The following is a 56,941-nucleotide window of genomic DNA, read 5'->3' as shown; positions in this document are numbered from 1 at the left end:
ATCAATGCCGCCGCCCACACCGCCGTCGACCAGGCCCAGAGCGAGCCGGACCTGGCTTTTGCGATCAACGCCACGGCCCCCGGGATCTTCGCCCAGGAAGCCTTCGAGCTGGGTGTGCCGCTGATTCACTACTCCACCGACTACGTGTTCGATGGCAGCAAGGAAACGCCCTATGTTGAGGACGACGAGCCCAACCCGCTGAGTGTCTACGGCGAGAGCAAGCTGGCTGGCGAACGGGCGATCCGGCTGGTCCAGGGCCAGCATTTGATCCTGCGCACCAGCTGGGTCTACTCCAGCCATGGCAAGAACTTCCTGCTGACCATGCAGCGCCTGCTGCAGGAAAAACCCGAGCTGCGGGTGGTGGCCGACCAGATCGGCGCGCCCACCTGGGCCGGCACCATCGCCACCAGCACCCGGGCGCTGATCGAGCGTTGGCGAGCCGGGCAGCCCGGCGCCTGGGGCACCTACCACCTCACCGCCCACGGCGAGACTTCCTGGTTCGGCTTTGCCCAGGCCATCGGCGAGCAGTTGCTGGCCATGGACAAACCCTGCGCCGTCCTTGAAGCCATCCCTTCCAGCGCTTACCCGACACCGGCGCCGCGGCCGTTGAACTCGCGCCTGGACTGCAGCCGCCTGGCACGGGAGTGGGGCGTGGTCCAGCCGGACTGGCACACCGCATTGCGCGAGTGTCTTGCCGAGCAGGGCTAGGCATAATGCGCCTGTATCCACAGGCGCCTTTTCCATGACCCCACCCCTTCCCCGTCGCCCTCGCTGGCGCAGCCTGGCCTTGCTGGCACTGTGCCTGGCGCCGTTGCTGTGGCCGCTGGAGCATCTGGCGGAGCGCTACTACCGCAACGAGCTGACCAGCCAGAACCGCCAGACCCTCGACCTGTACGTGGCCAACCTGCTGGGCACCCTGCACCGCTACGAAGTGCTGCCGCAGATCCTCGGCGACTTGCCGGCACTGCGCGCGGTACTCGGCGCCCCGGACGATGGCGTGACCCAGGGCAACGCCAACCGCCTGCTGAAGAACATCAGTGCCCAGACCGGCGCCGAGGTGATGTACCTGATGGACACCAGCGGCAAGACCCTGGCGGCCTCCAACTGGGACAAGCACGACAGCTTCGTCGGTCGCAATTTCGCCTTCCGCCCCTATTTCAGCGAGGCCATGGCCGGGCGCCTGGGGCGCTTCTTCGGCCTGGGCACCACCTCGGCCAAGCGCGGTTACTTCTTTGCTGCCGCGGTGCGCGATGGCGAGCGGATCCTTGGCGTGCTGGTGGTCAAGGTCGACCTGGACCACACCGAAAGCCTCTGGGGACGGACCCCCGAGCAATTGCTGCTGACCGACCACAATGGCGTGGTGATCCTCACCTCGCGCCCGGAATGGCGCTTTCGCGCGACCCGGCCGCTGAGCGACGAGGAACGCCAGGCGATCGTCGCCATCCAGCCCTATCCGACTCGCGACCCAAGGCCGCTGAACCTCAACCCCAATGCCTGGCTGACCCAAACCCAGCAGATCGACGAAACCCGCTGGGCCGTGAGCATCCTCGCGCCGCGCACCCTGATCGACCGGCCGGTGCGCACGGTAGTGGCCGTGGGCGCCGCCGCGCTGCTGGTGCTGATGCTGTTGCTCGGCCTGATGATGCAGCGCCGCCGCCACTATCTGGAGCGGATCGCCTTCGAAGCCAAGGCGCGGCGCGAGCTGGAGATGCGTGTGGCCGAGCGCACCAGCGACCTGGAAAGCCTCAACCGGCGCCTGAAGCAGGAAGTGCTGGAGCGCGAGAACGCCCAGCAGGAACTGGTGCGGGCCCAGGACAACCTGGTCCAGGCCGGCAAGCTCTCGGCTCTGGGCACCATGTCGGCCAGCATCAGCCACGAGCTCAACCAGCCCCTGGCGGCGATCCGCAGCTATGCCGAGAACGCCGAAGTGCTGCTGGACCACCAGCGCACCGACGACGCCCGAGGCAACCTCAAACTGATCAGCGAACTGACCGGGCGCATGGCCTCGATCATTGCCCACCTGCGGGCCTTCGCCCGGCGCGATCACCACGCCCCGGAAAGCGTGGCCCTGCAACCGGCCCTGGACGACGCCCTGGCGCTGCTGGCCAAGCGCCGCCGGGCCATGGAAGTGGAACTGATCCGCGACCTGCCGGCTGCCACCCTGTGGGTCGAAGCCGGGGAAACCCGCCTGCGCCAGGTACTGGGCAACCTGCTGGCCAATGCCCTGGATGCCCTGACCGAAAAAGGCCCACCGCGCAAACTCTGGCTGAGTGCCGAATCCACCGCCACCGGCGTCAACCTGTACATTCGCGACAACGGTCCGGGCTTCTGCATGGAAGCGCTGGGTCGCGCCGGAGAGCCGTTCTACACCACCAAGACCCGTACTCAGGGCCTGGGCCTGGGGCTGGCCATCTGCGACACCCTGATGCGCGCCTTCGGCGGTGAACTGTCATTCGCCAACCACCGCGAAGGCGGGGCCCTGATCACCCTGCGCCTGCGGGCCGGGGCCCCCGGGGTCAGCCTGCAGCCCTCCGAGGACCGCGGGGTATGAAGCAGAGCGGCAACCCGATATCAACCCTGTCCGGCCCGGCGCTCCCGGCCCCGACACGATCTGGAAAGTGAGCGATGAGCCATCCCGAGAGCCTCGATCCTCAGTTGCAAGTGGTGCTGATCGACGACGATCCCCACCTGCGCCAGGCCCTGAGCCAGACCCTGGACCTGGCGGGGCTCAAGGTGCTGTCCCTCGCCGAAGCCCAGGGCCTGGCGCCGCGCCTGGAGCGGGATTGGCCGGGGGTGGTGGTCAGCGACATCCGCATGCCCGGCATGGACGGCCTGGAGCTGCTCAACCAGCTGCATGCCCAGGACCCGGAACTGCCGGTGCTGCTGATCACCGGCCACGGCGACGTGCCCCTGGCCGTGCAGGCCATGCGTGCCGGCGCCTATGACTTTCTGGAAAAGCCCTTCGCCAGCGATGCCCTGCTGGACAGCGTGCGCCGCGCCCTGGACTGGCGGCGCCTGGTGCTGGACAACCGCAGCCTGCGCCTGGCCCTCAGCGACCGTCAGGAACTCAGTGCGCGGCTGGTAGGCCAGTCGCCGCCGATGCTGCGCCTGCGCCAGCAGATCGGCGCCCTGGCGGCGACCCGGGCCGATGTGCTGATCCTCGGCGAGACCGGCGCCGGCAAGGAAGTGGTGGCCCGTGCCCTGCACGATCTCTCCGGACGGCGCAACGGGCCGTTCGTAGCGATCAACGCCGGGGCCCTGGCGGAATCGGTGGTGGAAAGCGAGCTGTTCGGCCACGAGCCGGGAGCCTTCACCGGCGCGCAGAAACGCCGCATCGGCAAGTTCGAATTTGCCAACGGCGGTACCCTGTTCCTCGATGAGATCGAAAGCATGAGCCTGGATGTCCAGGTCAAGCTGCTGCGCCTGCTGCAGGAGCGGGTGGTGGAACGCCTGGGGGGCAATCAATTGATCCCGCTGGATATCCGCATCATCGCCGCCACCAAGGAGGACCTGCGTCAGGCCGCGGACCAGGGACGCTTTCGCGCCGACCTCTACTACCGCCTGAACGTCGCGCCGCTGCGCATTCCACCGCTACGCGAGCGTGGCGAAGACGTGCTGATGCTGTTCCAGCACTTCGCCGACGAAGCCAGCACCCGCCACGGCCTGCCGCCCCAGGAACTGCAACCCGGACACCGTGCCTTGCTGCTGCGCCACAGCTGGCCGGGCAACGTGCGCGAGCTGCAGAACGCCGCCGAACGCTTCGCCCTGGGCCTAGAACTGGCCCTGGACAACAGCGAGCCGGGTACGCCCGCGGCTGCGGCCCCGAGCCTGATCGAAGGAGGCTTGAGCGAGCAGGTGGAGCACTTCGAAAAGACCCTGATCGCCGCTGAAATGGCCCAGCCCCACAGCTCCATGCGCAGCCTCGCCGAAGCCCTGGGGATTCCACGCAAGACCCTGCACGACAAGCTGCGCAAGCACGGTTTGAACTTCGCCGACGGCGGCGCCAACCAGCCCGGCGACGAATCAGAATGAAGCGTTCCGTTATTCCCTTGACCCCTGAGGCCCCGGCATGAATCGCGACAGTCGATACCTGGAATCCATCCTCCACCGCGACATCCCCCTGACACGGGACATGGGTCTGCAGGTGCTCGACTGCCAGGTGCAAGAGTTGCGCCTGCACTTGCCCCTGGAGGCCAACGTCAACCACAAGAGCACCATGTTCGGCGGCAGCCTGTACTGCGGTGCGGTGCTCGCCGGCTGGGGCTGGCTGCACCTGCGGCTCAAGGAACAGGGCATCGATGACGGGCACATCGTCATCCAGGAAGGCCAGATCAGTTACCCGCTGCCGGTGACCGGCGACGCCGTGGCGATCTGCGCCGCACCGGATGACAAGGTCTGGAACAAATTCCTCGCCATGTATCAGCGCTACGGCCGTGCCCGGCTGACCTTGCACACCCGGGTCGTCAATGCCGGCAGCGCAGAAGACGCCGTGCGTTTTACCGGCCAGTACGTCCTGCACCGCTAACCCGTTTGCGACCCGGCTCAAATCTGTAGGAGCTGGCTTGCCAGCGAAGAGGCCGGAAATGCTTGCACAGGGCCCAAGGGCCCCGTCGCCGGCAAGCCGGCTCCTGCACAAGGGTGGCAGCGGCAAGTCGCCGCGAGGTGATCAGGAGCGGGCCAGTTCCAGCAACTTGGCGCGCCAGGGCGCCTTGGCCGGCAGGGCCAGGAAGAAGCCGTTGAGCAACGACTCCCGAGGTGGATAGCAGAACGGCGCACCGCTGAGATCCAGCACCTCGCCGCCCGCGCCTTCGAGCACGCCCTGGGCCGCCGCGGTGTCCCACTGCGAGGTGGGCGCCAGGCGCGGATAGCAGTCCGCCGCGCCTTCGGCCAGCAGGCAGAACTTCAGCGAACTGCCGATATTGGCCAGTTGCAATTCACCCAGGGCGGCGCTCAAACCACTGAGCAGACGTTCCTGCTCCGGGCTCGAATGCCGGCGGCTGGCCACCACGGTAAACGCCTCGCCGGCCCCCGGTTGCTCACGCACCTGGATCGCCTGCGGTGCCTGCCCGCGATCCACGCGCCAGGCCCCAAGGCCGGCACCGCCCAGGTAGCAGCGGCCACTGGTGGGCATCGACACCACGCCGAACACCACCCGCCCCTGCTCGATCAGGGCGATATTGACGGTGAATTCTTCACTGCCGGAAATGAATTCCTTGGTGCCGTCCAGCGGGTCCACCAGCCACCAGCGCTGCCAGCTGGCGCGGGTGGCCTGGGGAATGTCCGCATCCTCTTCGGACAGCACCGGGATGCTCGGGTCCAGGGCCGTGAGGCCGGCCACGATCAGGTGATGGGCGGCCAGGTCGGCGGCGGTCACCGGCGACTCGTCGGCCTTGTGATTGACCGCCACATCGGCGCGCCAGAACGGCAGGATCGCTTCACCGGCACGCAGGGCCAGCTCGGCAACCGGCGCCAGCAAGGGGTGGGGAAAATTCATTGACGTCTCGCTCATGCTTGAAAGACCCCGCGCTGGCTCAGCAGGTCGCGGGTCAGGTACAGCGCAGCCAGGGCCCGGCCTTCGCTGAACTGAGGGTTCTGCGCCAGGCTCGCCAGTTCGCGCAGGTTGACCTTGTCGACCCGCATCGGCTCCGGCTCGTCGCCTTCCAGGCGCTCTTCATACAGATCGGTGGCCAGCACTACCTGGATCTTCTGGCTCATGTAGCCCGGGGACAGCGACAGCTCGGTCAGGTGCTCCAGTTGCCGCGCGCCAAACCCGGCCTCTTCCTTGAGCTCGCGCTCGGCCGCTGCCAGCACATCCTCCCCCGGCTCGATCAGGCCCTTGGGCAACGACAGCTCGTAGGCGTCGGTGCCTCCGCAGTATTCCTCCACCAACACTGCATGCTCGGCGTCGAGCATTGCCACGATCATCACCGCGCCATAGCCGGCGCCCTTGCCCACCAGGCGCTCATAGGTACGTTCGACGCCATTGGAAAACCGCAACTGCACCTCTTCGACACAGAACAGACGACTGGTGGCGACGATCTCGCGGGCGAGTACGGTGGGTTTCTGGCGCATAGCGGGCTCCTTGGCGATAGCGGGTTACTATACAGCCTGTTTTAAAGTGACTGGGTTGCAGATTGCCGGTGCACAGCACCACGGCGGAACCTATTGTTTACTGCGTGTGACCGCCCTCTTCGAGGCGGCTCCTTTCTATCCGTTCTAGTGACCGGGCCTCCCTGCCCCACTGGCCTTGTCGACCCCGCCGGTCGGCTGTTTTCTTACCACTGGAGAAGTGTTCGATGGCCCTACTGCCCTGGCACCAGATCGATACCGTCCTGCTGGACATGGACGGCACCTTGCTGGACCTGCACTACGACAACCATTTCTGGATGGAACACCTGCCCCAACGCTACGCCGAGCTGCACGGGGTCAGCCGGGCCATGGCCGAGCTGGAGCTGCAGCCCCTGTTCGAACGCAACGCCGGCCAGTTGCAGTGGTATTGCCTGGACTTCTGGAGCGCCGAACTGCAACTGCCGGTGCGCGAGTTGAAGCTGGAAACCGCGCACCTGATCGCCCTGCGTCCGGACGCAGACACCTTTCTTGCAGCCATCAAGCAAGCCGGAAAGCGGGTGATCCTGATCACCAACGCCCATCGCGACTCCCTGTCATTGAAGCTGGAACGGATCGAACTGGCGCCATACTTCGAACGCCTGATCAGTTCCCACGACTACGGTTTCCCCAAGGAAAGCCCCCAGTTCTGGGACGCCTTGCAGGCCGATATCCGCTTCGACCCGGCCCGCAGCCTGTTCATCGACGACACCCTGCCCATCCTGCGCAGTGCGCGGGACTTTGGTGTGGCGCAGTTGCTGGCGGTGAGCCAGCCGGACAGCCGCAGAGGGCCGAAAGACACCGCGGAGTTCGCGGCGGTGGGGGATTACCGGGCGTTGATCGAAGGCTTGTGAAGCCCTTCGCGGGCAAGCTCGCTCCTACAGAACCCCGTGGGAGCGGGCTTGCCCGCGAAGAGAACCGATCATTCGGGAATACGCAGCACCTGGCCCGGGTAGATCTTGTCCGGGTGGGACAGCAGCGGCTTGTTGGCCTCGAAGATCTTGTTGTACTTGTTGGCATCGCCGTACTGCACCTTGGCGATGGCGCTCAGGGTGTCGCCTTTCTTCACGGTGACGAATACCGCAGAAACCACCGCCGGACCGGTCACGGTGATCTGGTCCTCGACACTGCCGACGCCGGAAATGTTGCCCAGGGCCAGCAAGATCTTCTCCTTCTCTTCCTGGCTCGCCACTTCACCGCTGACAATCACCTTGTCACCTTCCACCGTGGCATGAACATTGGGATTGCCCAGGCCAACCTTTTCGATGTGCTCCTTGAGTTGCTCACTGGCATTGGCGTTACCCGGGGTCAACAGGTCGATCAGTTTCTCACCGGCTTCCTTCACAAAGCTGAAAATGCTCATGTCGCACACTCCTTGGTTGATAGATCCAGACGCGAAAGACTAGACCAGCCTGGCCGGATGAGGTTCCCGGGCGACCAGTGACCCAAGGTCACAGGCCCGCGGTAGAATCCCGGCCTTTTGCCGCTCCGGAGCGAAGATGGACCTCAAGCAGCTGAAATTCCTCATCGCCCTCGACGAAACCCGGCATTTCGGCCAAGCCGCCGCGCGCTGCCACATCACCCAGCCGACCCTCTCCATGCGCCTGCGCAGCCTGGAAGAAGAGCTCGACTTGCCGCTGGTCAAGCGCGGCCAGCGTTTCGAAGGCTTCACCGCACCCGGCGAGCGGGTGCTGGCGTGGGCCCGCACCGTGCTCACCGCCCATGACGGGCTATTGGCCGAGGCCGCCGCCTGCCGCGGCAACCTGGTGGGCACCCTGCGCGTAGGGGTAGTGCCGCTGTCGAGTTTCAATCCCCAGCCATTGCTGCAGCGCCTGCATGCCGAGCACCCGAACCTGCGCTTCGAACTCTCGTCCCTGAGCTCGGAACAGATCCTCGAACAGTTGGCCAGCAATCGCCTGGACCTCGGGGTTTCCTACCTGGAGCGCCTGGACAGCGAGAATTTCGACTCCCTGCCCCTGGAACCGACCCACATGGGCCTGCTCTACGACCACCGGCACTTCAGCTTCGGCGAGCAGCCCCTGAGCTGGGAGGCGCTGATCGAACTGCCCCTGGGCCTGCTCACCAGCGGCATGCACTTTCGCCAGTCCATCGACCACAACTTCCACATCCGCGGCCTGCAACCGCAGCCGGTGCTGCAGACCGACGCCGTCCATCAGCTGGTGCAGATGGTCCATGGCGGCCTGTGCTGCGCCGTGATGCCTCTGGACAGCGGCCTGGAAACCCTCACCGAGCACCTGCGCCTGCAACCCATTGCCGATGCCCAGACCCTGGCCCGCCTGGGCCTGATCATGCGCCGCAGCGCGCCGCGCTCGGCCCTGGCGCAAGCCTGCTTCGCCCTCTACCAGCAATCCTTCGGCGATTCTTGATCGACGCCATCTATCAATAGATCAGTACTAGCAATTAGACGCGACAGATTGCCGCGCTTAGTCTTGGGAGCCGTTACGCCGCTGGTCACCCCGGCGCGGCGCCAGCCCTGGCGAAACGGGCACCCGCACTCGCTGCCAGCCAGCCCCACAGCATCCCTCGAACGCTAGTACGCGAAGGCATTTGCCCGGCCAGACGCTGGTCGCGCGAGCAGCGTCTCAACCTTGTCCACCTGCCGCCGAGCGTGCGCTGCGGGTCAGCAGCCTGCGATGGAGAGTCGCCCGTGAGTACACATAACCAAGCCGATCAGAAACCCGTAGCCCGCTACAAGCCCTACAAGGGACCCGCCGGTGGCTGGGGTGCCCTGATCAGCGTGGCCCAGGCCTGGCTGACCAGCGACAACGCGCTGAAGAACATCCGCATGATGCTCAAGACCAACCAGAACGGCGGCTTCGACTGCCCGGGCTGCGCCTGGGGCGACTCGCCGGAAAGCGGCATGGTCAAATTCTGCGAGAACGGTGCCAAGGCGGTGAACTGGGAAGCCACCAAGCGCCGGGTGGACGCGGCCTTCTTCGCCAAACACAGCGTCACCTCGCTGCTGGAACAAAGTGATTACTGGCTGGAGTACCAGGGCCGTCTGACCGAGCCGATGCGCTACAACGCCGACACCGACCGCTACCAGCCCATCACTTGGGAAAACGCCTTCAGCCTGATCGCCAAGCATCTGCGCAACCTGCCCAGCCCGGACATGGCCGAGTTCTATACCTCGGGCCGGGCCAGCAACGAAGCGGCGTACCTGTATCAATTGTTCGTGCGCGCTTACGGCACCAACAACTTCCCCGACTGTTCGAACATGTGCCACGAGGCCAGCGGCGTAGCCCTGGCGCAAAGCGTCGGAGTCGGCAAGGGCACCGTGACTTTTGACGATTTCGAACACGCGGACGCTATTTTCGTCTGGGGCCAGAACCCCGGCACCAACCACCCGCGGATGCTCGAACCGCTGCGCGAAGCAGTGAAGCGCGGCGCCCAGGTGGTATGCGTCAACCCGTTGAAGGAGCGCGGCCTGGAACGCTTCCAGCACCCGCAGAACCCGCTCGAAATGCTCACCAACGGCAATCGACCGACCAACACCGCCTATTTCCGCCCGGCCCTGGGCGGCGACATGGCGCTGCTGCGGGGCATGGCCAAGTTCCTTTTGCAGTGGGAGCGCGATGCGCAGAAAGCCGGGACAGCGTCGGTATTCGACCACGATTTCCTCAACGCCCACACCGCCAACGTGCTCGACTACCTGGGCACCATCGACGACACCCCGTGGGAGCAGATCGTCGAGCAGTCCGGCCTGGCCCTGGTGGAAATCGAGCAAGCGGCACGCATGTACGCCAAGGGCAAGAACGTGATCATGTGCTGGGCCATGGGCATCACCCAGCACCGCCACTCGGTGCCGACCATCCAGGAAATCGCCAACCTGATGCTGCTTCGCGGCAACATCGGCAAGCCCGGCGCCGGGCTGTGCCCGGTGCGTGGCCACAGCAACGTGCAGGGCGACCGCACCATGGGCATCAACGAACGCCCGCCAGTGGCCTTCCTCGACTCCCTGGAGCGGCGCTTCCAGTTCAAGGCCCCCCGGGACAACGGCCACAACGTGGTCGAGGCGATCCACGCCATGCTCGAAGGCCGCTCCAAGGTATTCATCGGCCTGGGAGGCAACTTCGCCCAGGCTACCCCGGACAGCCCGCGCACCTTCCAGGCCCTGAGCAACTGCGACCTCACCGTGCAGATCAGCACCAAGCTCAACCGCAGCCACCTGGCCCACGGCAAGGACGCACTGATCCTGCCATGCCTGGGGCGTACCGATATCGACCAGCAGGCGGGCGGCCCGCAAGCGGTGACCGTGGAAGACTCCTTCAGCATGGTCCACGCCTCCAACGGCCAGCTGCAGCCGCTGTCGTCGCAGATGCGCTCCGAGCCGTGGATCCTCGCCGGCATCGCCGCCGCGACTCTGGGCAGCCAACCGGTGGACTGGAACTGGCTGGCAGCGGACTACGGGCGCATCCGTGACCTGATCGCCGACACCATTCCCGGCTTCAAGGACTTCAATGAACGGCTCAAGCACCCGGGCGGCTTCTACCTGGGCAACAGCGCCGGCGCCCGCCAGTGGAACACCCCGTCGGGGCGCGCCAACTTCCGCGCCAACTCGTTGCCCAAGGACCTGATCCACGAGCGCACCCGGGCCACCGGCCAACTGCCGGACCTGATCCTGCAATCGATGCGCTCCCACGACCAGTACAACACCACCATCTATGGGCTGGACGACCGCTACCGCGGGGTCAAGGGCCAGCGCGACGTGTTGTTCGCCAACGAGGCGGACATCATCCGCCTGGGCTTCAAGCCGGGGCAAAAGGCCGATATCGTCTCGCTCTGGGACGACGGCCGCGAGCGCCGGGTCAAGGGCTTCACCCTGCTGGCCTTCGACATTCCGGCCGGCCAGGCCGCGGCCTACTACCCGGAAGTGAACCCCCTGGTACCGCTGGAAAGCACCGGCGACGGCAGCCACACCCCGACTTCCAAGTTCATCGCCATTCGCCTGGAAGCGGCCAGCGCCAGCGGCCTGATCATGGCTCGCTCGGCCTGATTCCTGGCTTGAGGGCCTCTTCGCTGGCAAGCCAGCTCCTACGGTTAGCGCGTGAACCGTAGGAGCCGGCGACAGCCGCTGCGCAGCCTTGAACCGCAGGCACAAAAAAGGCCGCTTTTGTATCAAAGCGGCCGTTCCGAAGTAGCTAAAGACCCGCAAAAATCACTTAAGTTCCGCATTAAAAACAATAAGTTACGAGATTGTGTACAATTCGTGCTATTCGTCGGATTTCGTTTGTAAGCCCCTCGATACAGCCTCAGGATCGCGCCGTCATCCCTTTGAGGCTCCTCTATGAAGTTCTCCTCGATTCTCTTGTTGTCCCTTGGCCTGGTCAGCGGCGTCGCCTCTGCCGGAGGCACCACTGAAGCAGGTGTGGGCGGCGCATTGGGCGGGGTTCTAGGCTCGGTGGTCGGTCAGCAGATCGGCGGCAATACCGGTTCCGCCATCGGTGCGGCCCTGGGCGGCGCCGGCGGTAGCGCAGTGGGTGCGGACAAACGCAGCCGTGGCCAGGCAGCCATTGGTGGCGCCCTGGGCGCAGCCGGCGGCAACGTGGTGGGCCGCAGCATGGGCGGCAACACCGGCAGCCTGATCGGCGCAGCGGCAGGCGGTGGCGCCGGCGGCGCGCTGGGCAACTACATGGGCAATGAAAGTGCCCGGGAAGATCGCGACTACCGCGGCCGCGACGACCGCCGCTACTACCGCGACGGCCACCGTGGCCGTGGCCATGCCTACGGGCATCGCAAGCACCGCCACTACCGCGACTGATCCCCTGTAGCCGCTGGCGCAGGCTGCGAACGAGGCCGCAGGACTCGCCAGAGCAGGCGCTGCGGTGTGTCAGGCGGCTCGTGGAGACAGGTTAGCGTCTCCTGCGGAGCCGATCGCAGCCTACGGCAGCGGCTACAGATTCCAGATTCCAGATTCCAGATTCCAGATTCCAGATTCCAGATTCCAGATTCCAGATCGATTATCGACGTTCACGCCACCAGCAGCTGTTCCAGCGCCGCCCGCAATGCGGGCGGAATCGGCACCGGCTGGTTCGATGCCCGATCCACGAACACATGGACAAAACGCCCCGCTGCACAGGCATCCGCCTCTCCCGCCTTGAACACCGCCAGTTCGTACTGCACTGAACTGTTGCCCAGCTTGCCGACCCGCAAACCGATCTCGATGCGTTCGGGAAAGGCGATGGACGCAAAGTAATCACAAGCCGAGCTGACCACGAATCCCACCACCTCGCCGTCATGGATATCCAGCCCGCCCCGTTCGATCAGGTAGGTGTTCACCGCCGTGTCGAAGAAGCTGTAGTAGGTGACATTGTTCACGTGGCCGTAGACATCGTTGTCATGCCAGCGGGTGATGATCGGCTGGAAATGACGATAGTCGCCGCGTTGCGGCATAGGCTCGGACATCAGGGCTCTCTCCCATCGATTGAAGGCCGGGCGATCGGTTGATCGCCCGGCATTTCACCCCAGGCAGCTAAGCCTGGGCAAACCCTTTTCCGGCCGCGGCCAGTTCCTCGATCAACTGCGCCGGGCGCCAATGCGCCCCGTGCTCGGCTTGCAGGTGCTGCAAACGCTGGCGGACCTGCTCCAGCCCCTGGGCATCCGCCCAGCTCATCGGCCCACCCTGCTCCTTGGGAAAACCGTAGCCATTGAGATAGACCCGGTCGATGTCGGCGGCCGACTGGGCGATGCCCTCCTGGAGAATCTTCGCACCTTCGTTGACCAGCGCCAGCAGGCAGCGCTCGAGGATCTCCTCGGGGCCGATGTCCCGGCGCCGGTAACCCAGCTCCTCGCTGACCTGCAGCACCAGCGCATCCACCTGCAGGTCATGCTCGGCCTGGCGGCTGCCGGGTTCGTAGTGGTAGTAGCCGTCGCCACTCTTCTGGCCGAAACGACCCGACTCGCACAACCGGTTGTCGATCTGCACCTCGGGCGCATCCTGGCCCACACCGTCCAGTTGCCGGGCGCGCCAGCCCAGGTCGACGCCCACCACGTCATACATGCGGAACGGGCCCATGGCGAAACCGAACCCCTGCAAGGCGCCATCCACCTGATAGGGAAACGCCCCTTCCAGCAGCATCTTGCGCGCCTCGAGCACGTAGGTGTTGAGCATGCGATTGCCGATGAAGCCGAAGCAGTTGCCCGCCACGACACTGACCTTGCCCATGCGCTGCCCCAGGGCCAGGGCAGCGTCGAGCACCGCAGGCGCGGTCTTGGCCGCGCGCACCACCTCCAGCAGTTTCATGATGTGGGCCGGGCTGAAGAAGTGCAGGCCCAGTACCTGTGGCGCCCGCTGGGTGACTGCGGCAATCGCGTCGATATCCAGGGCCGAGGTGTTGCTGGCAAGGATCGCCTCGGGCTTGAGGGTCGCGTCCAGCTGGCGAAAGATCTGCTGCTTGAGTTCGAGGTTTTCGTAGACCGCCTCGATCACCAGGTCCACGTCGGCGAGCTGTGGATAATCCGCCGCCGGCTTGATCCGCGCCACCCGCGCATCGGCCTCGGCCTGATCGATGCGCCCCTGGCGCACGTTGTGGGCATAGGTGTCCGCCACCGCCGCCAGGGCCTGCTGGAGCATCTGCGGGTTGTTGTCCAGCCACAGTACCGGCAGGCCGGCATTGGCCAGGCACATGACAATGCCACGGCCCATGGTGCCGGCACCGATCACGGCGGCGCGCTGAATATCGAAAGCTGTCTGGCTCATGTTGGCTCTCTTGTGGGCGATCCAAAGACAGCCCCCACCATAGTCAGGCCCTCATCATTTTTGAAATTTATTCCTGTGATGAGCAGCATTCAGCAGATGGATTTTCAGCCTGGCAAATGAGCCTCGCACCACGCCCGCACCGCGGCATAAGGGTAATCTTCCAGTGCCGCGAAACCGGGGATGCTCCGAGCCTTGAGCCGGGTGAACAACGGCACGCTGATACCACAGAGAAAACGGGTCAGGCGTTCCGCCCCGGGTACATCGCCGGTGTGCTGCTGGTGCCTGTGGATAAAGTGGCCACACAGCCCGTCGAAACTCTTATCCACAAGCGCGGGCAGAACCGGCGGCTCCGGCAGCCGCGCCACCTGGCCATGGCACACCGAACAATGCCCGCAACGCTGGGGTGCCTGCCGGTCGCCGAAATACTCCGCCAGGCGGTAACCCAGGCACTGCTCGGTGGCGAACAGGTCGAGCATGGCGTGGATCCGCGCAATTTCACTGCCCTCGTGGCGGGTGAAATAACCGTGCAGGTCGGCACTCAGTGCCGCCAGGTCAAAGTCCGTCTGCAACAGGCTGTAGACCTCGGTCATCTGCTTGCTTTCCAGCTCTACCCAGCCTTTTTCCTGGAAGTAGTCCAAGGCCTTGACCACCCGGTTGCGCGGCGCCTGGTACTGCTCGTAGAGCGCGTCGAAATTCACCGTAGCCCAGGTCCTGGCGCGGCTTGAAGTGTTGATCACGGCCTCGACGAAGTCCCTCCGCTCGCCTTCGAAACGCGCCAGCAGGGCCTCGGTTTCCAGCAGCAGTTTGAAGCGGTATTCCGCGAAATAGGCATAGCGCGGCGCGATCAGGCCCCGCAGTTCCAGCTGCACCAGCAAGGTCTTGAGTGGCAGTTGGCGAATGTTGCTCTGGTCCGCCAGGGGGCCGAGCAGGAACTCCCATTGCCCGTCCGCCGCCGATGCCTGCAACTCCTCCAGCACACAACGGATGCCACTCAATTCCGGGGTGTCGCCGTAGACGAAGTTTTCCAGCACGTTGAGGCTGTCGCGGTTGGCCAGCACCAGGCAATCCGAAGGCTGGCCGTCGCGCCCGGCACGACCGATTTCCTGGCTGTAGTTCTCGATGGACTTGGGCAGATCGAAGTGCACCACGTTGCGGATGTCGCTCTTGTCGATGCCCATGCCGAAGGCGATGGTGGCGACGATGCAGTGGCTGCGGCCCTCCATGAAACGACGCTGGATCGACTCGCGCTGCTCGTGGGGCAGGCCGGCGTGGTAGGCCTCGGCGGAGATGCCTTGCTGGCTCAGGTGCTCGGCGATCTGCTCGGCGGTTTTCTGCAGGGTCACGTAGACAATGCTCGGCTGCCCGGCCCGGGCGCTCATCCACTGCACCAGCCGCCGACGCTTGTCGGCGCCCGGTACCGGCTCCACCAGCAGGTTGAGGTTGGGCCGGTAGAAACCGGTGGTTACTACGTCCTGCTGGGCGATGGCGAACTTGGCCTGCATGTCGGCGATCACTTTGGGGGTCGCCGTGGCCGTCAGTAGCAGGGCCTGGGGGATGTTGAACTGGCGCTGGTAGTCCGGCAGTTTCAGGTAGTCGGGGCGGAAGTTGTGGCCCCATTCGGAGATGCAGTGCGCCTCGTCCACCACCAGCAGGGAGATGGGCACCTGCTGCAGAAAATTGCGAAAGCGTTCGTTCTTCAGCCGCTCCACCGAGATCATCAGGATCTTCAGCTCCCCGGAACGAGCCCGGGCCATGACCTCATTGGCTTCATCCCGGCCCTGGGCCGAGTCGATGCTGGCAGCGGCAATGCCGTGGCGCTGGAGGAAGGCCAACTGGTCCTGCATCAGCGCCAGCAGCGGCGAAACCACCAGGGTCAGGTGCGGCAGCAGCAGGGCCGGCAACTGGTAGCACAGGGACTTGCCCGAACCGGTGGGAAAGATCGCTGCCGCCGAGCGCCCGGAGAGCACCGCGCTGACCGCGGCCTCCTGGCCCGGACGAAACTGTGGATAACCGAAGACCTGTTCCAGGGTGCTGTGCATAAGGGTCACTCCTTGGACCGCTGACCTGTCTTGAAGACTAGCGGGACAGGTCGGCAGGGCCAGAAAAGGTCGAAGGAAAAGCGCTACCGGATGATACCGGGCACAAGAAGCTTCATCGGCAAGCCAGCCCCAGCGCAGTAGCCGGCTTGCCGCTAAAGGAGGCCACCGCTAGCGCAAGGTCCGGCAATCCAGCCACTGCACGCCGTTGTGCTGATTGGCCTTGAGCAAGGCCGGAACCGCCTGGGCGGCCTTGGCATGGGTGTCATGGAACAGAATGATGCCCCGGCGCCAGAGCAGCATCAGTGTCTGCACCCGCTGCGCGGCCGCCTCGGCGCCGACCTTCTTGCTCCAGTCCTGGGAGTCGATGTTCCACAGCATCACCTGCACCCCCTGGGCCTTGAAGAACCCGGCGCTGTCACTGCGACGCTGCCCGTATGGCGGCCGGAACAGCGGCAGGTACTCATTGGTCAACGTGCGGTTGGCCAAGTTGGCGCTGCGAATCACCGAGCTTTGCCATTCGTTCCAGGAGGAGTGGGACTTGTGCTCCCAGCCGTGTACGCCCACACACTGACCGTCGTACAACTCGCGCATTTTCCCTGCCGAAGACTGGCTCAGGCGCGCCTGAAACGAGTCCCCCAGGACAAAGAAAAGGCTATGCAGATCGTAGGCCCGCAGCACCTCGATCAACTGATCCGTAGGCCCGTCTCTCAGGCTCGGCCCATCGTCGAAGGTCAGCAGAAACTGCCGGTCTGCCAGTTCGTCGCCCAGGCGCTCTGCCGGGTCCATGCGCTGGATCTCACTGCTGACGGCGGGAAACAAGGCGGCCAGGCGCAGCTGTTCATTGAGGTACTGCTGATGAAACTGCCCACTGGCCTCACCCCAGGCGCCGTAGGCCGCCTTGCTGGCGCCGGTGAAACTGGCCGCCAGTTGCCGCAGCTCCCCAAGGCTGCGTACCTGCAGACAGAAAGGCTGGCCATCACAGCCCTGGCTGGCCTGCCGGTAGTTGCCCAGCAATTGGTCCCAAAAACGCTGGCGCAGTTGATCCACCGACTTGCGGTCAAGCTGCCGCACTCCAAGCCGCTGCTTGAGGGCCTTGTCATCCAAGGCCTCGGTGGCCAGCAGGGCTTTGCTGAACATCAGAATCTCGGCCCGGGAGGCGGTATCGAAATCTGCGGCGCTGGTCAGCGGATTCGGCCAGCCACTGCGGTCGATGGTGGCGAACACCAGCGGCCCGGCCGCCTGGGCCACCCCTGTGGTCAGACACAGCGCCAGCAACCAGGGGAAAACACGAATTCGCATACCAACCTCCATAAATGCACAACGCGCCACTGCCGGCGCGTTGTGGAGATAACTTCTGCCTGTGTGATCAGCGGTTCTGCAACCGCTCTATCGCCTTGTCGTACACCGGGTTGGCCTTCTGCTCCCGGGCCTTGCGGTAGTGCTCCAGCGCCGTGACCAATTGCCCGGCATCTTCGTAGATGCGCCCCATGTCGTAGTAGGCGCTGGCGCGTATGGTGGGTGCCGACGGGCCACTGGCCAGGGCGATTGCCTGGCGATCGGCGGCCACGGCCTCGTCGGGGCGGCTGTTCTTGCGGTTGGACAGCGCCAGGTTGCTGTAGGCCTGGGCAAAGCCTGGATCCAGCTCGATGGCTTCGCGATAGTAGATACCCGCACTGCCGAAGTCGCCCTTGCGGTAGGAAGCCTCGCCTTTCTGGTTGAGGCTCTTGGCATCCACCGGCCCCTCGTCCCTGGCCAGCACTTCATCGATGGGCTTGCCATTGGCCAGTAGCAGCGGATCGAGGTTGCTCATCCGCGACTCCACTTCCTCGTTGCCTTGCAGCACCCGATCGATGTCCTGCAGTTGGCCATTGGCCGTCAGGCGAAACACTACCCAGAGGTTGCCCTGGCGGTTCTGTGGCACCCGGTAGCTGCGCATCAGCGTCGGGCCCTTATAGACAAAGACTTGCGCCTGGCTGCGGCCCAGGCGCAAGGATTCGGGGTTATTGCCGTTGGTAAAGTCGTGCACCGCATACACGTAGGCATCGCCCGGCACAGGCTGTTCGATGGTGAGGGTCTCCGGCCCGCGGCTGTCGGTGCTATCCACATTCATCCGCGCCCCCGGCCCGGTGCCGGTGGCGTAATACAGCAACCGGTGGGGATAACTCAAATGCGCATCCAGGTCTTCCCCCGGTGCACTCCAGCTCAGCACCACGCGCAGGCTTTGCGGATCCTTGAGCACCGGGCTCATGGCGTAGCTCAGCCCCTGGCACGGGCACTTGGCCCGCAGGTCGGCATAACCGAGCTTGCGGATCAGCAGTTCACTGCCCGGCGAATCGGCGGCCTCCAGCGTCACTCGCCCCTGGGCATCGGTCCGCCCGGAAGCCTGCCCCAACTGCACTTCGGCATCGGCCAGCACCGCGTCCTTGACCACCGCATCCAGCACCTGGAGCGACAACGACTGAGCCTGCACCGGACTCATCAGCATCCCTAGCCACAACAACGCCGCCAGGCGGAAAAAAGCCATAACAAAATCCCTGTAGATAACGATGGCCGGACCTCTGTCCCGCCCCACCCATCAGCGGCGAACCATACACAGTTTTGCCCGCCAATGCTCGGCCTGGCGCCGTAAATACAGCGTAAAACGACAGTCTTGCCTACCCGGAGCAACGCCCCCCGTCCCGACCTCCGAGCACTTGCAAGCCAAACCCCTACTCGCCTTACACTGCAGCTCCTGGAAACCGCAAGTGAACCCCGACCATGCAACTGGCCCCCGGCTTTCCCGACGACGTCATCATGCGCCAGCTCATGCAACTGCTGCATGAGGAAATAGGCCTGCCCGAGCGCAAGACTCTTCGCCTGAACACCGCGATCAATCTCGACCTGGGTTGCGACGGCGCCGACGCCCGTCATTTACTCAACGCTCTGGAAGAACAGTTTGATATCGATTTTGTCGATTTCGACAGCTATCGCTACTTCCAGCCCGAAGGCTACGATGTGTCCCTCAAGCGTCGCGCCAAGGGTCGGGGAGACAAGCTCCCGCTGACCATCGGCATGCTGTACCGGGCGCTCAAGGAGCAACGCTGGGACACTCAGGAGCTGGAAGGCCTCTAAGGTTCACGGCAGTACATAAGGAAATGCCGTGGACGTACTGATGGGCTTGCTCGCCGCCCTGCTCTGGGGCGGCACCGATTTTCTCGTGGGGCTCAACGTGCGCGCCGTGGGCGTGAAACGTGCGGTGTTCTTCAGCCAGAGCCTGGGGTTCACCCTGATGAGCCTGCTGCTGGTGATCTTTCCCGCCTTCCTGCTCAAGGCCATGGCCGCGCCCCTGGAGGTCTGGCTGATGGGCGTGGTCGCCGCGGCCTTCACCGTCTCCGGCGCCCTGGCCCTGGGCAAGGCCTTCGCCCTGGGCAAAGCCTCCATCGTCGCCCCGTTGGTGACCTCCTACGGTGTGGTCACCACCTTGCTGTCCTGGGCCAGTGGCGAGCAGATCAGCCCGCTGCAGCTCATGTGCATCCTGTTGTGCGTGATCGGCGTGATCCTCTCCAGCCTGCACTCGGACTCCAAGCTGCCCCACAGCACCGCCGCCGGCCGCTCGATCTTCTTCGCCCTGCTCTCGGCCTTCCTCTATGGCACCAGCTTCTGGCTGCAGGGCCGCTACACCCTGCCGCAACTGGGGCCGATCAGCATGCTCTGGCTGAGTTACGCGGTGGGCAGCGGCGTGATGCTGCTGATGGTGCTCAAAGTTGCGGACGGGCTGAAGATTCCGCCACTGAAGAACTGCGGCCTGCTGGCCTCCACCAGCCTGATGAACCTGGGCGCCTTCTTCGCCTTTTCCTGGGGTGCCATGAGCGGCTCGGTGTCGGTGGTGACGGTGATCAGCACCCTGTCCGGCGGCATCGCTGCGGTGCTGGGCTATGTGTTCTTCAAGGAGCGGCTGACGGCGGTGCAGGTGACGGGGGTGGTGCTGGTGTTGCTGGGGGCGCTGGTGTTGCACTTGAAGACGTGAGGGTGTCTGGCTGGCCCAGGGGATGCCGCGCATCCCATCGCAGCCTGCGCCTGCGGCTACAGCGGCGCACAAAAAAGCCGCCCCGAGGGGCGGCTTTTTCATTGCAGGTCGAGGCTTACAGCTTTGGACCGGCTGCCTTGATCGCGTCGCTCACGTCGAACTTCTTGAAGTTCTCGATGAACAGGCCGGCCAGGGCCTTGGCGGCTTCGTCGTAGGCGGCTTTGTCAGCCCAGGTGTTGCGTGGGTTGAGCAGGCCGGTCTCGACGCCCGGTACGGCTTTGGGCACGTCCAGGTTGACGATGTCCAGGTGCTCGGTCTCGGCACCGATCAGCGCGCCGCTCTGGATCGCTGCAATCACGCCACGGGTGGTGGGGATGTTGAAGCGTTTGCCCACGCCGTAGCCACCGCCGGTCCAGCCGGTGTTGACCAGGTAGACCTTGGAGCCGAAACCGCGGATGCGCTTGATCAGCAGCTCGGCGTATTCACCCGCCGGACGCGGGAAGAACGGTGCGCCGAAGCAGGTGGAGAAGGTCGACTTGATGCCCGAGCCCGAACCCATTTCAGTCGAGCCCACCAGAGCGGTGTAGCCGGACAGGAAGTGGTAGGCGGCTTGTTCTTCGCTGAGGATCGACACCGGCGGCAGTACGCCGGTCAGGTCGCAGGTCAGGAAGATCACGGCGTTAGGCTCGCCACCGAGGTTCTTCGGTGCGCGTTTTTCGATCAGCTCGCGCGGGTAGGCGGCGCGGCTGTTCTGGGTCAGGCTGTCGTCGGCGTAGTCGGCTTTCTTGGTGACCGGGTCGATCACCACGTTTTCCAGAACGGCACCGTGCTGGATGGCTTTCCAGATCACCGGCTCGTTCTTTTCCGACAGGTCGATGCACTTGGCATAGCAACCGCCTTCGATGTTGAACACCACGCCCACGCCCCAACCGTGTTCGTCGTCACCGATCAGGTAACGGCTTTCGTCGGCGGACAGGGTGGTCTTGCCGGTGCCCGACAGACCGAAGAACAGGGTCACGTCGCCTTCTTCGCCCATGTTGGCGGCGCAGTGCATCGGCAGTACGTCGGCAGCCGGCAGCAGGAAGTTCTGCACGGAGAACAGGGCTTTCTTCATTTCACCGGCGTAGCGCATGCCGGCGATCAGCACTTTCTTGGCCGCGAAGTTGAGGATCACGGTGCCATCGGAGTTGGTGCCGTCGCGCTCTGGCTCGCAGACGAAGTTCGGCGCGTTGAGGATCTGCCACTCATCCTTGCCACCGGCGTTGTACTGCTCGGGGTTGATGAACAGGCAGCGGCCGAACAGGTTGTGCCAGGCGGTCTCGGTGGTCATTTTCACCGGCAGGTAGTGCGCCGGATCGGAACCTACATGCACATGGGAAACAAAACGCTCGCGCTCGCCCAGGTAGGCTTCAACGCGGTCCCACAGGGCGTCGAACTTGGCCGCCGGGAATTTGCGGTTGATCGGGCCCCAGGCGATAGCGTCCTGGGTGCTGGGCTCTTCTACGATGAAACGATCCACTGGCGAACGGCCGGTACGATGACCGGTGCGAACCACCAGAGCGCCGGTATCGGCAAGCTCGCCCTCACCGCGGTTCAGGGCTTCTTTGACCAGATCATCCACACTCAGATCGGTGTACACGGCGTTATTGGCTTGCGTCATGAGGTTCCCCGTCGGCCATTGGCCGAGTGCTCCAAACGTTTTGTAGTAGAAACTCGCGCACTACTACCGCGAAAAAAGTGCGCCGGATTATGCCAGAAAAGCCCCAAAATAGTAGGGCCCTCCCGTCAGCACGGCGTAATTCCGGCGTTTGCCAGGTGATTTACCTGCGCTGAATCGTTTTAGTGACGAGTATCTGACGGCGTGTCCACGCCCGCCCCCGCGAACAATTGCGCGATATCAGCGGCATCGAACAGGTAGCGTTCGTTGCAGAACTGGCAATCGATCTCGATGCTGCCGCCATGTTCGACCACCAGTTGCTGGGCATCTTCCAGACCCAGGCTGACCAGCGCATTGCCCGAGCGTTCCCGCGAGCAACTGCAGCGAAAACGCAGCGGCTGCACGTCGAACAGGCGCACGGCTTCTTCGTGGTACAGGCGGTGGAGCACGGTTTCGTTGTCCAGGCTCAGCAGCTCATCGGCGGTCAGGGTGCTGGCCAGGGCAGTGAGGTGCTGCCAGCTGGCGTCACGCTCTTCCTGATCACGCAGGCGGTCGGCGGGCAGTTGTTGCAGGAGCAGGCCACGGGCGCTGCGGCCGTCGGCATAGAGCCAGAAACGGGTGCCGGTCTGTTGCGACATGACGAAGTAGTTGGTGAAGCATTCCGCCAGGTTGGTGCCGTCCAGGTCGACGATGCCCTGGTAGCGCTGGCCATTGGTCGGGTCCACGGTCAGGGCCAGGACGCCGTTGGGCATCAGGTCGGCGAGGGTGGCATCAGGGGCGATCTGCTCCGCGTCGTAACGGGCCAGGCCACGGATCTCGCGCTCGCTGGAGCACTCGATCATCAGCAGCGGCACCGGGCCTTCGGAACGGGCCTGGAGAATCAGCAAGCCATCGAATTTCAGGGTGCCGACCAGCAACGATGCCGCCGCCATCAGTTCGCCAAGCAGCTGTGCAACCGGCTCGGGATAGGGGTGTTTGGCGAGGACTTCCGCGTAACTGCGCTCCAGCGCCACCAGCTCGCCGCGGGTGTCGCTCTCATCGAAGATGAAGCGTTGAGTGAAGTCGGTATCCGGCAAATCAGTCATAGGTCTGGGTATCTGAATGATGACAAAAAGGTGACAAGCACCGAAAATTGCGGCTTTGCACCATGAGGGTGCAGTTTTGCGGTGATTGGAGATATTTTATGAACAATCCGGGTTTGTTCCAAGCAAGGTGGAACCTCGGCAAGCTGGTTCTGTGCAATTTACTCCCTTTGGCCCTGCTGGGTTTCTGGTTGTGGCCCACCGGGCAGGCGCTCTGCACGGTCTTCGACGAATGGCTGTTCCACCACCTCAACGCCCCTCTGGCAAGCAACTCGACCTGGCTGCATATCTGGGCCGTGGCCAGCCTGCGGCCGTTCGATATCGTAGTGGGGCTGATCATGCTCGGCCTGCTGATTCGCGGTGACTGGGTGTTCAAGGCGGTGGACGTGCGCCGTGCCTTCTTCGGCTTTCTATCGATCCTGATTCTGATGGTGGTGATTCGCGCGCTGTTTTCCAAGCTGGTGGCCGTCATGAACTGGCAGCACAACAGCCCGTCCATGGTGCTGGAAGGCGCCGTGCACATGAGCGACTACTTCCCGGGCTGGGAAAAGACCTGGGAACTCAAGGACCGCTCCAGCCAGAGCTTCCCGGGCGACCACGCTTCGGTGCTGCTGATCTGGGGCCTGTTCATGGGGATCTTCAGCCGCAGCATCGGCCAGTTCCTGATCGTCTGGGGCCTGACCCTGCTGTTCATGATGCCGCGCCTGGTGGCAGGCGCCCACTGGGGCCAGGACGACTACATCGGCGGTGTGCTGCTGGCGGTGCTGGCCCTGGGCTGGGGCTACTACACCCCGTACGCGGCGCGGATGTCGAACTTCCTGCTGCGCCTGACCCACCCGCTGTTCAACCTGTTGAGCCGGATGCCCGTGCTCTCGCGCATGAGCGTGGTGCGCGCCAGCAGCCTGCTGCGCTAAGCAGCCCCGTAGGAGCCGGCTTACCGGCTCCTACGGTTTCATTCGTGGTTGCTGCCGTGGAACTTGAACAGGTCCCGGCGCTGTTTCTTGCTCGGTTTACCGTCGGTGCTCACTCCTAGGGCACCAGCCTTGCGCTGGGCCGCAGCGGCTTCGCGCTTGGCGATGCTGGCCTCGGTTTCCGCGTACAGAGCCTGCGCTTCAGGAGCGCCACGGCGGACGATGGACAGGGCCTGGACCACCACGGTGCGTTCGTCGAAGCCGGCGCGAATCTGGTATTCATCGCCTACCCGCGGCTCCTTGCCCGGTTTGCAGCGCTCGCCCCGGTGATGCACCTTGCCGCTTTCAATCGCTGTCTTGGCCAGGGCACGAGTCTTGTAGAAGCGCGCTGCCCACAGCCATTTATCCAGACGAACCTTGTCCTCTTCTTCCTGCTTGTGCGCCACTGGAATTCCCCTCGCTGAAAAATGTCGCAACTTTACCGCCTGCAAGCGGGCTCTCATAAACCCTGCCGCTCACCTAAAATAACCCAGGTTGCGCCCTGATACGCGAGGAGTCCCCGTGACTGACTTCCCCACTTCCCTGACCTCGCCCGGCAACCGTTGCGAAGGTTGCCAGCAAAGCCAGCCACTGGGCTTCGATTTTTCCTTCGCCTACCAGCCCATAGTCGATCTGCGGGACCGCTCGGTCTTCGCCCATGAAGCCCTGGTGCGCGGGGTCAATGGCGAAGGGGCGGGAACGGTGCTGGGCCAGGTCAATGACAGCAATCGCTACCGTTTCGACCAGCGCTGCCGGACCCAGGCAATCACCCTCGCCGCCCAGTTGGGGATGCAAAGCCACCTGTCGATCAACTTCATGCCCAACGCCGTGTACCGGCCGGAACTGTGCATCCGCAGCACCCTGGAGGCGGCCCGGGCCCAGCGTTTTCCCCTGGACCGGCTGATTTTCGAAACCCTGGAAAGCCAGCACGTAGATAACTATCGCCATTTGACCAATATTCTGCGTGAATACCGCGAATTCGGCTTCAAGACCGCCATCGACGACTTCGGCTCGGGGTACTCGGGGCTGAACCTGCTGGCGGATTTCCAACCCGACCTGATCAAGCTCGACATGGCGCTGGTGCGCGATGTGGACCAGGATCGCGTACGCCAGGCGATCATCCGCGCGATTGTCACAATGTGTGCGGAGTTGGGGGTTACAGTCATCGCCGAAGGTATTGAAAGCGCCGGTGAACGGGACTTTCTCAGCGACTGTGGAATTTATCTGATGCAGGGCTACTGGTTCGCCAAGCCTGCATTCAAAGCCCTGGCCGAGGTTCCGGCCGCGGCCTGGAACAGCTAATTGCGGATTTTCCTTATTGAAGACTTTTGACCATTTGACCGTTGTCGGTCTGCGCGAGTGGGTGGCGCTCCCGGATCTGGGCGTGGCCGGCCTGCGCGCCAAGATCGACACCGGGGCCAGCACCTCCAGCCTGCATGCCACCGAGATCGAGCCCTTCGAGCGCGAAGGTGAGCAGTGGGTGCGCTTCAATGCCCACCTGGGCAGTGTGGTGCAGTTGCGTCACCGGCGCTGCGAAGCACCGCTGGTGGCGATGAAAACCATTAAAAGCTCCAACGGCCAGGCCCAGGTGCGCTACGTGATCAGCACCACCCTGGCCCTGGGCGATCGGGTGTGGCGGGTGGAGTTCACCCTCGCCTGCCGCAAGGCCATGCGCTATCGCCTGCTGCTGGGTTCCAAGGCTCTGATCGACGGCCAACTGGTGGTCAATCCGGGCATCAAGTACGTACAAGACAAACCGGTGTTCCCGGTATCCACTACCTCTGCCACAGGTGTTGCATGAAGATCGCTGTGCTGTCGCGTAACCCGCGTCTGTATTCCACTCGTCGTCTGGTCGAGGCCGGCACCGAGCGTGGCCATGAAATGGTAGTGGTCGATACCCTGCGCGCCTACATGAACATCGCCAGTCACAAGCCGCAGATCCACTACCGCGGCAAGCCCCTGGAAGGCTTCGATGCGGTGATCCCGCGGATCGGTGCCTCGGTGACCTTCTATGGCTGCGCGGTGCTGCGCCAGTTCGAAATGATGGGGGTGTTCCCCCTCAACGAATCGGTGGCCATCGCCCGCTCCCGGGACAAGCTGCGCTCGCTGCAGTTGCTGTCGCGGCGTGGCATCGGCCTGCCGGTGACCGGCTTCGCCCATTCCCCGGACGACATTCCCGACCTGATCGAGATGGTCAACGGCGCGCCGTTGGTGATCAAGGTGCTGGAAGGCACCCAGGGCATCGGCGTGGTGCTGTGTGAAACCGCCACGGCGGCGGAATCGGTGATCGAGGCCTTCATGGGCCTGAAGCAGAACATCATGGTCCAGGAGTACATCAAGGAGGCCGGCGGCGCCGACATTCGCTGCTTCGTGGTGGGGGACAAGGTGATCGCGGCGATGAAACGCCAGGCCAAGCCGGGGGAGTTCCGCTCCAACCTGCATCGCGGCGGCAGCGCCAGCCTGATCAAGATCACTCCCGAAGAACGCATGACCGCGCTGCGGGCGGCCAAGGTCATGGGCCTGAGCGTGGCAGGGGTGGATATCCTGCGTTCCAATCACGGGCCGCTGGTGATGGAAGTCAATTCCTCGCCGGGCCTGGAAGGCATCGAGACCACCACCGGCAAGAACGTGGCGGGAATCATCATCGAGCACATCGAGAAGAACGGCGGGCCGAACATGACCCGGACCAAGGGCAAGGGCTAGGGATCGCGTGGCCGGCCTTGCGCTGGCAAGCCAGCTCCTACGGGCTATGTGCTGCCTGCAGGAGCGAAGCCCCGATCAATCCGCATCACGGGGCAGCAGCAAGCCCAGCGGCAGGCGTACTCGCGCTTCCAGGCCACCATCGGGGCGGTTGCGCAGTTCGACATTGCCACCGTGCATGGCGGCAATCCGCTTGACGATGGCCAGCCCCAGCCCGGTGCCCTTGCCGCCGCGGGCACGGTCGCCACGGGTGAAGGGGTTGAAGATCGCTTCCAGTTCCGAAGGATCGATCCCCGCGCCACGGTCCATCACGCTGAGCACCACATAGGGCGCATTGGTGTCACCGGACACATAGGCCGCCACTTCCACTTCCGTACCCGCATGATTCAGGGCGTTACCGATCAGGTTGTTGAGCAGGCGCTTCATCGACACCCGGCGCAACGGGAACGGCTGGATCGGCTCCAGGCGCAGGTGCACCCGTTCTTCGTTCTGGTTGTAGGGCGCCGCCACTTCCTGCACCAGATCGCCCAGGTCCACCTCTTCCACCGATTCGTCGCGCCCATCGCGAATGAAGGCCAGGAACTGGTCGAGAATGGCGTCCATGTCCTCGATATCCCGCACCATGTCGTCGGTCAGGTCAGTGTGATCGCCCATCAATTCCAGGGACAGGCGCAGCCGGGTCAGCGGCGTGCGCAGGTCGTGGGACACCCCGGCCAGCATCAACTCCCGCTCTCGCCCTGCCTGTTCCACGTCCTCGGCCATCTGGTTGAACGCGCGGTAGACCTCGGTCATCTCGCTGGGCGTATCGCTGATGGGCAGGCGCACGCTGCGTCCCTGGCCCAGTTGCCGGGCGGCATACACCAGGCGCTTGAGGGGCTGGTTGAGCTGGCTGACGAAAATCCAGGCCGAGGCGGTGGACAAGAGGCCAATGGCCAGGAACCAGCCCAACACGCTCCAGATCTTCTGCCCCCGCAGCGGGTGGGGGTACAGCGGCACCTTGAGCCAGCCGTCCCCCAGGCTCGGCGCCCGCACCCAGAGCGCCGGCGGCGCATGCATGCGCAGGCGCACTTCGGTGTCGGCGCCCAGTTCGGCCTGCATCTGCCGCTGGTAGATCTCGCTGTAGGGCCAATGCTGCTCGCCGGCCGGTACGCCGCTGCCCACCACCTTGATCAGGCCGGCAGCCTCGGCGATCTGGTCACGGTTGGATTCATCGGCGGCCCAGTAGGCGCGCAGGGTCAGGGCCACGCCGTGGCTGTACTGCCGGTCCACCAGCACGTCCTCGTTCATCAACAGATAAACCAGGGTCAATGCCTTGGAAAACAGCACCACGATCAGCACCAGCCACAGGGTGCGGGAGAAGAAACTCTGGGGGAACCACAGCGGGGTTTTCATAACAGCCACTACACACTTTGCAGGAGCGACTCGCGCTCGCACCGTTGCGGAATGCGAACGCCCGGGTCGTTACCGGCCCGGGCGTTGGCTCCTACAAATCAATGATCACTTGGTCGCGGTGCCATCCGGCACAAAGACATAACCCACGCCCCAGACGGTCTGGATGTAGCGCGGCTTGGAAGGATCGGGCTCGATCATCCGACGCAGGCGGGAGATCTGCACGTCAATGGAGCGCTCCAGGGCGTCCCATTCGCGACCACGGGCCAGGTTCATCAACTTGTCCCGGGTCAGCGGCTGGCGGGCGTTCATCACCAGCGCCTTGAGCACCGCGAATTCACCGGTGGTGAGCATGTGCACTTCATTGCCGCGCTTGAGCTCGCGGGTGGCCAGGGACAACTCGTAGTCGCCGAAGGTCACGCTTTCGTCTTCGCTGCCCGGCGCACCCGGCACCGGGGCAGACTGGCGACGCAATACGGCCTTGACCCGCGCCATCAGCTCGTCGGGATTGAACGGCTTGGCCAGGTAATCGTCGGCGCCCAGTTCCAGGCCCTTGATGCGGCTCAGCTCGTCGCCCTTGGCGGTGAGCATGATGATCGGAATCTGGTTGTTCGCGCTGCGCAGGCGGCGGCATGCGGTCAAGCCGTCTTCGCCGGGCAGCATCAGGTCGAGTACCACCAGGTTGAACACTTCGCGACCCAGCAGGCGGTCCATTTGCTCGGTGTTAGGTACTGCGCGGGCACGGTAGCCCTTGCTGACGAAGAAACGCTCCAGCAGGCTGCTCAGCCCCGGGTCGTCGTCAACAATAAGAATTTTTTCGCCTTCAGCAGTTTGTACAGTGCTGCTCATTGGATGCTCCTCTAATCTCGGTGCGCATTATGGCGTAGCTGCCGTTATACGCACCGAGTGCATTGTTAGCAGATTTTTCCTCTATCGCCAGCAAACCCGCTGTCGGCCTGAGGCTGGCGATCACCCCGCAACGGCTAACGCTGGGTATAATGCGCCGCCTTTTGTGTTGGGCAATATCTGATCAGTACGCCTGCGGCCGGTTTATTTTTTTACCCGGGCCGGCAGTATTTTTTCGATTTCACGGGTCAACAGGCAGCCTTTTGATCCAGGTGGCGGCGCGTGCCAGGCCGCTCAACCAGACTCGCCGGGCCTTATTTTCGTGCCCGCGGGCCTGCTTTCACAATTTGTCAGGTGGTTTTATGGACAGCATCAACAGCCGCATTGCCGAGGAACTCGGCGTACGCCCACAACAGGTCGAAGCGGCCGTCGCTCTATTGGATGAAGGCTCCACCGTGCCCTTCATCGCCCGCTACCGGAAAGAAGTCACCGGCAGCCTCGATGACACCCAGCTGCGTCATCTGGAAGAGCGCCTGCGCTACCTGCGAGAACTCGACGAACGGCGGATCAGCATCCTGGCCAGCATCGAAGAGCAAGGCAAGCTGACCCCGGAGCTGGCCCGCGACATCAAGCTGGCCGACACCAAGACCCGCCTCGAAGACCTTTACCTGCCTTATAAGCAGAAGCGCCGCACCAAGGGCCAGATCGCCCTGGAAGCCGGCCTCGGCGAACTGGCCGACGGCCTGTTCAACGACCCGAACCTGGCTCCGGAAACCGAAGCCGCACGCTTCGTCGACGCCGAAAAAGGCGTGGCCGACGTCAAGGCCGCCCTGGAAGGCGCCAAGTACATCCTGATGGAGCGCTTCGCCGAAGACGCCAGCCTGCTGGAAAAGCTGCGCAATTTCCTCAAGCAGGAAGCCACCATCAGCGCCCGCGTGATCGCCGGCAAGGAAGAGGAAGGCGCCAAGTTCCGCGACTACTTCGAACACGATGAACCACTCAAAAGCATGCCGTCGCACCGCGCCCTGGCAATTTTCCGTGGCCGCAACGAAGGCATTCTCAGCTCCGCGCTGAAAGTCGGTGACGAACTGCCGGGCACCATGCACCCGTGCGAAGGCATGATCGGCCAGCAATTCGGCATCCAGAACCAGAACCGCCCGGCCGACAAATGGCTCGGCGAAGTGGTGCGCTGGACCTGGAAGGTCAAGCTCTACACCCACCTGGAAACCGACCTGCTGGGCGAACTGCGCGATGGCGCGGAAACCGAGGCGATCAACGTCTTCGCCCACAACCTGCACGACCTGCTGCTGGCCGCTCCGGCCGGCCCGCGCGCCACCCTGGGCCTGGACCCGGGCCTGCGCACCGGCTGCAAGGTGGCGGTGGTGGATGCCACCGGCAAGCTGCTGGACCACGCCACCGTCTACCCCCATGTGCCGCACAACAAGTGGGACCAGACCCTAGGCATACTGGCTGCCCTGTGCGCCAAGCACTCGGTGGACCTGATCGCCATCGGCAACGGCACCGCCAGCCGGGAAACCGACAAGCTGGCGGCCGAGCTGATCAAGAAATACCCGGCCATGAAGATGACCAAGGTCATGGTCTCCGAAGCCGGTGCATCGGTGTACTCGGCCTCGGAGCTGGCGGCCAAGGAATTCCCGGACCTGGACGTATCGATCCGTGGCGCGGTGTCCATCGCCCGCCGCCTGCAGGATCCACTGGCCGAGCTGGTGAAGATCGACCCGAAATCCATCGGTGTCGGCCAGTACCAGCACGATGTCTCGCAACTGAAACTGGCCCGAGGCCTGGACGCGGTGGTGGAAGACTGCGTGAACGCCGTGGGCGTCGACGTCAACACCGCCTCCGTGGCCCTGCTGGCGCGGATCTCCGGCCTCAACGCGACCCTGGCGCAGAACATCGTCAGCCACCGCGACGAACACGGTGCCTTCAAGACCCGCGCCGCGCTGAAAAAAGTCGCCCGCCTGGGTGAAAAGACCTTCGAACAGGCCGCCGGCTTCCTGCGTGTGATGAACGGCGACAACCCGCTGGACGCTTCCGCAGTGCACCCGGAAGCCTACCCGCTGGTACAACGCATCGCTGCCGACACCGGCCGCGACATCCGCTCGCTGATCGGCGACAGCGGCTTCCTCAAGCGCCTGGACCCGAAAAAGTTCACCGACGAAACCTTCGGCCTGCCCACCGTCACCGACATCCTCCAGGAACTGGACAAGCCCGGCCGCGACCCGCGCCCCGAGTTCAAGACCGCCGAGTTCCAGGACGGTGTCGAAGACCTCAAGGACCTGCAACTGGGGATGATCCTCGAAGGCGTGGTGACCAACGTCACCAATTTCGGGGCCTTCGTCGACATCGGCGTGCACCAGGACGGCCTGGTGCACATTTCGGCGCTGTCGGAGAAGTTCATCAAGGACCCACGCGAAGCGGTGAAGGCCGGTGACGTGGTCAAAGTGAAGGTCATGGAAGTCGATATCCCGCGCAAACGCGTCGGCCTGTCGATGCGCATGGGCGACACCCCGGGCGAGAAGATCGACGGTGCCCGTGGCTCCCGCCCCGGCTCGGCGCCACGCTCCTCCCAGGGCAATGCACCGCGCAAGGAGAGCGCCGCGCCCGCCCCGAGCAACAACGCCATGGCCTCGCTGTTCGCCAACGCCAAGCAGTTGAAGAAACGCTGATGCAGATCCCTGCCGGCCTGACCGAAAGCGCCTTCAGCCAATTGCTCGGCTGCCGTCTGCAACGCCTGGAAACCGGCGAAGCGGACGTCGCCCTGGAGCTGACCCCGCAACTGCGCAATCGCGGGCAGAAGCTGCACGGCGGGGCGATCTTCAGCCTGGTGGACATTGCCATGGGGCTGGCCTGTTCCAGCACCCACGGCTTCGACCAGCAGAGCGCCACCATCGAGTGCAAGATCAACTACATCCGCGCCGTGGCCGAGGGCGAGGTGCTGTGCCGGGCCAAGGTGATCCACCCCGGCCGCCGCACCCTGGTGGTGGAAGCGGATGTGATCCAGGGCGACAAACTGGTCGCAAAAGCACAAGGCACCTTCGCGGTCCTATAGCTCCCTGTCATGTATTTGGGTTAATTTCGGCGCTGCAAAAGCGGCGTCGGAGTTTTCTGCCCGCGCTAAAGCCAGATTCAGGGATGAAGGATTGGCGTTTTCAGGCGAGTCGGCTTGACTCAAAAACCAGGCGAAAACGCCAGTTTTAACTTCACCCTTGTAGACCGTCCTGCCCACCCCCATATTGGGGCGACTGACGCGTGAAGGAATCCAACTTGAGCGAACTTCTCAACCGCCGCCTGGCTCTGCTCGGCGAGCGCGCTAACCTCTCTCTGCTCGAGCAGTGCCTGCACGGTATCGAACGTGAATGCCTGCGTGTCACCGGCGAAGGCCGCCTGGCACAGACCCCGCACCCGGAAGAACTGGGTTCCGCGCTGACCAACGAACAGATCACCACGGACTACTCCGAGTCGCTGCTGGAGTTCATCACCCCGGCCCTCAAGGACCCGGCGGACACCCTGGCCAGCCTCGACAAGATTCATCGCTTCGCCTACAGCAAGCTCGGCAACGAGTACCTGTGGAGTCCATCGATGCCGTGCCCGTTGCCGGCCGAGGAAGATATCCCCATCGCCTACTACGGCACCTCCAACATCGGTCAGCTCAAGTACGTGTACCGCAAGGGCCTGGCCCTGCGCTACGGCAAGACCATGCAGTGCATTGCCGGGATCCACTACAACTTTTCCCTGCCGGAACAGCTATGGCCGCTGCTCAAGCAGGCCGAGGGCTTTGTCGGCACCGACCGTGACTACCAGTCCTCGGCCTATATCGCGCTGATCCGCAATTTCCGTCGCTACAGCTGGCTGCTGATGTACCTGTTCGGTGCCTCGCCGGCCCTGGACGCGGGTTTCCTGCGCGGCCGCTCGCACCAGCTGGAACAGTTGGACGCCGAGACCCTGTACCTGCCCTACGCCACCAGCCTGCGCATGAGCGACCTGGGCTACCAGAGCAAGGCCCAGGCCGGCCTGACCCCTTGCTACAACGACCTGAACAGCTACACCGACAGCCTGCGCAAGGCCGTGGCCACGCCCTACGCGCCCTATGTGGAAGTCGGCACCCACAAGGATGGCGAATGGGTGCAACTGAACACCAACATCCTGCAGATCGAAAACGAGTACTACTCCAACATCCGCCCCAAGCGCGTGACCTACACCGGCGAGCGGCCGATCCAGGCGCTGATGGCCCGGGGTATCCAGTACGTCGAAGTACGCTGCCTGGACATCAACCCGTTCCTGCCACTGGGCATCGACATCCAGGAAGCCCGCTTCCTCGACGCCTTCCTGCTGTATTGCGCACTCAACGACAGCCCGCTGTTCGAGAACAACGAGTGCGGCAATGCCACCTCGAACTTCCTCGCCGTGGTCAAGGAAGGCCGGCGCCCGGGCCTGCAGCTGCAACGCCAGGGCCAGCCGGTGGAAATGAAGGAGTGGGCCGCCCAACTGCTGGAGCAGATCGCCCCTCTGGCCGCCCTGCTCGACCAGAGCCATGGCAGCGACGTGCACAGCAAGGCCCTGGACGCCCAATTGGCCAAGGTCAAGGATTCGTCCCTGACCCCTTCGGCCCAGGTGCTGGCGGCCATGAGCGAGCACAAGGAGAGCTTCACCCAGTTCTCCCTGCGCCAGAGCCAGGCCCATGCCGAGTACTTTCGCAGCCAGGCCCTGAGCAAGGAAGAGCAAGCCGCGTTCGAAGAAGCGGCGCGCAAATCCCTGGAACAGCAGACCGAGCTTGAACAGAACGAGGTGGGTGATTTCGACGTGTTCGTCGGTGCCTACCAGGCCAGCATCCTGGCCATCAGCAACTGACGCTTCGCCGGCCAGCCGGCTCCTACACCCCTCCCGTAGGAGCCGGCTTGCCGGCGAACAGCACGCTACATATTCCCCTCATAAGCTAATGCAAATAAGTTATTTATTTCTGCATTCTTAGATCATTTAGTCTCCTCCCACGCCGATCACCGGCCGCCTATGAGGAGCCTTCCATGAAACTGCATTTCCCCCTCCGCCTCCTGGCGGCCGCGTCCCTGGCCGCAGCGAGTTTCTTCGCCCAGGCGGCCGACGTCACCGTCGCCTACCAGACCACCGTCGACCCGGCCAAGGTCGCCCAAGCCGACGGCAGCTACGAAAAAGCCACCCAGGCCAAGATCAACTGGCGCAAATTCGACAACGGTGCCGACGTCATCGCCGCCATCGCTTCCGGCGATGTGCAGATCGGCTACCTGGGCTCCAGCCCGCTGACCGCCGCCATCACCCGCAAGGTGCCGGTGCAGACCTTCCTCATCGCCACCCAGATCGGCGCCGCCGAAGCCCTGGTGGCCCGGGACGGTTCCGGGATCAACAGCCCTCAGGATCTGGTCGGCAAGAAAGTCGCCGTGCCCTTCGTTTCCACCGGCCACTACAGCCTGCTGGCAGCCCTGAAGCACTGGAACATCGACCCCTCGAAAGTGCAGATCCTCAACCTCGCGCCACCGGCGATCATCGCCGCCTGGAAGCGCGGCGATGTCGACGCCACCTACGTCTGGGACCCGGCCCTGGGCGTGGCCAAGGAAAACGGCAAGGTGCTGATCACCTCCGGTGAACTGGCCAAGTTCGGCGCGCCGACCTTCGATGCCTGGATCGTGCGCAAGGATTTTGCCGAGAAGCACCCGGAAATCGTCACGGCCTTCGCCAAGGTGACCCTGGATGCCTATGCCCAGTACCGCAAGGACCCGCAAGCCTGGCTGGCCAATCAGGGCAACGTCGACAAGCTGGTGAAGCTCTCCGGGGCCAAGGCCAGCGATATTCCGCTGCTGCTGCAGGGCAACGTCTACCCGCTGGCCGCCGACCAGGTGGTCAGCCTCGGCGCGCCGACCACCAAGGCCATCACCGACACCGCCGCGTTCCTCAAGGAGCAGGGCAAGGTGGAAGCAGTGCTGCCGGACTACGCCCCCTACGTCAGCGCCAAGTTCATCCCTGAATAACCCGCGTCAGGACAGGAGATAGCCGTCATGGCCTTGCTACAACTGGAGCGCATCAGCGCACAGTACCCCGGCGCCGCCGAACCGGTGCTGGCGGATATTTCCCTGACCCTGGGGCCACAGCAACTGCTGGTCGCCCTGGGCCCTTCCGGCAGCGGCAAGACCTCGCTGCTGAACCTGATTGCCGGCTTCGTCGAACCCAGCGCCGGGCGCATCCAGCTCGATGGCGTACCGGTGCAGGGCCCCAGCGCCGAACGCGGCGTGGTGTTCCAGGACGATGCCCTGCTGCCCTGGCAGGACGTGCTGGGCAACGTCGCCTTCGGCCTGGAGCTGGCCGGCGTGGCCCGCGACAAGCGCGAAGCCCGGGCTCGGGAAATGCTTGCCCTGGTGGACCTGGCCGGCTTCGACAAGCGCCGCATCTGGCAGCTCTCCGGTGGCCAGAAGCAGCGTGTGGGCCTGGCCCGCGCCCTGGCGGCCGACCCGCGGGTGCTGCTGATGGACGAACCCTTCGGTGCCCTGGATGCCTTCACTCGCGAGCAGATGCAGGAGCTGCTGCTGCAAGTCTGGCGGCGCACTGCCAAGCCGGTGTTCCTGATTACCCACGACATCGAGGAAGCGGTGTTCCTGGCCACCGACCTGATTCTCCTGGCGCCCAACCCGGGGCAGATCGTCGAACGCCTGAACCTGGACTTCGGCCAGCGCTACGCCGCCGGCGAGTCGGCGCGGGCGATCAAGTCCGACCCGCGGTTCATCGAAACCCGCGAACACGTGCTGGCCCGGGTGTTCTCCCAGCGCAGCGCCACCCAGCAGCAGGAGCGGCCATGAGCAGCTACGAGATTCCCGCCACCGCCACCGGCGAGGCCAACCCCAAAGCGCCACAAATCGCGCGCCGCAGCCTGAGCACCCGCTGGATCAGCGTGCTGACCCTGGTGGTCCTGCTGGCCTTGTGGTGGGCCGTCACCGCCACCGGCCTGATCGAGCCGCTGTTCCTGCCGCCCCCTTCTGCGGTGCTGCAAAAGGGCTGGTTGCTGGCCACCAGCGGCTACATGGATTCCACCCTATGGCAGCACCTGGCGGCGAGCCTGCAACGCATCGGCCTGGCCCTGGGCTTTGCCGTGCTGACGGCGATTCCGGTGGGCATCGCCATCGGCGCCAACCGCATCGCCCGTGGCGTGCTCGACCCTTTGATCGAGTTCTACCGGCCGATTCCGCCCCTGGCCTACCTGCCGCTGATCGTCATCTGGTGCGGCATTGGCGAGCTGTCCAAGGTGCTGCTGATCTACCTTGCGATCTTCGCCCCGATCGCCATCGCCACCGCCACCGGCGTGCGCACCGTGGACCCGGCGAAGCTGCGCGCCGCCCAGTCCCTGGGGGCTACCCGGGCCCAGCTGATTCGCCATGTGATCCTGCCCAGCGCCTTGCCGGACATCCTCACCGGCGTGCGCATCGGCCTGGGCGTGGGCTGGTCGACCCTGGTGGCGGCAGAGCTGATTGCCGCCACCAGCGGCCTGGGTTTCATGGTGCAGTCCGCCGCGCAATTCCTGGTCACCGATGTGGTGGTGCTGGGGATCCTGGTGATTGCCCTGATCGCCTTCGCCATGGAAATGGGCCTGCGCGCCCTGCAGCGCAAGCTTGTGCCCTGGCATGGCCAGAGCCACTGACTGGCGCCTGCCTTGCGTCGATTGCCTCGGCTGTCTGTAGCCGCTGCCGAGCCCCCGCGAAGCTGTGACCGAGCGCACAGCGCTCGCAGCGATCGACCAGGACGACCGCGCTGCAAGGGTTTGCGTCTGCTGCGCAGCCGTTCGCAGCCTCGCCAAGGCTCGGCAGCGGCTACAAGAGCCGTGCATGCCAGCGATTTCAAGATTGATGCAGATAAACCGAATCCGACCACGCCGACGTCCGGCGCCGTACAAGAGAACGACCATGAGCCTGACCATCACTCCTCTAAGCTCCGCCCTCGGCGCCCAGATCGGCGGCATCGATATCAGCCAGCCCTTGAGCATCGAACATCGTGACGCCATCGAGCAGGCGCTGCTCAAGCACCAGGTACTGTTCTTTCGCAACCAGCCGGTCACCCCGCAGCAGCAGGCGCGTTTCGCCGCCTGCTTCGGCGACCTGCACATCCACCCGATCTACCCCAATGTGCCGGAGCAGCCGGAGGTATTGATCCTCGATACCGCCGAGACCGACGTGCGCGACAACGCCATCTGGCACACCGACGTAACCTTTCTGCCGACCCCGGCCCTGGGCGCGGTGCTCAGCGCCAAGCTGCTGCCGGAGTTCGGCGGCGATACCCTGTGGGCCAGCGGCATTGCCGCCTACGAGGCGCTGTCGGAGCCGATGAAGAATCTGCTGCAGGGCCTGACCGCGACCCACGACTTCACCAAGTCCTTCCCTCTGGAGCGCTTCGGCAACACCCCCGAGGACCTGGCGCGCTGGGAAGAAACCCGGCGCAAGAACCCGCCGCTGTCGCACCCGGTGATCCGCACGCACCCGGTGAGCGAGCGCAAGTCGCTGTTCGTCAACGACGGCTTTACCACCCGGATCAACGAGCTGTCGGAAAGCGAAAGCGCAGCCATCCTGCAACTGCTGTTCGCCCACGCCACCCGCCCGGAATTCACCATTCGCTGGCGCTGGCAGGAGAACGACATTGCCTTCTGGGACAACCGCGTGACCCAGCACTATGCGGTGGACGACTACCGTCCACAGCGCCGGGTGATGCAGCGCGCGACCATTCTTGGGGATGTGCCGTTCTTGCGCTGAAACGCGGGGATGCAGCAAACCCCGGCCGCGCTGCATGAGCGGGGCCGGGGCCACTGGCTATTTGACGCCGGCGGGGGCTTTCTTCTTGCGATTGCCGATATGGATCGCCTGGCCATTCACGGCCAGCGCGGCTTCATGCAGGGCTTCGGACAGGGTCGGATGGGAGAACACCATCATCCCCAGGTCCTCGGCGCTGGTGCCGAACTCCATGCCGATGGCCCCTTCCTGAACCAGCTCCGCCGCGCCCGGCCCGATCACATGCACGCCCAGCACGCGGTCGGTGCCTGCATCGGCAATCACCTTGACCAGCCCGGCGGTGTCGTTGGCCGCCATGGCCCGGCTGCTGGCAGCGAACGGGAAGGTGCCGATGTTCAACTCGACGCCCTCGGCCTTGAGAGCCTGCTCGGTCTGGCCGACCCAGGCGATTTCCGGGTGGGTGTAGATTACCGAGGGGATCAGGTCGTAGTTCAACGGGTGCCGATGCCCGGCAATCCCCTCGGCCACCATCACCCCCTCTTCAGAAGCCTTGTGCGCCAGCATCGGGCCGCGTACCACGTCGCCAATGGCGAACACCCCGGGGACGCTGGTGCAGCACTGGCCATCGACGTGGATAAAACCGCGTTCGTCCAAGTGCACGCCGCTGTCGGCGGCCAACAGATCGGTGGTCAGGGGGCGGCGACCGACGGCGACGATCAGCCGGTCGAACACCTGCTGCTTGTCCTCGCCGGCCTCACTGAGGCTGACCTTGACGCTGTCGCCCTGCACTTCGCAGGCCGTCACCCGGGCGCCCAGGCGGATATCCAGGCCCTGCTTGCCGAGGATCTTCTGCGCCTCCTTGGCGATCTGCGCATCCACCGCCGGGAGGAAGCTGTCGAGGGCTTCCAGCACCGTGACTTCAGCCCCCAGGCGTGCCCAGACCGACCCCAGTTCCAGGCCGATGACGCCGGCACCGATCACCCCGAGGCGCTTGGGCACCTGGGTGAATTCCAGGGCGCCGGTGGAGTCCACTATCACCTCGCCGGCCAGGGGCGCCGCGGGAATGTCGATCGGCCGCGAGCCGGGAGCCAGGATGATATTGCCGGCGCTGATGCGTTGCGTGCTGCCATCGGCCGCGGTGACCTCCACTTCCTTGTTGGCCAGCAGCTTGCCGTGACCTTCCAGCAGGGCCACGCCATTGGCCTTGAACAGCGAGGCAATGCCGCCGTTGAAATTGCGCACCACGTTGTCCTTGCGCGCCAGCATGGCCGGCACATCCATCTGCGGATTGCTGATGCCGATGCCGTGCACTTCGAATCCGTTGCGCGCTTCGTAGTAGTGGTGGGAACTGTCCAGCAGTGCCTTGGAGGGAATGCAGCCAACGTTCAGGCACGTCCCGCCCAGGGCGGTCTTGCCATCCTTGCCCTTGTAGCGCTCGATGCAGACTGTCTTGAGCCCCAGTTGCGCGGCCCGGATGGCGGCGACATAGCCGCCGGGACCCGCACCAATAACGATCACATCGTAACTTTCACTCATAGATTGCCGTCCTTTGCACAGACAAACTCGACCACGGCCTCCATGGTCGCGCTGTCCTTGAGAATTTTCAGATGGCCCAACCCGCGAGTCTGCAAGACCCGCCGGTGTCGCAAGCCTTCGGCGAAGGATTGCAGGTCATCTGCCGGGACTTCCTGATCCTGCTGGTCATGCACCAGCAGCACCGGGACCTCCACCTGGCGCCCATAACGGCTGACCGCCAGGCTGGCCATGTCCTTCTGATAGCGTTGCTCAACCAGAAGTTGCATGCGTTGCCTGACGTCATCGTTGATCCACAAAAATGCGGCAAAGCGCCGGACCACGTTTTCGATATCGGCCGGCGCGGCCACCAGGACCGCCCGCTGGAAACCCTTGCCGACCGGAGTGCTCAAGGCATACCCAGCGGCAGCGCCGCCCAGGGAGTGACCAATCACGGTGTCGAAGGGCCCCAGTTGCTTTTGCACCTGGTCGAGCATGCTGACGAAGGTCGGCAGCGAGGCCTGCCGACCGCCGCTGCCGCCATGGCCGATGCAGTCGAAGGAGAGGACCTCGCAGCCCTCCTCCAGCAACAGCGGGATCAGGTACTGCCACTGGGTGCTGGCGCCACTCCAACCGTGCACCAGCACCACCCGGCGCCGGACCTGCGGTGGAGTCCAGCGAAAGCAGCGCAGGCGCCCCTGGTCGGTTTCCAGGTCCTGCACCGTGGCGCTGGGCAAGGTCTGCGGAAAATGCTGGCGCAGCCGTTGTGGCGTCGTGAACATCTTCAGCGCCCGTGCTGCAGCGCGCTGGGGAAAAAGCCGCGACTCGATCCAGAAGCTGCAGCGAAGCAGCCCCAGAACTCCGTTGTAAATGCCCTTGAAGAGCATCTTCCTGAAGCTGTTGCGCCGGCCCCTGGCAGGTGCCGGCCTTGGCTCTTGGGTCGCCATCTTCCTTCCTCATCGACTACAGAATTCAAGCGCTGGGCTACAGCTTCACCATGTTGAAGTCCAACTTGCTCACGCCGCATTCCGGGCAGGTCCAATCCTCGGCAATGTCGTCCCAGGCGGTGCCCGGAGGCACCCCCGAATCCGGATCGCCAAGGCGTTGATCGTAGATCCAGCCACAGATCAGGCACATCCACAGGCCGGACTCGGCCACAGCGTTTTCAGCGTAGGTGCTCATGGGTGGTCAACCATCATCAAAGGGTTATGCGTTGTTCTCATGCGCTGGCCTGGGCCACTTCGGCCACCTTGACGTTCTCCACGAGGAACTGCGCCACCTGCTCCAGCACCGCGGCATCGGAGAGGATCCGCACATGCCCGAGCCCGGACACCGGCTCCAGCTTGGCCCATGGCATCAGCGTGGTGATCTGCTGCGCTTCGCAGAACGGCACGATCGGGTCGTTGAGGTCATGCAGCACCAGGGTTGGCAGTTGCAGGGCGTTGCCCAGCGCCGGGATATCCCAGTGCTCCACCGGCACGCCGTTGCGTTTCCACAGTTCCCGGTGCATGGCCTGGACCACCGCCGGCTTGAGCTTCAGGTAGCCGTTGGCCCAGCGCTGGATCACCACCGGCAGGTTGGCCGGCGAGCCCAGCAGGCAAAGGGCCTTGATCCGATGAGTCTCGGCCAGTTCGGCCAGGGCTCCGGTGGCAGCGATCCCGCCCAGGGAATGGGCAACGATACCCACCACGTCACCGAGGGCGACAATCGCCGCTTTCACCGCGTCCTTGAACTCGGTCATGGTGCTCAGCGAGCCCGGCGAAATGCCGTGGGCCGGCGCATCGAAGGTCGCGACCTTGAAGCCCTGGCGCTGCAGGACCCGGGTGAAGGAATACAGGCTGCGGCTGTCCGCACCCCAGCCATGGACCAGCAGGATGGTCTGGTTGCCCGTGCCCCACTGATAGCCATGGGGAACGCCGGGGATACCCTTGATATGGAAACGCTGGGCGCCCAGGGGGCTCATTTCCTTGTCCGGCTGCTTGATGTATTCCCGGGTGTAGCCGAACAGGTCGGTGGCCTTGGCCCCGGCGGTCTCCAGCGACACCGATCCCAGCACGCCCATGTAGCTGCGCAGCATCTGCTGCTTCATGGTCAACGGGCCGTTGGCAGCCCGGGCTCCGGGGGTGCTCGGGTCTCCGGCCGCCTGGGCTGGTTGGTCGAAGGACTCATAGAAACCGTTCACCGGGTCGTACAGGTGGCAGCTACGCGCCACGTGCCACACGTCCTGCACGGTCATGGGCTTTTCCCGGACCATGCCGGGGAAGGCCGTCTTCAACGCGGCCTGGGCTTCGGGCAGGTTGTAGTGGGGAATGATCGGCGCCACATGGTGCGCGGTGTGCACCGAAATGTAGTGGGTCAGGAACAGCAGCCACTTGGGGTACATGTAGTCGGTGGTCAGCAGCAGGCGGCTGCTGTTGAAGCTCCAGTGTTCCTTGGTGAGGAACGGGGTCTCGTCGCTGATGTGGTGCATCATGGTGGTCAGGCTGAACCAGGCATGGGTCGCCAGCCACGGGGCGATGAAGTACAGGAACAGGCCGGTGAAGCCGGTGAAGTAGACCAGGGTCGGCAGGTAGATCAGCGCAGCCACCACCATGAACAGGATCGAGCGACGCACTTCGTTGCGCGCTTCGAGCTTGTGGAACATCGACGGACGGAAGCCCGAGTGACGCTGGTAGTTGACCGTGCCCAGCCAGAACAGCCAGGTGCGGGTGCTGCTGTAGACCAGCTTGTCCCACCAGGGCATGGCGTCATATTGCACGCGCAGCACCGGGCGCCAGTCGACGTCCATTTCCAGGTTGTTGGTGTTGGCGTGGTGCATGTTGTGCATGTGGCGCCAGCCGTGGAACGGGTACAGCAACGGCAGCAGCGCGATGTGCCCGAGGATGTGGTTGAAGCTGCGGTTGCGCGAGAACGAGTTGTGCCCGCAATCGTGAGCGACACAGAACAGGCCCCAGCCGCCCAGGCCCGCCACCAGCCACAGCGGCAGGTAGAACATCCAGTGCACGTGGGCGACCGCCACGATGGCACCGATGTAGAGCATGTAGCTGACGACGAAGCTGAGCATCCCGCGCCATACCCGCGGCTGATACAGGTGCTTGGGGATTGCGTCGGTCAGACGCAGGCCCTCGATCTCCTGAGAGCGTCGGAGCAGGTCATTGAATTTATCGTTTTTTTGCGAGGGCATCTGTGCAATGGCCATGGCCAAGCTCCTGCGAAGTCAAACTTCGGATGTGGTCAGTTCATTGGCCAGGTATTTGGACAGGTCATCGATGCTGGAGTATTCGAACAGCAGGGCCGGCGACAGGCGCTGCTCCATGAACTTCTCCAGGTCACCCGCCACTTTCACCGCTACCAGCGAATCGAGGCCGTAGGACTCGAAGCTGCGGGCGGTATCGACCTGGGAAGGATCGATCTTCAAGAGCGCGCCCATCTTCTGCACCAGCCAATGCTTGATGCTGTCCTCGTTGAGTTCGACCGCCGCCTGTTTTTTCTCTGAGAAGCTCAGAGTGCTCAGCAAATTGGAGATGAAATTGGACATAGGATCTTCCTTGATGAGTGAGGTGGTTAATACGATCAGCCGATTGGGCGTTTCAGGACGAGGCCTGGCGCTTGCGGACTTTGTCGATCATTGCCTGGGACGGGGAACGCAGGTCTGAGACCAGTCTCAGCTTGCCCATTAACGCCAGTGTCCAGCCCGACAGGTCGGGCTCCCACCAGTGCACGCCATGCCGGTACCAGGCAGGGAATGCGTGGTGATTGTTTTGCAGCCCCTCGCCAAAGGTGAGGAAGGCCACGATCCAGTTGTTGGTGCTCTGGTCGTGGGTCACGAACGGGCGAGCGCCGTAGCGGTGGCAGATGGAGCCCACACACCAGGCCGCCTGGTTGGCGACGAAGATCCGCGCCAGGCCGCCGAAGATCAGGCCGCTCCAGGCACCGGACCAGCTCTGGCTGACCAGCCCGCCGATCACCCCTGGCAGGATTACCCCCAGGGCCACCCAGAACAGGTAGGTCTGGTTGTAGAAGAACAGCCGGCGGTCGCGCAGGATGTCCGGGGCGAAGAAGTTCCAGCTCGACATGTCCGGGGCCAGCATCCACGGCATGTGCGCATGCCACAGCCCCTTGGCCCGTTGCCAGCGGCTCTGGCCCATGAGGTTGGGGGAATGCGGGTCACCGTGCTGGTCACTGTAGGTGTGGTGCCGGCGATGGGTGGTGACCCAGAACAGGATCGGCCCCTGGGCCGCCATGCAACCGGCGATCAGCATCAGGCTGCTCATCAGCCGCGAGGTCTTGAACGCACGATGGGCCAGGTAACGGTGGTAGCCCATGGAAACCCCGAACATCTGCACCGCATAGAACACCGCGAAGAGGATGAAATCCAGGGCATGGACCTGGCCGGTGAACCATAGCCGGATTGCCTCGAAGGTCCCGAACAGGGGCACCAGCATGACTGCCAGCGCGATCCGCGCCTTGGTCCTGGCCGCACTCGGGCTCAGCTGGGCAACCCCGCCGACCTCTGGTGTCGCTGTGTTGGTGAGTATCTCGTCCATGAATTGCTTCCTGTGAGGTAGGGACCGGCAATCAGCTTTCTGAAGGTTCTGCAGCCACGGTCGGGCCGGGCCGTTTGACATCCCAGGCCAGGCCGCAGAGGGCGAGCAGCTCGATGAACAGGCCGCCAATATCCAACTGCCAGGGTTTCAGGCCGGCATGGGCCAGCGCCGGGAAGGCGTGGTGGTTGTTGTGCCAACCGCCCCCTACCGTCGGAATCGCCAGCCAGAACACGTTGCGGCTGGTGTCCCGGGTCTTGTGGTCGCGGCCGCCAACCCGGTGGGCAAAGGAGTTGATGCACCAGGTGGCGTGGTCCACCAGGAAGATCCGCACGAAGCCGCCCCACAGCAGGCCGCTGAGCGCGCCCTCCCAGCTGCGGGTTATCAGCCCGCATGCCAGGCTGGGCAGCAGCAGGCCGAGGATGATCCACAGGTAGTAGCGCTGGTTGATCTGCATGATCAGTCGATCGCGCAGCAGGTCCGGCACGAACTGGCTCCAGTTCTGCTTGCGCAGGCTGAACAGCCAGCCCAGGTGAGCGTGCCACCAGCCCTGGATATTGCCGATAAAACCCGCCTTGAGCGGACGCGGCGAATGCGGGTCGCCTTCCTTGTCGGTGAAGGCGTGGTGCTGGCGATGGGTCGCCGCCCAGAACAGGATCGGGCCCTGCGCCGCCATCGAACCGGCGATGCCGAAGAATGCGGTGATCACCGGGCCGGCCTTGAACGCATGGTGGGAAAAGAACCGGTGCATGCCCACTTCCACTCCCAGGGCGGTCAGCAGGTACATGCTGGCCAGCGCGCCGATTTCCAGCCAGCCGATGCCCTGATGCCAGGCCAGCACCAGGGCCACCACGGTGCCCACTGCCGGAGTTGCGACCGTCAGCCAGGCCAATTGCCGCTCGCGCTGGCCGGTGCGGTCGATATGAGGATTCATGGCCGTCATGACAGGGCATCCGTTGCAGTTTTAAGGGTAGGTGCCGCAGCCGCGCGACTGGCGCCATAGCGCGCCAGCGTGTCGTTGAGCAGGGCCTTGCGGGTGGCCTGGCGCTGGACCTTGCCACTGGTGGTCAGTGGAATGCCGCCCATGGGCGCCAGGTGGATGCGTGCCGGGGCCACGCCGAACTGGCTGACCAGCGCACTGGTGATCACCTGGCGCAGCTGTTCCTGCTGGGCTTCATCGAGTTTCTCGCTGCGCTTGACCTCGGCCACGATCGCCAGTTGTTCCTGCTGACCGTTATCGATGCCCACCGCCACGCAGCCGTTGCTGCGGATGCGCGGGTCGGCGCTTTCCACCGCCAGCTCCAGGTCCTGGGGATACAGGTTGCGCCCGGCAATGATGATCAGGTCCTTGAGGCGCCCGGTGACGAACAGCTCATCGCGGTGCAGCGCGCCAAGATCGCCGGTGCGCATGAAACGCCCATGGATGCCCGGCAGGCTGGCGCGAAACACCTGCTGGCTCAGCGCTTCCTTGCCCCAGTAGCCGGCGCCCACGTTGTCGCCCTGGACCCAGATCTCGCCGATCTGGCCGTCCGCCACCGGTTGCAGGCTGACAGGGTCGACAATCGCCACACGCAGGCCCGGGGCGACCCTGCCGCTACTGACCAGCGGCAGGGCCCGGGCATCCTCGGCATCGACAATGGCCAGGGTGCCACTGGCGAGTTGGTCCCGATCCACCTGGGTATTGAACGCCGGCTCATCGTGGCGCTTGCCCGAGACCAGTACGGTGGCCTCGGCCAACCCGTAGCAGGGGCCCAGGGCCGCCGGGTTGAAGCCGGCGGCGGCAAAACGTTCGGAGAAGCGCGCCAGGGTGCTCTGGCGCACCGGCTCGGCCCCGCAATAGATAGCCTTGAGCTTGCTCAGGTCGAGCTCTGCCAGTTCCTCGTCGGTGATGTTTTCGACACACAGGTCGAAGGCGAAGTTGGGCGCGATGGTGACGTCGGCGCCGTACCTGGACACCGCATCCAGCCAGCGCAGCGGCCGCTGGACAAAGTGCCCGGGGCTGATGAGCACGGTAGGGAAGGCATCGAAGATCGGCTGCAGGATTCCGCCCATCAGGCCCATGTCGTGATAGGGCGGCAGCCAGCTGCAACCCACGCGATTCCTGGCCGGGCCCATCCACTGGCTGGCACTGCGGCAATTACTGTAGAGGTTGTCGTGGGTCAGCATCACGCCCTTGGGCGCCGAGGTGGAGCCCGAGGTGTATTGCAGCAGGGCCAGTTGGCCGTGGGCGAGCGCCTGCCCGCGCCAGGATGAATCCGCCTCGGCCAACTGCTCCGGGTCAACCCACTGGGGCGCGGGCAAATCACCCTGGAGCAGAGCGTTGACCCGCTCCTGGGACCGCATGAAGCGCGAGCTGGTGAGCACCAGTTGCGGATGGGCATCAGCGCAGATCAGTGCCAGCCGCTCCAGCCCCCGGGTCCCCACTGGGGGAAAGGCCGGGATCGCCACGGCACCGGCCAGCAGCAGGCCGAACAGTGAAACGATGTAGTCGATACCGGTCTCGAACAGCATCAGCACCCGTTTTTCACGGGGCTCGAAGATCTGCAGCGCGGCGGCCAATCGTTGACTACGCTTCCACAGTTCGGCGTAGCTGATCGACGCCTCCTCCCGCTCGCCATCGAGCAGATGGATGAAGGCAATGGCATCGGGTTGCCGCCATGCGCGATAGGCCAGTACTTCGGTAACCGAACTTAAACATTCGATGCCCGGGACTTCAGCCAACGGCAGATCATCAACTGCTACATGCGCTGAGATGGCTGGATTGACATCATTAAGATAATCACGAGGCACGGCGTAGTTCATTCAAAATCCTTTTTAAATGGAGAGCCATATATTGACCTAAAGGTCGTTTATTATTTTCAGCACTAAGGAACCGAACAAACGCCCCTAAGAAGGGGAGCTCTTACTAGGCAGTAGACAAAGATGTCATTTTATTGACAGAGCAACGCATTCACTTGATGAATGCATATTTTTTTATGTCCCACAGGGAATAGCGTGGGCAGGAAAGTGAAATCTGGATGCGTTGAGAAGTCTGCCACCAGCTTGTATATTTTGCTAATGCACAAATGGACACTTACAGGGAGAAAATGGACATGGATGTGCTCACGCTTATTGCGCTGGAAGGTGCCATGGGATCGAGTGTCGCGATCACCCTGGATGTGCTGCGAACAGCTAACCAGGTCGCCGAAGTCATGGGCCGGCCAACCATCACCTGGAAGATTATCGGCAGCAGCGAATCGGTTCGCATGCGCAACGGCATGCGCCTGGATGCCCAGCCACTGGACAAGGTCCAGGCCATCGAAGGCAGCATGCTGGTGATCCCTGGACTGGGGCTGGAGAACACCCAGGAGCTGGATTTCTTTGGCTGTCGCCGGGAAAAAAGGCTGCCTGGGCTCAGCCTGTCCAGCGAACTGATCACCCGGCTCGGGCACGCCGATATCCGCAAGCTCAGCCAGCTGGTGCATGACCATCACCGCCGCGGGCAGCAGACGGCGGCGTCCTGTTCAGCAGTTTTCGTCCTGGGTGAGGCGGGGGTTCTGGAGGGGCATACGGTCACCACTCATTGGCAACTGTATGAAACTTTCAAAGAGCGTTATCCCGAAGCGATACTCGACACAAAACGCATGCTTATTCATGACGGAAATATGATTACAGCAGGCGCAGGCATGTCGCAAATGGATCTAATGCTCTACATATTGCGTAATAAGATGGGCAATCAGATTGCTGAATTGACCATGCGTTATCTGTTGATAGATGGTCGACCGGCGCAATATCACTACATGGCCTTGTCCAACTTGCAAACGGAAAACCGTGAAGTTTTGTTAATGGAGAAGTTCATCGAGGATTGCCTGCCCAACGTTCCACCACTGAGCACCATTGCCGAACATTTGCGTATAACCGAGAAGACCTTATCCCGCAGAATTCGTAGCGCCACGGGAAAGCCGCCCATGGCCTTCATTCAGAAAGTTCGCCTGCAACATGTTCAAAGCTTATTGGAAACCACCAATATGAGCATTGAAGAAGTTGCTTTCAAAGTGGGCTATGCCGATTCCACCGCTCTACGCCGCCTGATGTGGAAAAACATGGGCTGCACCCCCAGCCAGTTGCGCAAGACCCGCTCCGGGCCGCCGATCATCTAGGCCCCGGCTGCTTATCACTTCTCCTCCTCGGCTGCGCCTGGCGCGGCCGGGGGCACCTTGCACAACGGCACCAGCAACAACGCCACCACGAACATCATCGCCATCAGGCGGAACACATCGCCAAAGGCCAGGGTCAGCGCTTCACGCCCCACCAGGCGGCCGAGAATGCCCTGAGCCATCAGGAAAGCGTGGCTGGCATCCGGTGTATCGGCGGCAATCTTCAGCGCCAGTTGGCCCATGAGTTCCTGGGCGGCGACAGCCTTGCTCCCCAGCGACTCGGACAGGCGCAGGACCTGAGTCCGGGCATCGTCCTGCAGCCAGGTGTTGACCGTAGCAATACCAATGGCGCCGCCCAGGTTGCGCATCAGGTTGAACAGCCCGGAGGCCTGGCGCAGTTCAACCCCCTGGAACGAACTCAAGGCCATGTTCACGCTCGGCACGATGCACAGCATCAGGAACAGCCCACGCGCCACCTGCGGCACCAGCAACTCATCGAATCCCCAGTTGGAGGTGACCCGGGAAGTCAGCCACAGGCTCAGCGCCAGGCCGAGGAAACCCACCGAGATGATCAGGCGCCGATCAACTTTTTCCGAGGCCCGGGCAGCAATAATCGTACTGACCAACTGCCCGATGCCCACGACAAAAACCGTGGTGCCGATTTCCAGGCTATCGAAGCCACGCACCCGGCCAAGAAACACCGGCACCAGGTAGGTCGACGAATAAAGGCCAAAACCGATCACCAGGTTCAGCAGGCAGGCAATGGAAAAGGTACGGTCGCGAAACGGCACCAGGGACACGATCGGGTTGTTCGAATACAACGAGCGCTCGATGAACAAACCAAAGGACACAAGGGACACCCAGGCCGCGATGACGATCCCGGTATCGCTGAACCAGTCCTTGCGCGGTCCCTCCTCCAGCACGTATTCAAAACACCCCAGGGCCAGCGCCATGGCGACGAAATGCAGCCAGTCGATACGCCGCAGCATGGACAGGTCCGGGCGATCCACATCGATCAGCAACGCCGCGCCGATGCAGATCACCAGCCCCGGCAGCACGTTGATGAAGAAGATCCAGCGCCAGTCCAGGTAGAAGGTCACCAGGCCGCCCACCGTGGGGCCCAGGGTCGGTGCCAGCACCGCGGTCATGCCAAGGATTGCCGGGACCATCGCCCGCTGCTTGCCTTCGAACAACACGAACCCCACGGCGAATACCGTGGGCACCATCGCCCCGCCGGCAAAGCCTTGCAGGGCCCGCAGCACGATCATCGACTCGATGTTCCAGGCCATGCCGCAACCCACGCTGAACAGGGTAAAGAACGCCGCGCTGGCAGCGAACAGCCAGCGGGTGGAAATCGCCTGGGCGAGAAACGCCGAGAAGGGAATCATGATCAGTTCGGCAATCAGATAGGCGGTCTGCACCCAGCTCACTTCATCAGGGCCGGCACTGAGCCCGGCCTGCACGTCGTTGAGCGAGGCCGCCACGATCTGGATGTCGATCAGCGCCATGAACATGCCGAAAGCCATGATCGTGAAGACCAGAAACTTGCGCTTGGTGGACTGTTGGCCGGGCTGGGCACCCGCTTCGGAGAGGTCAGTTGCGCTTGTCGTCACGGTAGGTACTTCCCTGTAGTATTGCGACCGACATGTGAATATTATGATCGTAATTCAAAACAGCATGGAGCTTCAACATGGAGCAGAGCACCCAGACTCAGAACGCCATCCTGCAAGCCGCCCAAGAGTCCGAGAAGCCGCGCAAGCGTTCCAAGCGCCCGCTGATCGCCGGCGCTATCGCCCTGACATTGGTAGCAGTCGGGGTTGGCTGGGTGCTGATGGCGCCGTCGACGCAGGCCACGGACGATGCCTACATCGCCGCCGATGCGACCTCCGTCGCGCCGCGGGTCCATGGCCTGGTGACAGAGGTGCTGGTCAAGGATCACCAGAACGTCACCGCCGGGCAGCCCCTGGTGCGCATCAACAGCGAAGAGTTCGACAGCCGGGTATCCCTGGCCGAAGGCGATCTGGCGGACAACCAGGCCCAGGTCGCCCTGGCCGAGGCCGCGCTGACCATCCAGGACGCCGAGCAGCGCCTGGCCAGTGCCCGCGTGCAGGCGGCGCGCACCTCGATCCGCACCAACCAGGCCGAATCCAAGCGTGCCGGTGCGGAGCGCAATCGCTTCGATACCCTGGTCACCACCGGCGCCGTGGCGCGCAACGAGGTGGAGAAATACAGCACCCAGGCCATCTCCGCCGAACAAGGCCTGGCCTACGCCCAGGCCATGTTGCAAGTGGCGGAGAACGACCTTGCGGTCACCACCGCGCAACGGCAACGCCTGCAAGCGCAATTGCAGATGGCCAAGGCCAAGGTGGTAACCGCCAAGGCGCGGCTGGAACTGGCCCAGCAGGACCTGCGCCACACCACCATCTATGCACCGATGGACGGCACCGTCGGCAATCGGCAGATCCAGGTTGGCGATTACGTGCAACCGGGTTCGCGCCTGCTGACCCTGGTGCCGCTGCATGACCTCTATGTACTGGCCAACTTCAAGGAGACCCAGACCCAGCACATGTACCCGGGGCAATCGACGCAGATCAAGATCGATGCCCTGCCAGGCGTCAGCATCACCGGCACCGTGGAAAGCCTGGCTCCGGGTTCAGGCTCGACCTTTGCCCTGCTGCCCTTCGAACCGGGCACCGGCAACTTCACCAAGATCGTCCAGCGGGTGCCGGTGCGCATTCGCTTCGACGCCAACCAGTCCGGCCTCGAACGCCTGCGGCCGGGCCTGTCGGTGACCGCCAAGGTCGACCTCGATGATCCCCAGGACCGCACTGTGGCCGGCAATCCGTCCTCCTTGAAAGTCAGCAGCACGACCAGGTAACGACGCCTGCCGCCCCGCTCCAGGCGGCAAAGCCAACAGCCCCCGGCAGATCGCTCTGCCGGGGGCTGTTTTATCGGTGCAGGGGCAGACTTACCTCACTCTGCCGTCGAAGGTTTTTCCCACAGGTTGATGCGCCCTTCTTTGGCGAAATGATCGATTTCCGCCAGTTCCTCGACACTGAAGCTCAGGTTCTGCAACGCCCCGACGTTCTCGATGATCTGCTCCGGCCGGCTGGCACCGATCAGCGCCGAGGTCACCCGCGGGTCGCGCAGGGTCCAGGCCAGGGCCAGTTGCGCCAGGCTCTGGCCGCGGTTCTTGGCGATCTCGTTGAGCGCGCGGACATGGGCGATATTGGCCTCCGACAAGTGCGAAGCCTGCAACGAGCCGCCCCCCGGACGATTGACCCGCGCATCCTCGGGAATGCCATTGAGGTACTTGTCGGTAAGCAGGCCCTGGGCCAGCGGCGTAAAGGCGATGACCCCGGCGCCGAGTTCCTCGGTGGTGTCCAGCAGGTCCTTCTCGACCCAGCGGTTGAGCATGTTGTAGGCCGGTTGATGGATCAGCAGCGGCACCTTCCACTCCTTGAGCAACGCGGCGATTTCCCGGGTCTTGGCCCCCGAATAGGAAGAAATACCGATATACAGCGCCTTGCCCTGCTGCACGGCGGTGGCCAGGGCGCTGGCGGTTTCCTCCAGCGGCGTATCCGGGTCGAAGCGGTGGGAATAGAAGATATCCACATAGTCCAGGCCCAGGCGCTGCAGGCTCTGGTCGAGGCTGGCCAGCACGTACTTGCGCGAACCGCCGCCCTGGCCGTAAGGCCCGGGCCACATGTCCCAACCGGCCTTGCTGGAGATGATCAATTCATCGCGATAGGACTTGAAGTCTTCACGCAGCAGGCGGCCGAAGTTGATTTCGGCGCTGCCGTAGGGCGGGCCGTAGTTGTTGGCCAGGTCGAAGTGGTTGATCCCCAGGTCGAAGGCGGTGCGCAGCAGGGCACGCTGGGTGTCGATCGGCGTGCTGTCGCCAAAGTTGTGCCACAGCCCCAGGGACAGCGCCGGCAGTACCAGGCCACTGCGGCCGACACGGCGATAGGGGATGGAGTCGTAGCGGTTTTCAGCAGCTATGTAAGTCATCGAATCCTCTCTGAGTCAGGTCTTTCCAAAACGACTAACGTCGATCAAAGCGCCCCACGGTAGGAGCCGGCTTGCCGGCCAAAGGCCCGCAAGCCTTGGCCACCACGAGCGCCTTCGCTGGCAAGCCGGTCCCTGCGCCAGCCGCGTTGTCACACAAACTGATTTTTCGGTCGCGCCAACCCCAGGTTTTCCCGCAGGGTTCGGCCCTCGTATTCAGTTCTGAACAGCCCGCGCCGCTGCAGTTCCGGAATCACCCCGCCGGCAAAGTCCCGTAGCCCGCCAGGGAGATGCGGCACCAGCACATTGAAACCATCGGCCGCGCCCTCCTCGAACCAGGCTTGCAGTTCGTCGGCTATCTGCCCGGGCGTACCGATCAGGCTGTAGTGCCCACGGCCACCGGCAATCCTGCGCCCCAGCTGGGCCAGGGTCAGGTTGTCCTTGCCGGCCAGCTCGGTGAGCAATTGCTGGCGGCTCTGCTGGCCGCTCTCGGTCAGTGGCAGCGCCGGCAACGGTGCATCCAGCGGGTAGCCGGACAAGTCGAAGTTGCCCAGCATCCTCCCCAACAGGGCCACGCCCACTTCGGGCTCCACCAGGTCCTGGAAGGCTTCGAACTTTTCCCGGGCCTGACTTTCGCTGTCCCCCACCACCACGAATACCCCAGGCATGATTTTCAGGGATTGCGTACTACGATCGTACTGCTTCAGGCGTCCTTTCAGGTCGGCATAGAAGGCCTGCGCGGCGGCCATGGAAGGCTGGGCGGTGAATACCACTTCGGCGGTCTGGGCCGCCAGCTCACGACCGCTCTCGGAAGAACCGGCCTGGACGATCACCGGGTATCCCTGGGGTGGGCGCGCCACATTCAATGGCCCTTTGACCTGGAAGAATTCACCGCGATGGTCCAGTAAATGCTGCTTGTCTGGGTCGAAATACTTGCCACTGGCCTTGTCGCGGACAAAGGCGTCGTCCTCCCAGCTGTCCCAGAGCCCGGTGACCACCCGATGGAACTCCCGGGCCCTGCGATAACGTTCCGCGTGCCCAAAATGTTCCTCCCGGCCGAAATTCCGCGCTTCGGCGGCATTGTCGGAAGTCACCAGGTTCCACCCCGCCCGACCACCTGAAAGATGGTCCAGCGACGCGAATTTACGTGCTACGTGGTACGGTACGTTATAGCTCGTAGTGCTAGTGGCAATTAGCCCTATCCGCTCGGTCACGGCCGCCAGGGCCGCCAGTAACGTCAAGGGTTCGAAGTAATCGGAGCGGGCCATGCGGCTGGCGATGGGGCCGGTAGGGGCTGCCAGGCTGTCGGCGACGAACAGTGCATCGAAGCGCGCGGCTTCGGCGATCTGCGCCAGTTCTTTATAGACGGCAAAATCCAGCCCTGCCTGGGCCGGAACATCCGGATGACGCCAGGCGGCAACGTGGTGACCGGTGGCCATGAGAAAGGCGCCGAGCTTGAGCTGGCGAGTGGAACGGGACATGGATCACTCCTTGTTTCATGCTGCAAAAAGGGCACCGCCAAAGCCCGCTGTAGGAGCTGGCTTGCCAGCGAAAGCGCCCACAAGACCTGCTCCCAGTTCGCCGACCCATTCGCCGGCAAGCCGGCTCCTACAACGGCAGGGCATCAGAAATCCTTGCGCAACTGCACGCCGAAATAACGTTCGTCATCCCGGGGCATGGCGCGGTAGATGTAGTTGCCGCCACTGGCCAGCAAGGGCGAATAGGACTTGTCGGCAAGGTTCTTGCCCAGCAATGCCACGCGCCAGCCATCGTTGTAGTCGGCCAGGGCAATGCTGGCGTTCCAGATGCCGTAGGCGCCCTGCCGGGTGTCGAGGTTCTGGCTGATGTCGTACTGCACTTCGCTTTGCCAGCTGTAGTCAGTGCCCAACTCGATATCCAGGCCGTTATCCAGGGGAATGCTGTAGTCGGCGCGCACGTAGCTTTTCCAGTCCGGGCTGAAGGGCAACGGCTTGCCGTTGACATTGCACGAAGCCGCCGCGCCCGCCGGGCAGGCGAATTCGTCGATGCGCGCCCGGGTGTAGGCCAGGGCCCCGGAGAACTTCAGTTGCTGGGTGGCCTGCAGGGCGTAATCCAGTTCCACGCCCTCGCTGCTGACGCTCCCGGCATTGATCAGGCGGGTCACTACCTGCCCGGCCACGGTGTCGAAGAAGTTGGCCTGGTAGTTGTCGTATTCGCTGTGGAACACCGCGAGGTTGGTGGTCAGCCGGTTGTTCCAGCTGCTGGCCTTGATCCCCACCTCCCAGGTGTTGGAGGTTTCGGGTTTCAGTGCTTGGGTGTCCCGCGGCTGCATGTTGAAGAACACGTTGTAGGCCGGGCCCTTGTAGCCCCGGGAATAGGTCAGGTAGCTGGTGACCGTGGCGCTGAGGTCATATTGCAGGCCCAGGCGCCCGGACCAACCATCCTCGTCCACCGAGCCGGAACTCTGAGTGCCCGGTTGGATACCGCTGACCGTGGTCGCCGAAGTCGAGACCCGGCGGTGATCGTACTTCAGGTCATCGTGGGTCCAGCGCAGGCCGGCGATGCCACGAAAGTCCTCGGTGAAATTCAGGGTGCTCTCGCCAAATACCGCGTAGCTGTCGTTGGTGGTGCTGTAGTCGGCAATGCCCCGGTTGGCGCCGGTGGTCGTGGTCAGGGTGCGCTGGTAGGTTTCTTCATCCTTGCCGTGCATGTAGAACAGACCACCGACGTACTCCAGGAACCGCCCCTTGGGCGATGCCAGGCGCAGCTCCTGCGAGTACTGGTTGTAGTCCAGGTCACCCTTGTCGGCGGTCCCGGGGAACGCCGCAGTGACCGTGCCAAGACGGTCGCCGTCCTGGTACTGGGTATTGTTCCAGCCGCGCCAGGCGGTGATCGAGGTCAGGGTGTAGTCGCCCAGGCTCCAGTCCAGCTGGCCGGAAAGGCCCTTGTTGATATCGTCCACATGGGTACGGGTGTCGGTGTTGATGTCCCGGTTGTCGCTGCTGGCGCGCACGGGGTTCAGGGCATTGGCAAAGGCAGGTGTCAGGGCCTTGCTCACCACCCCGTTGGGGGCGTCATCATGGGATTGCATGTAGTCCGCCGCGAAGGTGAACTTGAGGTCCTCGCTGGGGGTGAACTCCAGCTTGCCGCGCACGCCCTTGCGGTTGTAGCCGTTGACCTCCTGGCCGTTGTGGCGGTTATCCACATTGCCGTCGTAACTGCCGAACAAGGTGGTGAACGAGCCCTTGAGGGTGTCGGGAATCAGGCTGCCGCCAATGCCGAAACGGGTGCGGCTTTCGTTGCCGCTGTAGTAGGCCTGGTCGATGTAGCCATGAGTCTCGGCCGTAGGCGCCTTGGTGATGACATTCAGCACCCCGGCCGAGGCGTTCTTGCCGAACAGGGTGCCCTGGGGCCCGCGCAGGACTTCGATCCGTTCCAGATCCAGCAGGTCCAGGGTGGCCTGGCCGGGGCGGCCGTAGACCACGCCGTCGATCACCGTCGCCACCGTCGGCTCCACCCCCGGTGAGGTGGAAATGGTGCCCACGCCACGGATGAACAGCGAGGTGTCCTTGTTCGAGGCACCCGTGCGGAAGTTCAGCGATGGCACCTGCTGCACGATGCTTGCAACGCCGTTGCGGTTATCCCGCTCCAGTTGCTCGCCCTCCACCACCGAGACCGCCACCGGGACTTTCTGCAGCGATTCCTCGCGGCGGGTGGCGGTGACGGTCACCGACTTCAGGGTCGGTTCCTGATCCTGTGCGCTGGCGCCGCTGCCAGCGGCATAAGCCGCCGGCAGCGGCAAGGCGGCCAGCCCCGCCAGCAACCAGCCCAGATGGGGTCGCAATGGCGTGGCACCACGGATCGACTGCGTGAGACTGTGCTGTTCCCCAAGAAAGTTCTGCATGCTGCACCTGCTGAAAAATGCCCCGAACCGCTGCCGATCTGTGCCGGCAGCGCCTGAAAACTGTCTTGGGCATTCGCTCGAGCGAGTAGCAGACATGGCGCTTTGTTAGCGCTAACATCGCCAGTATCGACAGGCTCCTGATAGAGCGTCCAATACTGAAAAATTACTTTTATATGCCTTTTTGTTCAGCCAAAGGAATGCGCTCATGAGCTCTGACCAAGCGCCTGGCCGCAAGCGCCGCGGCGCCGGCCGCGTAACCCTGAACACCGTGGCGCGCCAGGCCGGGGTGTCGGCGATCACCGTTTCGCGCTATTTCAACCAGCCCGACAGTGTTTCCCCCGAGCGCCGTGAACGCATCGCCGCGGTGGTCGCCGAACTCGGCTATGTACCGAACCTGGTGGCCGGCGGGCTGGCCTCGGCCCGCGGGCGGATTGTCGCCATGGTCATCCCGAACATTTCCGGGCCGATTTTCGCCCAGACCATCCAGGGCTTCAGCGACACCCTCAGCCGCCATGGCTACCAACTGCTGCTGGCTTCCAGCTACTTCGACGCAAGGCAGGAGGAGAGCGCGGTAAGGGCCTTTCTTGGCTGGTCGCCGGCAGCCCTGGTACTGACCAGCCACTTCCATAGCCCGGGCACGGAAAAGATGCTCGCCGACACCGAGATCCCGGTGATCGAAACCTGGGACTACCAGCCCCAGCGCCAACCGCTGCAGATCGGCTTTTCGCACTTTCAGGTAGGGGTCACGGCCGCTCGCCACCTGCACGCCAAAGGCTACCGGCGCATCGCCTTCGTGCAGAACAGCGCCCCCGGAGACTTCAGTGCCCTGGAGCGGCGCGACGGCTATCTGGCAACGCTGGCCGAGTTGGGGCTGGCGCCCCGGGTGTTTGCCCCGGATGCCGACCGCGCGCCCTTCGAGGCCGGCAAACAGGCCATGGAAGCGCTGATGGGCAGCCCGGAACGCCCCGACGCGATCATCTTCGCCAACGACAACCTGGCGGCCGGCGGCCTGCTGGCGGGGCAACGAGCCGGGCTGAAGATCCCCGAGGAATGTGCGGTGCTGGGCTTTGGCGACTACCCCTTTGCGCAGATGCTGCTGCCCAGCCTGAGCACCATCCAGCCACCGGCGCTTCAGATCGGCGTACTGGCCGCGACCCGGGTGCTGGAGAGCCTGGGAGTGCTGCCAGTGGAAGGCACGGTGCAACGCCTGAACCTGCTGCAATGCCGGCTGATCGAGCGCGAAAGCAGTTGAGCCCACCGCCCCTCAGGCAGAGAGCTCGCGCAGCGGCCCATAGCTCCACCCTGCAGGAGCCGGCTTGCCGGGGAACAGGCCATCAGGTCCGGCATCGCTCTCGCGGCCGCCTTCGCTGGCGGCCCATAGCTCCTGCGCATGGCGTGCCAGCGGGGGCGTCAATGCGCCTCGGTAAACACCTGCGCCAGCCAGTCGACAAACACCCGCACCCGCGGCGACATGTGCCGGCTGTGGGGGTAGACCACCGACACCGGCATTGCCGGGGGCGGCGTGTGACAGAGAATCTCGCGCATCGATCCCTGCTCGATCTGCCGCGCCACGTGATAACGCGGACACTGGATGATCCCCAGCCCCGC

General features: G+C 63.9%; 50 protein-coding genes (2 of these 50 running past the window's edge). 24 read left to right on the top strand and 26 right to left on the bottom strand.

Going from position 1 to position 56,941, the window contains the following annotated elements:
• From rfbD to KI242_RS01555, 4 genes are all read left to right on the top strand, one after another.
• A protein-coding gene (gene rfbD, locus KI242_RS01570; RefSeq protein WP_041115220.1) for a dTDP-4-dehydrorhamnose reductase crosses the window boundary here: on the top strand, nt 1-708 show its 3' portion. The gene continues 174 nt to the left of window position 1, outside the view; 708 of the gene's 882 nt are visible here — the last part of the coding sequence; its start codon lies beyond the left edge, outside the window; the stop codon is at nt 706-708.
• A 34-nt stretch (nt 709-742) separates the two neighbouring features.
• The gene (locus KI242_RS01565; RefSeq protein ID WP_041115219.1) at nt 743-2,551 is read left to right on the top strand and encodes an ATP-binding protein; all 1,809 of its coding nucleotides are present in this window, start codon (nt 743-745) and stop codon (nt 2,549-2,551) included.
• Between the two features lie 74 nt (nt 2,552-2,625).
• Entirely contained in the window at nt 2,626-4,032 is a 1,407-nt protein-coding gene (locus KI242_RS01560; protein ID WP_053155930.1) for a sigma-54 dependent transcriptional regulator, read from the top strand.
• 37 nt (nt 4,033-4,069) lie between these two features.
• Complete coding sequence (locus KI242_RS01555; protein ID WP_212805854.1) at nt 4,070-4,525, top strand: YiiD C-terminal domain-containing protein; 456 nt, start codon at nt 4,070-4,072, stop codon at nt 4,523-4,525.
• 141 nt (nt 4,526-4,666) lie between these two features.
• Here KI242_RS01555 and cysQ read toward each other — a convergent pair whose 3' ends face one another.
• Both cysQ and nudE read right to left on the bottom strand, forming a co-directional pair.
• Nucleotides 4,667-5,494: a 3'(2'),5'-bisphosphate nucleotidase CysQ gene (gene cysQ, locus KI242_RS01550; RefSeq protein WP_011058676.1), complete on the bottom strand. Its 828-nt coding sequence runs from the start codon at nt 5,492-5,494 to the stop codon at nt 4,667-4,669.
• An 11-nt stretch (nt 5,495-5,505) separates the two neighbouring features.
• A complete protein-coding gene (nudE, locus tag KI242_RS01545; RefSeq protein ID WP_011058675.1) occupies nt 5,506-6,072 on the bottom strand; it encodes an ADP compounds hydrolase NudE in 567 nt (188 codons plus the stop codon).
• A 224-nt stretch (nt 6,073-6,296) separates the two neighbouring features.
• Here nudE and yrfG point away from each other — a divergent pair, with 224 nt between their 5' ends.
• On the top strand, nt 6,297-6,959 hold the full coding sequence (yrfG, locus tag KI242_RS01540) for a GMP/IMP nucleotidase (RefSeq protein WP_015633779.1): 663 nt from the start codon (nt 6,297-6,299) through the stop codon (nt 6,957-6,959).
• Between the two features lie 68 nt (nt 6,960-7,027).
• Here the strand turns inward: yrfG and lysM are convergent, their stop codons facing one another.
• Nucleotides 7,028-7,468, bottom strand: a complete 441-nt coding sequence (lysM, locus tag KI242_RS01535) for a peptidoglycan-binding protein LysM (RefSeq protein WP_011058673.1) — start codon at nt 7,466-7,468, stop codon at nt 7,028-7,030.
• Nucleotides 7,469-7,604: 136 nt separating this feature from the next.
• Here lysM and KI242_RS01530 point away from each other — a divergent pair, with 136 nt between their 5' ends.
• From KI242_RS01530 to KI242_RS01520, 3 genes are all read left to right on the top strand, one after another.
• Nucleotides 7,605-8,492 (top strand): LysR family transcriptional regulator, encoded by an 888-nt coding sequence (locus KI242_RS01530; RefSeq protein WP_011058672.1) that lies wholly within the window; start codon nt 7,605-7,607, stop codon nt 8,490-8,492.
• A 281-nt stretch (nt 8,493-8,773) separates the two neighbouring features.
• Entirely contained in the window at nt 8,774-11,122 is a 2,349-nt protein-coding gene (locus tag KI242_RS01525) for an FdhF/YdeP family oxidoreductase (RefSeq protein WP_212805853.1), read from the top strand.
• Nucleotides 11,123-11,413: 291 nt separating this feature from the next.
• Nucleotides 11,414-11,887: a YMGG-like glycine zipper-containing protein gene (locus tag KI242_RS01520; protein WP_011058670.1), complete on the top strand. Its 474-nt coding sequence runs from the start codon at nt 11,414-11,416 to the stop codon at nt 11,885-11,887.
• Nucleotides 11,888-12,096: 209 nt separating this feature from the next.
• On the opposite strand, the gene KI242_RS01515 is transcribed toward KI242_RS01520, so the two are convergent.
• The 5 genes from KI242_RS01515 to KI242_RS01495 form a co-directional block, all read right to left on the bottom strand.
• On the bottom strand, nt 12,097-12,531 hold the full coding sequence (locus KI242_RS01515; RefSeq protein ID WP_011058669.1) for a thioesterase family protein: 435 nt from the start codon (nt 12,529-12,531) through the stop codon (nt 12,097-12,099).
• Nucleotides 12,532-12,598: 67 nt separating this feature from the next.
• A complete protein-coding gene (locus KI242_RS01510; protein WP_065364791.1) occupies nt 12,599-13,825 on the bottom strand; it encodes a 3-hydroxyacyl-CoA dehydrogenase in 1,227 nt (408 codons plus the stop codon).
• A 104-nt stretch (nt 13,826-13,929) separates the two neighbouring features.
• Complete coding sequence (locus KI242_RS01505; RefSeq protein ID WP_123431237.1) at nt 13,930-15,864, bottom strand: ATP-dependent DNA helicase RecQ; 1,935 nt, start codon at nt 15,862-15,864, stop codon at nt 13,930-13,932.
• Between the two features lie 168 nt (nt 15,865-16,032).
• Nucleotides 16,033-17,163, bottom strand: a complete 1,131-nt coding sequence (locus KI242_RS01500; RefSeq protein ID WP_123431238.1) for a polysaccharide deacetylase family protein — start codon at nt 17,161-17,163, stop codon at nt 16,033-16,035.
• Nucleotides 17,164-17,230: 67 nt separating this feature from the next.
• Nucleotides 17,231-18,388: a tetratricopeptide repeat protein gene (locus KI242_RS01495; protein WP_053148509.1), complete on the bottom strand. Its 1,158-nt coding sequence runs from the start codon at nt 18,386-18,388 to the stop codon at nt 17,231-17,233.
• 233 nt (nt 18,389-18,621) lie between these two features.
• Here KI242_RS01495 and KI242_RS01490 point away from each other — a divergent pair, with 233 nt between their 5' ends.
• Both KI242_RS01490 and KI242_RS01485 read left to right on the top strand, forming a co-directional pair.
• A complete protein-coding gene (locus KI242_RS01490; protein ID WP_011058664.1) occupies nt 18,622-18,975 on the top strand; it encodes a DUF1493 family protein in 354 nt (117 codons plus the stop codon).
• Nucleotides 18,976-19,015: 40 nt separating this feature from the next.
• Nucleotides 19,016-19,870, top strand: a complete 855-nt coding sequence (locus tag KI242_RS01485) for a DMT family transporter (RefSeq protein ID WP_169893100.1) — start codon at nt 19,016-19,018, stop codon at nt 19,868-19,870.
• 115 nt (nt 19,871-19,985) lie between these two features.
• Here the strand turns inward: KI242_RS01485 and KI242_RS01480 are convergent, their stop codons facing one another.
• Together KI242_RS01480 and hslO are read right to left on the bottom strand one after the other, a co-directional pair.
• The gene (locus tag KI242_RS01480) at nt 19,986-21,530 is read right to left on the bottom strand and encodes a phosphoenolpyruvate carboxykinase (RefSeq protein ID WP_011058662.1); all 1,545 of its coding nucleotides are present in this window, start codon (nt 21,528-21,530) and stop codon (nt 19,986-19,988) included.
• Nucleotides 21,531-21,709: 179 nt separating this feature from the next.
• Nucleotides 21,710-22,612 carry an Hsp33 family molecular chaperone HslO gene (hslO, locus tag KI242_RS01475; protein WP_011058661.1) on the bottom strand — a complete coding sequence of 301 codons (903 nt, stop codon included), beginning with the start codon at nt 22,610-22,612 and terminating at the stop codon, nt 21,710-21,712.
• A 98-nt stretch (nt 22,613-22,710) separates the two neighbouring features.
• Here hslO and KI242_RS01470 point away from each other — a divergent pair, with 98 nt between their 5' ends.
• Nucleotides 22,711-23,523, top strand: coding sequence for a phosphatase PAP2 family protein (locus KI242_RS01470; protein WP_011058660.1), 813 nt, complete (start codon nt 22,711-22,713; stop codon nt 23,521-23,523).
• A gap of 38 nt (nt 23,524-23,561) precedes the next feature.
• Here KI242_RS01470 and KI242_RS01465 read toward each other — a convergent pair whose 3' ends face one another.
• On the bottom strand, nt 23,562-23,966 hold the full coding sequence (locus tag KI242_RS01465; protein ID WP_011058659.1) for a S4 domain-containing protein: 405 nt from the start codon (nt 23,964-23,966) through the stop codon (nt 23,562-23,564).
• Between the two features lie 115 nt (nt 23,967-24,081).
• On the opposite strand from KI242_RS01465, the gene KI242_RS01460 reads away from it, so the two are divergent.
• From KI242_RS01460 to rimK, 3 genes are read left to right on the top strand one after another with little or no spacing between them, the layout of a single operon-like run.
• Nucleotides 24,082-24,861, top strand: coding sequence for an EAL domain-containing protein (locus tag KI242_RS01460; protein ID WP_015633769.1), 780 nt, complete (start codon nt 24,082-24,084; stop codon nt 24,859-24,861).
• 16 nt (nt 24,862-24,877) lie between these two features.
• A complete protein-coding gene (locus KI242_RS01455; protein ID WP_015633768.1) occupies nt 24,878-25,360 on the top strand; it encodes an ATP-dependent zinc protease in 483 nt (160 codons plus the stop codon).
• Nucleotides 25,357-26,262 carry a 30S ribosomal protein S6--L-glutamate ligase gene (gene rimK, locus KI242_RS01450; RefSeq protein WP_007931744.1) on the top strand — a complete coding sequence of 302 codons (906 nt, stop codon included), beginning with the start codon at nt 25,357-25,359 and terminating at the stop codon, nt 26,260-26,262. The genes KI242_RS01455 and rimK overlap by 4 nt, the downstream gene beginning before the upstream one ends.
• Nucleotides 26,263-26,337: 75 nt before the next feature.
• Here rimK and KI242_RS01445 read toward each other — a convergent pair whose 3' ends face one another.
• Nucleotides 26,338-27,651: an ATP-binding protein gene (locus KI242_RS01445; protein WP_011058657.1), complete on the bottom strand. Its 1,314-nt coding sequence runs from the start codon at nt 27,649-27,651 to the stop codon at nt 26,338-26,340.
• 105 nt (nt 27,652-27,756) lie between these two features.
• Nucleotides 27,757-28,497 (bottom strand): two-component system response regulator OmpR, encoded by a 741-nt coding sequence (ompR, locus tag KI242_RS01440; protein WP_011058656.1) that lies wholly within the window; start codon nt 28,495-28,497, stop codon nt 27,757-27,759.
• A gap of 359 nt (nt 28,498-28,856) precedes the next feature.
• On the opposite strand from ompR, the gene KI242_RS01435 reads away from it, so the two are divergent.
• The 7 genes from KI242_RS01435 (at nt 28,857) to tauD (ending at nt 37,274) form a co-directional block, all read left to right on the top strand.
• Nucleotides 28,857-31,181, top strand: coding sequence for a Tex family protein (locus KI242_RS01435; protein WP_011058655.1), 2,325 nt, complete (start codon nt 28,857-28,859; stop codon nt 31,179-31,181).
• Nucleotides 31,181-31,564, top strand: a complete 384-nt coding sequence (locus KI242_RS01430) for a PaaI family thioesterase (RefSeq protein ID WP_011058654.1) — start codon at nt 31,181-31,183, stop codon at nt 31,562-31,564. Before KI242_RS01435 ends, KI242_RS01430 begins: the two co-directional genes overlap by 1 nt.
• Before the next feature lie 215 nt (nt 31,565-31,779).
• Nucleotides 31,780-33,363 carry a glutamate--cysteine ligase gene (gshA, locus tag KI242_RS01425; RefSeq protein ID WP_026020196.1) on the top strand — a complete coding sequence of 528 codons (1,584 nt, stop codon included), beginning with the start codon at nt 31,780-31,782 and terminating at the stop codon, nt 33,361-33,363.
• 173 nt (nt 33,364-33,536) lie between these two features.
• Nucleotides 33,537-34,514 (top strand): taurine ABC transporter substrate-binding protein, encoded by a 978-nt coding sequence (gene tauA / locus KI242_RS01420; RefSeq protein WP_041115198.1) that lies wholly within the window; start codon nt 33,537-33,539, stop codon nt 34,512-34,514.
• A 27-nt stretch (nt 34,515-34,541) separates the two neighbouring features.
• Nucleotides 34,542-35,336, top strand: coding sequence for a taurine ABC transporter ATP-binding subunit (tauB, locus tag KI242_RS01415; protein ID WP_011058651.1), 795 nt, complete (start codon nt 34,542-34,544; stop codon nt 35,334-35,336).
• Nucleotides 35,333-36,172 carry a taurine ABC transporter permease TauC gene (tauC, locus tag KI242_RS01410; protein WP_053148493.1) on the top strand — a complete coding sequence of 280 codons (840 nt, stop codon included), beginning with the start codon at nt 35,333-35,335 and terminating at the stop codon, nt 36,170-36,172. Before tauB ends, tauC begins: the two co-directional genes overlap by 4 nt.
• Nucleotides 36,173-36,434: 262 nt before the next feature.
• Complete coding sequence (gene tauD / locus KI242_RS01405) at nt 36,435-37,274, top strand: taurine dioxygenase (RefSeq protein WP_212805852.1); 840 nt, start codon at nt 36,435-36,437, stop codon at nt 37,272-37,274.
• Nucleotides 37,275-37,331: 57 nt separating this feature from the next.
• Here the strand turns inward: tauD and lpdA are convergent, their stop codons facing one another.
• The 8 genes from lpdA to KI242_RS01365 form a co-directional block, all read right to left on the bottom strand.
• Entirely contained in the window at nt 37,332-38,786 is a 1,455-nt protein-coding gene (gene lpdA / locus KI242_RS01400; protein WP_123431243.1) for a dihydrolipoyl dehydrogenase, read from the bottom strand.
• On the bottom strand, nt 38,783-39,544 hold the full coding sequence (locus tag KI242_RS01395; RefSeq protein WP_171053494.1) for an alpha/beta fold hydrolase: 762 nt from the start codon (nt 39,542-39,544) through the stop codon (nt 38,783-38,785). The genes lpdA and KI242_RS01395 overlap by 4 nt, the downstream gene beginning before the upstream one ends.
• Before the next feature lie 202 nt (nt 39,545-39,746).
• Nucleotides 39,747-39,944 carry a rubredoxin gene (locus tag KI242_RS01390; RefSeq protein ID WP_011058646.1) on the bottom strand — a complete coding sequence of 66 codons (198 nt, stop codon included), beginning with the start codon at nt 39,942-39,944 and terminating at the stop codon, nt 39,747-39,749.
• Between the two features lie 37 nt (nt 39,945-39,981).
• Entirely contained in the window at nt 39,982-41,961 is a 1,980-nt protein-coding gene (locus KI242_RS01385; RefSeq protein WP_015633761.1) for an alpha/beta fold hydrolase, read from the bottom strand.
• 18 nt (nt 41,962-41,979) lie between these two features.
• On the bottom strand, nt 41,980-42,300 hold the full coding sequence (locus KI242_RS01380) for an acyl carrier protein (RefSeq protein ID WP_011058644.1): 321 nt from the start codon (nt 42,298-42,300) through the stop codon (nt 41,980-41,982).
• Nucleotides 42,301-42,352: 52 nt separating this feature from the next.
• Nucleotides 42,353-43,309 carry an acyl-CoA desaturase gene (locus KI242_RS01375; RefSeq protein WP_015633760.1) on the bottom strand — a complete coding sequence of 319 codons (957 nt, stop codon included), beginning with the start codon at nt 43,307-43,309 and terminating at the stop codon, nt 42,353-42,355.
• A 31-nt stretch (nt 43,310-43,340) separates the two neighbouring features.
• The gene (locus tag KI242_RS01370) at nt 43,341-44,249 is read right to left on the bottom strand and encodes an acyl-CoA desaturase (RefSeq protein WP_015633759.1); all 909 of its coding nucleotides are present in this window, start codon (nt 44,247-44,249) and stop codon (nt 43,341-43,343) included.
• Nucleotides 44,246-46,027, bottom strand: a complete 1,782-nt coding sequence (locus tag KI242_RS01365) for a fatty acyl-AMP ligase (RefSeq protein ID WP_041115188.1) — start codon at nt 46,025-46,027, stop codon at nt 44,246-44,248. Before KI242_RS01365 ends, KI242_RS01370 begins: the two co-directional genes overlap by 4 nt.
• 371 nt (nt 46,028-46,398) lie before the next feature.
• Here KI242_RS01365 and KI242_RS01360 point away from each other — a divergent pair, with 371 nt between their 5' ends.
• Entirely contained in the window at nt 46,399-47,445 is a 1,047-nt protein-coding gene (locus KI242_RS01360; RefSeq protein WP_011058640.1) for a helix-turn-helix domain-containing protein, read from the top strand.
• A gap of 14 nt (nt 47,446-47,459) precedes the next feature.
• On the opposite strand, the gene KI242_RS01355 is transcribed toward KI242_RS01360, so the two are convergent.
• Nucleotides 47,460-49,055, bottom strand: coding sequence for a DHA2 family efflux MFS transporter permease subunit (locus KI242_RS01355; RefSeq protein ID WP_011058639.1), 1,596 nt, complete (start codon nt 49,053-49,055; stop codon nt 47,460-47,462).
• 77 nt (nt 49,056-49,132) lie between these two features.
• Here KI242_RS01355 and KI242_RS01350 point away from each other — a divergent pair, with 77 nt between their 5' ends.
• Nucleotides 49,133-50,320 (top strand): HlyD family secretion protein, encoded by a 1,188-nt coding sequence (locus KI242_RS01350; RefSeq protein ID WP_011058638.1) that lies wholly within the window; start codon nt 49,133-49,135, stop codon nt 50,318-50,320.
• A gap of 95 nt (nt 50,321-50,415) precedes the next feature.
• On the opposite strand, the gene mgrA is transcribed toward KI242_RS01350, so the two are convergent.
• The 3 genes from mgrA to KI242_RS01335 form a co-directional block, all read right to left on the bottom strand.
• Nucleotides 50,416-51,453 (bottom strand): L-glyceraldehyde 3-phosphate reductase, encoded by a 1,038-nt coding sequence (gene mgrA / locus KI242_RS01345; RefSeq protein WP_015633754.1) that lies wholly within the window; start codon nt 51,451-51,453, stop codon nt 50,416-50,418.
• Nucleotides 51,454-51,602: 149 nt separating this feature from the next.
• Entirely contained in the window at nt 51,603-52,931 is a 1,329-nt protein-coding gene (locus tag KI242_RS01340) for an LLM class flavin-dependent oxidoreductase (RefSeq protein WP_019094918.1), read from the bottom strand.
• A 143-nt stretch (nt 52,932-53,074) separates the two neighbouring features.
• Nucleotides 53,075-55,333: a TonB-dependent receptor gene (locus KI242_RS01335; RefSeq protein ID WP_212805851.1), complete on the bottom strand. Its 2,259-nt coding sequence runs from the start codon at nt 55,331-55,333 to the stop codon at nt 53,075-53,077.
• 205 nt (nt 55,334-55,538) lie between these two features.
• Here KI242_RS01335 and KI242_RS01330 point away from each other — a divergent pair, with 205 nt between their 5' ends.
• Nucleotides 55,539-56,585 (top strand): LacI family DNA-binding transcriptional regulator, encoded by a 1,047-nt coding sequence (locus tag KI242_RS01330; RefSeq protein WP_072452148.1) that lies wholly within the window; start codon nt 55,539-55,541, stop codon nt 56,583-56,585.
• Nucleotides 56,586-56,743: 158 nt separating this feature from the next.
• Here KI242_RS01330 and KI242_RS01325 read toward each other — a convergent pair whose 3' ends face one another.
• Nucleotides 56,744-56,941: the 3' end of a LysR family transcriptional regulator gene (locus tag KI242_RS01325; RefSeq protein WP_011058633.1), read on the bottom strand. Its footprint extends 693 nt past the window's final position; the window shows 198 of its 891 coding nt (coding positions 694-891); its start codon lies off the right edge, out of view; the stop codon is at nt 56,744-56,746.

Origin of the sequence: Pseudomonas sp. Eqa60, assembly GCF_018326405.1 — a bacterium.
Classification (GTDB): domain Bacteria; phylum Pseudomonadota; class Gammaproteobacteria; order Pseudomonadales; family Pseudomonadaceae; genus Aquipseudomonas; species Aquipseudomonas protegens.
Note: the sequence above shows the minus strand (reverse complement) of the source record. Positions and strands in the feature narration are given on the sequence as shown.

Bases quoted from the DNA above. Each gene is read 5' to 3' on its own strand.
- tauD (WP_212805852.1), top strand. From the start codon at position 36,435: ATGAGCCTGACCATCACTCCTCTAAGCTCCGCCCTCGGCGCCCAGATC.
- KI242_RS01520 (WP_011058670.1), top strand. From the start codon at position 11,414: ATGAAGTTCTCCTCGATTCTCTTGTTGTCCCTTGGCCTGGTCAGCGGC.
- rimK (WP_007931744.1), top strand. From the start codon at position 25,357: ATGAAGATCGCTGTGCTGTCGCGTAACCCGCGTCTGTATTCCACTCGT.
- KI242_RS01500 (WP_123431238.1), bottom strand. From the start codon at position 17,163: ATGCGAATTCGTGTTTTCCCCTGGTTGCTGGCGCTGTGTCTGACCACA.
- KI242_RS01430 (WP_011058654.1), top strand. From the start codon at position 31,181: ATGCAGATCCCTGCCGGCCTGACCGAAAGCGCCTTCAGCCAATTGCTC.
- tauC (WP_053148493.1), top strand. From the start codon at position 35,333: ATGAGCAGCTACGAGATTCCCGCCACCGCCACCGGCGAGGCCAACCCC.
- KI242_RS01335 (WP_212805851.1), bottom strand. From the start codon at position 55,333: ATGCAGAACTTTCTTGGGGAACAGCACAGTCTCACGCAGTCGATCCGT.
- KI242_RS01380 (WP_011058644.1), bottom strand. From the start codon at position 42,300: ATGTCCAATTTCATCTCCAATTTGCTGAGCACTCTGAGCTTCTCAGAG.
- lpdA (WP_123431243.1), bottom strand. From the start codon at position 38,786: ATGAGTGAAAGTTACGATGTGATCGTTATTGGTGCGGGTCCCGGCGGC.
- KI242_RS01375 (WP_015633760.1), bottom strand. From the start codon at position 43,309: ATGGACGAGATACTCACCAACACAGCGACACCAGAGGTCGGCGGGGTT.
- KI242_RS01560 (WP_053155930.1), top strand. From the start codon at position 2,626: ATGAGCCATCCCGAGAGCCTCGATCCTCAGTTGCAAGTGGTGCTGATC.
- KI242_RS01485 (WP_169893100.1), top strand. From the start codon at position 19,016: ATGGGCTTGCTCGCCGCCCTGCTCTGGGGCGGCACCGATTTTCTCGTG.
- ompR (WP_011058656.1), bottom strand. From the start codon at position 28,497: ATGAGCAGCACTGTACAAACTGCTGAAGGCGAAAAAATTCTTATTGTT.
- KI242_RS01350 (WP_011058638.1), top strand. From the start codon at position 49,133: ATGGAGCAGAGCACCCAGACTCAGAACGCCATCCTGCAAGCCGCCCAA.
- KI242_RS01470 (WP_011058660.1), top strand. From the start codon at position 22,711: ATGAACAATCCGGGTTTGTTCCAAGCAAGGTGGAACCTCGGCAAGCTG.
- KI242_RS01495 (WP_053148509.1), bottom strand. From the start codon at position 18,388: ATGGCTTTTTTCCGCCTGGCGGCGTTGTTGTGGCTAGGGATGCTGATG.
- KI242_RS01515 (WP_011058669.1), bottom strand. From the start codon at position 12,531: ATGTCCGAGCCTATGCCGCAACGCGGCGACTATCGTCATTTCCAGCCG.
- KI242_RS01510 (WP_065364791.1), bottom strand. From the start codon at position 13,825: ATGAGCCAGACAGCTTTCGATATTCAGCGCGCCGCCGTGATCGGTGCC.
- cysQ (WP_011058676.1), bottom strand. From the start codon at position 5,494: ATGAATTTTCCCCACCCCTTGCTGGCGCCGGTTGCCGAGCTGGCCCTG.
- KI242_RS01555 (WP_212805854.1), top strand. From the start codon at position 4,070: ATGAATCGCGACAGTCGATACCTGGAATCCATCCTCCACCGCGACATC.
- KI242_RS01385 (WP_015633761.1), bottom strand. From the start codon at position 41,961: ATGGCCATTGCACAGATGCCCTCGCAAAAAAACGATAAATTCAATGAC.
- KI242_RS01330 (WP_072452148.1), top strand. From the start codon at position 55,539: ATGAGCTCTGACCAAGCGCCTGGCCGCAAGCGCCGCGGCGCCGGCCGC.
- KI242_RS01435 (WP_011058655.1), top strand. From the start codon at position 28,857: ATGGACAGCATCAACAGCCGCATTGCCGAGGAACTCGGCGTACGCCCA.
- tauA (WP_041115198.1), top strand. From the start codon at position 33,537: ATGAAACTGCATTTCCCCCTCCGCCTCCTGGCGGCCGCGTCCCTGGCC.
- yrfG (WP_015633779.1), top strand. From the start codon at position 6,297: ATGGCCCTACTGCCCTGGCACCAGATCGATACCGTCCTGCTGGACATG.
- tauB (WP_011058651.1), top strand. From the start codon at position 34,542: ATGGCCTTGCTACAACTGGAGCGCATCAGCGCACAGTACCCCGGCGCC.
- KI242_RS01505 (WP_123431237.1), bottom strand. From the start codon at position 15,864: ATGCACAGCACCCTGGAACAGGTCTTCGGTTATCCACAGTTTCGTCCG.
- nudE (WP_011058675.1), bottom strand. From the start codon at position 6,072: ATGCGCCAGAAACCCACCGTACTCGCCCGCGAGATCGTCGCCACCAGT.
- hslO (WP_011058661.1), bottom strand. From the start codon at position 22,612: ATGACTGATTTGCCGGATACCGACTTCACTCAACGCTTCATCTTCGAT.
- KI242_RS01390 (WP_011058646.1), bottom strand. From the start codon at position 39,944: ATGAGCACCTACGCTGAAAACGCTGTGGCCGAGTCCGGCCTGTGGATG.
- KI242_RS01340 (WP_019094918.1), bottom strand. From the start codon at position 52,931: ATGTCCCGTTCCACTCGCCAGCTCAAGCTCGGCGCCTTTCTCATGGCC.
- KI242_RS01565 (WP_041115219.1), top strand. From the start codon at position 743: ATGACCCCACCCCTTCCCCGTCGCCCTCGCTGGCGCAGCCTGGCCTTG.
- KI242_RS01530 (WP_011058672.1), top strand. From the start codon at position 7,605: ATGGACCTCAAGCAGCTGAAATTCCTCATCGCCCTCGACGAAACCCGG.
- mgrA (WP_015633754.1), bottom strand. From the start codon at position 51,453: ATGACTTACATAGCTGCTGAAAACCGCTACGACTCCATCCCCTATCGC.
- KI242_RS01360 (WP_011058640.1), top strand. From the start codon at position 46,399: ATGGATGTGCTCACGCTTATTGCGCTGGAAGGTGCCATGGGATCGAGT.
- KI242_RS01395 (WP_171053494.1), bottom strand. From the start codon at position 39,544: ATGTTCACGACGCCACAACGGCTGCGCCAGCATTTTCCGCAGACCTTG.
- KI242_RS01480 (WP_011058662.1), bottom strand. From the start codon at position 21,530: ATGACGCAAGCCAATAACGCCGTGTACACCGATCTGAGTGTGGATGAT.
- KI242_RS01370 (WP_015633759.1), bottom strand. From the start codon at position 44,249: ATGACGGCCATGAATCCTCATATCGACCGCACCGGCCAGCGCGAGCGG.
- lysM (WP_011058673.1), bottom strand. From the start codon at position 7,468: ATGAGCATTTTCAGCTTTGTGAAGGAAGCCGGTGAGAAACTGATCGAC.
- KI242_RS01490 (WP_011058664.1), top strand. From the start codon at position 18,622: ATGCAACTGGCCCCCGGCTTTCCCGACGACGTCATCATGCGCCAGCTC.
- KI242_RS01445 (WP_011058657.1), bottom strand. From the start codon at position 27,651: ATGAAAACCCCGCTGTGGTTCCCCCAGAGTTTCTTCTCCCGCACCCTG.